General features: G+C 68.0%; 51 protein-coding genes, 1 tRNA gene and 1 pseudogene (1 of these 53 cut by a window edge). 28 read left to right on the forward strand and 25 right to left on the reverse strand.

What is annotated here, in order from left to right; all coding sequences use genetic code 11:
• Positions 1-224: 224 nt before the first annotated feature.
• Positions 225-1,016 (forward strand): DapH/DapD/GlmU-related protein, encoded by a 792-nt coding sequence (locus MKD51_RS15250; RefSeq protein WP_240241344.1) that lies wholly within the window; start codon positions 225-227, stop codon positions 1,014-1,016.
• Between the two features lie 105 nt (positions 1,017-1,121).
• On the opposite strand, the pseudogene MKD51_RS15255 reads toward MKD51_RS15250, so the two are convergent.
• A pseudogene (locus tag MKD51_RS15255) lies at positions 1,122-1,719 on the reverse strand (transposase); the annotation flags it as partial.
• 149 nt (positions 1,720-1,868) lie between these two features.
• Between MKD51_RS15255 and MKD51_RS15260 the strand changes: the two are divergent.
• Both MKD51_RS15260 and MKD51_RS15265 read left to right on the forward strand, forming a co-directional pair.
• Positions 1,869-3,215 (forward strand): hypothetical protein, encoded by a 1,347-nt coding sequence (locus MKD51_RS15260; RefSeq protein WP_240241345.1) that lies wholly within the window; start codon positions 1,869-1,871, stop codon positions 3,213-3,215.
• A gap of 53 nt (positions 3,216-3,268) precedes the next feature.
• The gene (locus MKD51_RS15265; protein WP_240241346.1) at positions 3,269-3,982 is read left to right on the forward strand and encodes an SGNH/GDSL hydrolase family protein; all 714 of its coding nucleotides are present in this window, start codon (positions 3,269-3,271) and stop codon (positions 3,980-3,982) included.
• 147 nt (positions 3,983-4,129) lie between these two features.
• Here MKD51_RS15265 and MKD51_RS15270 read toward each other — a convergent pair whose 3' ends face one another.
• Both MKD51_RS15270 and MKD51_RS15275 read right to left on the reverse strand, forming a co-directional pair.
• Positions 4,130-4,465 (reverse strand): Lsr2 family protein, encoded by a 336-nt coding sequence (locus tag MKD51_RS15270; RefSeq protein ID WP_240241347.1) that lies wholly within the window; start codon positions 4,463-4,465, stop codon positions 4,130-4,132.
• 397 nt (positions 4,466-4,862) lie between these two features.
• A complete protein-coding gene (locus MKD51_RS15275; protein ID WP_240241348.1) occupies positions 4,863-6,350 on the reverse strand; it encodes a hypothetical protein in 1,488 nt (495 codons plus the stop codon).
• Positions 6,351-6,849: 499 nt separating this feature from the next.
• On the opposite strand from MKD51_RS15275, the gene MKD51_RS15280 reads away from it, so the two are divergent.
• From MKD51_RS15280 to wecB, 4 genes are all read left to right on the forward strand, one after another.
• The gene (locus MKD51_RS15280; RefSeq protein WP_240241349.1) at positions 6,850-8,526 is read left to right on the forward strand and encodes a glycosyltransferase; all 1,677 of its coding nucleotides are present in this window, start codon (positions 6,850-6,852) and stop codon (positions 8,524-8,526) included.
• Positions 8,527-8,605: 79 nt separating this feature from the next.
• Positions 8,606-9,568 carry an ABC transporter permease gene (locus MKD51_RS15285; RefSeq protein ID WP_240241350.1) on the forward strand — a complete coding sequence of 321 codons (963 nt, stop codon included), beginning with the start codon at positions 8,606-8,608 and terminating at the stop codon, positions 9,566-9,568.
• A complete protein-coding gene (locus MKD51_RS15290; protein ID WP_240241351.1) occupies positions 9,555-10,394 on the forward strand; it encodes an ABC transporter ATP-binding protein in 840 nt (279 codons plus the stop codon). Before MKD51_RS15285 ends, MKD51_RS15290 begins: the two co-directional genes overlap by 14 nt.
• 37 nt (positions 10,395-10,431) lie before the next feature.
• Positions 10,432-11,562: a UDP-N-acetylglucosamine 2-epimerase (non-hydrolyzing) gene (gene wecB, locus MKD51_RS15295; protein WP_277604040.1), complete on the forward strand. Its 1,131-nt coding sequence runs from the start codon at positions 10,432-10,434 to the stop codon at positions 11,560-11,562.
• A gap of 28 nt (positions 11,563-11,590) precedes the next feature.
• Here wecB and MKD51_RS15300 read toward each other — a convergent pair whose 3' ends face one another.
• The 4 genes from MKD51_RS15300 to MKD51_RS15315 all read right to left on the reverse strand — a co-directional run bounded on the left by MKD51_RS15300 (position 11,591) and on the right by MKD51_RS15315 (position 18,361).
• The gene (locus MKD51_RS15300; protein ID WP_240241353.1) at positions 11,591-12,175 is read right to left on the reverse strand and encodes a hypothetical protein; all 585 of its coding nucleotides are present in this window, start codon (positions 12,173-12,175) and stop codon (positions 11,591-11,593) included.
• Positions 12,172-15,501, reverse strand: a complete 3,330-nt coding sequence (locus MKD51_RS15305; protein ID WP_240241354.1) for an FkbM family methyltransferase — start codon at positions 15,499-15,501, stop codon at positions 12,172-12,174. The genes MKD51_RS15300 and MKD51_RS15305 overlap by 4 nt, the downstream gene beginning before the upstream one ends.
• Positions 15,502-16,992, reverse strand: a complete 1,491-nt coding sequence (locus MKD51_RS15310; RefSeq protein WP_240241355.1) for a glycosyltransferase — start codon at positions 16,990-16,992, stop codon at positions 15,502-15,504. It lies immediately after the preceding gene.
• Between the two features lie 115 nt (positions 16,993-17,107).
• Positions 17,108-18,361 (reverse strand): nucleotide sugar dehydrogenase, encoded by a 1,254-nt coding sequence (locus tag MKD51_RS15315; protein ID WP_240241356.1) that lies wholly within the window; start codon positions 18,359-18,361, stop codon positions 17,108-17,110.
• 295 nt (positions 18,362-18,656) lie between these two features.
• Between MKD51_RS15315 and MKD51_RS15320 the strand changes: the two genes are divergently transcribed.
• Positions 18,657-19,979, forward strand: a complete 1,323-nt coding sequence (locus MKD51_RS15320; protein ID WP_240241357.1) for a hypothetical protein — start codon at positions 18,657-18,659, stop codon at positions 19,977-19,979.
• 195 nt (positions 19,980-20,174) lie between these two features.
• Here the strand turns inward: MKD51_RS15320 and MKD51_RS15325 are convergent, their stop codons facing one another.
• The 3 genes from MKD51_RS15325 to wecC form a co-directional block, all read right to left on the reverse strand.
• Positions 20,175-20,819 carry a CatB-related O-acetyltransferase gene (locus MKD51_RS15325; protein ID WP_240241358.1) on the reverse strand — a complete coding sequence of 215 codons (645 nt, stop codon included), beginning with the start codon at positions 20,817-20,819 and terminating at the stop codon, positions 20,175-20,177.
• A 134-nt stretch (positions 20,820-20,953) separates the two neighbouring features.
• On the reverse strand, positions 20,954-22,204 hold the full coding sequence (locus MKD51_RS15330; protein WP_240241359.1) for a glycosyltransferase family 4 protein: 1,251 nt from the start codon (positions 22,202-22,204) through the stop codon (positions 20,954-20,956).
• 37 nt (positions 22,205-22,241) lie between these two features.
• Positions 22,242-23,486 (reverse strand): UDP-N-acetyl-D-mannosamine dehydrogenase, encoded by a 1,245-nt coding sequence (gene wecC, locus MKD51_RS15335; protein WP_240241360.1) that lies wholly within the window; start codon positions 23,484-23,486, stop codon positions 22,242-22,244.
• 220 nt (positions 23,487-23,706) lie between these two features.
• Here wecC and MKD51_RS15340 point away from each other — a divergent pair, with 220 nt between their 5' ends.
• Positions 23,707-24,513, forward strand: coding sequence for a DUF6270 domain-containing protein (locus MKD51_RS15340; protein ID WP_240241361.1), 807 nt, complete (start codon positions 23,707-23,709; stop codon positions 24,511-24,513).
• A gap of 12 nt (positions 24,514-24,525) precedes the next feature.
• Here the strand turns inward: MKD51_RS15340 and MKD51_RS15345 are convergent, their stop codons facing one another.
• Together MKD51_RS15345 and MKD51_RS15350 are read right to left on the reverse strand one after the other, a co-directional pair.
• Positions 24,526-26,403 (reverse strand): glycosyltransferase, encoded by a 1,878-nt coding sequence (locus MKD51_RS15345; RefSeq protein ID WP_240241362.1) that lies wholly within the window; start codon positions 26,401-26,403, stop codon positions 24,526-24,528.
• A 4-nt stretch (positions 26,404-26,407) separates the two neighbouring features.
• Complete coding sequence (locus MKD51_RS15350; RefSeq protein ID WP_240241363.1) at positions 26,408-27,055, reverse strand: low molecular weight phosphatase family protein; 648 nt, start codon at positions 27,053-27,055, stop codon at positions 26,408-26,410.
• Between the two features lie 58 nt (positions 27,056-27,113).
• Between MKD51_RS15350 and MKD51_RS15355 the strand changes: the two genes are divergently transcribed.
• On the forward strand, positions 27,114-27,659 hold the full coding sequence (locus tag MKD51_RS15355) for a VanZ family protein (protein WP_240241364.1): 546 nt from the start codon (positions 27,114-27,116) through the stop codon (positions 27,657-27,659).
• 75 nt (positions 27,660-27,734) lie between these two features.
• Positions 27,735-29,297, forward strand: coding sequence for a hypothetical protein (locus MKD51_RS15360; RefSeq protein WP_240241365.1), 1,563 nt, complete (start codon positions 27,735-27,737; stop codon positions 29,295-29,297).
• 59 nt (positions 29,298-29,356) lie between these two features.
• Here the strand turns inward: MKD51_RS15360 and MKD51_RS15365 are convergent, their stop codons facing one another.
• Positions 29,357-29,779: a MarR family transcriptional regulator gene (locus tag MKD51_RS15365; protein WP_240241366.1), complete on the reverse strand. Its 423-nt coding sequence runs from the start codon at positions 29,777-29,779 to the stop codon at positions 29,357-29,359.
• Positions 29,780-29,944: 165 nt separating this feature from the next.
• On the opposite strand from MKD51_RS15365, the gene MKD51_RS15370 reads away from it, so the two are divergent.
• The gene (locus MKD51_RS15370; protein WP_240241367.1) at positions 29,945-31,393 is read left to right on the forward strand and encodes an HNH endonuclease signature motif containing protein; all 1,449 of its coding nucleotides are present in this window, start codon (positions 29,945-29,947) and stop codon (positions 31,391-31,393) included.
• 13 nt (positions 31,394-31,406) lie between these two features.
• Here MKD51_RS15370 and MKD51_RS15375 read toward each other — a convergent pair whose 3' ends face one another.
• Complete coding sequence (locus MKD51_RS15375) at positions 31,407-31,769, reverse strand: metalloregulator ArsR/SmtB family transcription factor (RefSeq protein ID WP_240241368.1); 363 nt, start codon at positions 31,767-31,769, stop codon at positions 31,407-31,409.
• On the opposite strand from MKD51_RS15375, the gene MKD51_RS15380 reads away from it, so the two are divergent.
• Both MKD51_RS15380 and MKD51_RS15385 read left to right on the forward strand, forming a co-directional pair.
• Positions 31,768-32,244 carry an SRPBCC family protein gene (locus MKD51_RS15380; protein WP_240241369.1) on the forward strand — a complete coding sequence of 159 codons (477 nt, stop codon included), beginning with the start codon at positions 31,768-31,770 and terminating at the stop codon, positions 32,242-32,244. The genes MKD51_RS15375 and MKD51_RS15380 overlap by 2 nt on opposite strands.
• Positions 32,245-32,267: 23 nt before the next feature.
• Complete coding sequence (locus MKD51_RS15385) at positions 32,268-32,876, forward strand: NADPH-dependent FMN reductase (RefSeq protein WP_240241370.1); 609 nt, start codon at positions 32,268-32,270, stop codon at positions 32,874-32,876.
• Between the two features lie 112 nt (positions 32,877-32,988).
• Here MKD51_RS15385 and MKD51_RS15390 read toward each other — a convergent pair whose 3' ends face one another.
• Positions 32,989-34,260 (reverse strand): glycosyltransferase, encoded by a 1,272-nt coding sequence (locus tag MKD51_RS15390; protein ID WP_240241371.1) that lies wholly within the window; start codon positions 34,258-34,260, stop codon positions 32,989-32,991.
• A gap of 66 nt (positions 34,261-34,326) precedes the next feature.
• On the opposite strand from MKD51_RS15390, the gene MKD51_RS15395 reads away from it, so the two are divergent.
• Both MKD51_RS15395 and MKD51_RS15400 read left to right on the forward strand, forming a co-directional pair.
• The gene (locus MKD51_RS15395) at positions 34,327-34,779 is read left to right on the forward strand and encodes a hypothetical protein (RefSeq protein WP_240241372.1); all 453 of its coding nucleotides are present in this window, start codon (positions 34,327-34,329) and stop codon (positions 34,777-34,779) included.
• A gap of 96 nt (positions 34,780-34,875) precedes the next feature.
• The gene (locus tag MKD51_RS15400) at positions 34,876-35,241 is read left to right on the forward strand and encodes a helix-turn-helix transcriptional regulator (RefSeq protein ID WP_240241478.1); all 366 of its coding nucleotides are present in this window, start codon (positions 34,876-34,878) and stop codon (positions 35,239-35,241) included.
• Between the two features lie 26 nt (positions 35,242-35,267).
• Here MKD51_RS15400 and MKD51_RS15405 read toward each other — a convergent pair whose 3' ends face one another.
• The gene (locus tag MKD51_RS15405) at positions 35,268-35,468 is read right to left on the reverse strand and encodes a hypothetical protein (RefSeq protein ID WP_240241373.1); all 201 of its coding nucleotides are present in this window, start codon (positions 35,466-35,468) and stop codon (positions 35,268-35,270) included.
• Positions 35,469-35,561: 93 nt separating this feature from the next.
• On the opposite strand from MKD51_RS15405, the gene MKD51_RS15410 reads away from it, so the two are divergent.
• The gene (locus MKD51_RS15410) at positions 35,562-35,975 is read left to right on the forward strand and encodes a VOC family protein (RefSeq protein WP_240241374.1); all 414 of its coding nucleotides are present in this window, start codon (positions 35,562-35,564) and stop codon (positions 35,973-35,975) included.
• A gap of 51 nt (positions 35,976-36,026) precedes the next feature.
• Positions 36,027-39,788, forward strand: coding sequence for an ATP-binding cassette domain-containing protein (locus MKD51_RS15415; protein ID WP_240241375.1), 3,762 nt, complete (start codon positions 36,027-36,029; stop codon positions 39,786-39,788).
• 34 nt (positions 39,789-39,822) lie between these two features.
• Here the strand turns inward: MKD51_RS15415 and MKD51_RS16405 are convergent, their stop codons facing one another.
• Entirely contained in the window at positions 39,823-40,662 is an 840-nt protein-coding gene (locus tag MKD51_RS16405; protein ID WP_240241376.1) for a M56 family metallopeptidase, read from the reverse strand.
• 8 nt (positions 40,663-40,670) lie between these two features.
• The gene (locus MKD51_RS15425) at positions 40,671-41,027 is read right to left on the reverse strand and encodes a BlaI/MecI/CopY family transcriptional regulator (RefSeq protein ID WP_240241377.1); all 357 of its coding nucleotides are present in this window, start codon (positions 41,025-41,027) and stop codon (positions 40,671-40,673) included.
• Between the two features lie 206 nt (positions 41,028-41,233).
• Here MKD51_RS15425 and MKD51_RS15430 point away from each other — a divergent pair, with 206 nt between their 5' ends.
• From MKD51_RS15430 to MKD51_RS15460, 7 genes are all read left to right on the forward strand, one after another.
• Positions 41,234-42,868 carry a cytochrome ubiquinol oxidase subunit I gene (locus MKD51_RS15430; protein WP_240241378.1) on the forward strand — a complete coding sequence of 545 codons (1,635 nt, stop codon included), beginning with the start codon at positions 41,234-41,236 and terminating at the stop codon, positions 42,866-42,868.
• A gap of 59 nt (positions 42,869-42,927) precedes the next feature.
• Complete coding sequence (cydB, locus tag MKD51_RS15435; protein ID WP_240241379.1) at positions 42,928-43,986, forward strand: cytochrome d ubiquinol oxidase subunit II; 1,059 nt, start codon at positions 42,928-42,930, stop codon at positions 43,984-43,986.
• A gap of 99 nt (positions 43,987-44,085) precedes the next feature.
• The gene (locus MKD51_RS15440; protein ID WP_240241380.1) at positions 44,086-44,388 is read left to right on the forward strand and encodes a hypothetical protein; all 303 of its coding nucleotides are present in this window, start codon (positions 44,086-44,088) and stop codon (positions 44,386-44,388) included.
• Complete coding sequence (locus tag MKD51_RS15445; RefSeq protein WP_240241381.1) at positions 44,388-45,389, forward strand: peptidoglycan-binding protein; 1,002 nt, start codon at positions 44,388-44,390, stop codon at positions 45,387-45,389. The genes MKD51_RS15440 and MKD51_RS15445 overlap by 1 nt, the downstream gene beginning before the upstream one ends.
• Positions 45,390-45,455: 66 nt before the next feature.
• Entirely contained in the window at positions 45,456-45,791 is a 336-nt protein-coding gene (locus MKD51_RS15450) for a metalloregulator ArsR/SmtB family transcription factor (protein ID WP_240241382.1), read from the forward strand.
• Positions 45,788-46,303, forward strand: coding sequence for an SRPBCC domain-containing protein (locus MKD51_RS15455; protein WP_240241383.1), 516 nt, complete (start codon positions 45,788-45,790; stop codon positions 46,301-46,303). Before MKD51_RS15450 ends, MKD51_RS15455 begins: the two co-directional genes overlap by 4 nt.
• A gap of 9 nt (positions 46,304-46,312) precedes the next feature.
• Positions 46,313-46,609: a Dabb family protein gene (locus tag MKD51_RS15460; RefSeq protein ID WP_240241384.1), complete on the forward strand. Its 297-nt coding sequence runs from the start codon at positions 46,313-46,315 to the stop codon at positions 46,607-46,609.
• A 47-nt stretch (positions 46,610-46,656) separates the two neighbouring features.
• Here the strand turns inward: MKD51_RS15460 and MKD51_RS15465 are convergent.
• The 4 genes from MKD51_RS15465 to MKD51_RS15480 all read right to left on the reverse strand — a co-directional run bounded on the left by MKD51_RS15465 (position 46,657) and on the right by MKD51_RS15480 (position 51,100).
• A tRNA-Ala gene (locus tag MKD51_RS15465) sits at positions 46,657-46,732 on the reverse strand.
• Positions 46,733-46,879: 147 nt separating this feature from the next.
• Entirely contained in the window at positions 46,880-48,058 is a 1,179-nt protein-coding gene (locus MKD51_RS15470; RefSeq protein ID WP_240241385.1) for a hypothetical protein, read from the reverse strand.
• Between the two features lie 62 nt (positions 48,059-48,120).
• A complete protein-coding gene (locus MKD51_RS15475; protein ID WP_240241386.1) occupies positions 48,121-48,780 on the reverse strand; it encodes a GNAT family protein in 660 nt (219 codons plus the stop codon).
• 55 nt (positions 48,781-48,835) lie between these two features.
• Positions 48,836-51,100, reverse strand: a complete 2,265-nt coding sequence (locus MKD51_RS15480) for an LLM class flavin-dependent oxidoreductase (protein ID WP_240241387.1) — start codon at positions 51,098-51,100, stop codon at positions 48,836-48,838.
• Positions 51,101-51,241: 141 nt separating this feature from the next.
• On the opposite strand from MKD51_RS15480, the gene MKD51_RS15485 reads away from it, so the two are divergent.
• From MKD51_RS15485 to mscL, 3 genes are read left to right on the forward strand one after another with little or no spacing between them, the layout of a single operon-like run.
• Positions 51,242-51,838, forward strand: coding sequence for a 5-formyltetrahydrofolate cyclo-ligase (locus MKD51_RS15485; RefSeq protein ID WP_240241388.1), 597 nt, complete (start codon positions 51,242-51,244; stop codon positions 51,836-51,838).
• Between the two features lie 3 nt (positions 51,839-51,841).
• Complete coding sequence (locus MKD51_RS15490) at positions 51,842-52,129, forward strand: FmdB family zinc ribbon protein (RefSeq protein WP_240241389.1); 288 nt, start codon at positions 51,842-51,844, stop codon at positions 52,127-52,129.
• A 46-nt stretch (positions 52,130-52,175) separates the two neighbouring features.
• A complete protein-coding gene (mscL, locus tag MKD51_RS15495) occupies positions 52,176-52,565 on the forward strand; it encodes a large conductance mechanosensitive channel protein MscL (protein WP_240241390.1) in 390 nt (129 codons plus the stop codon).
• A gap of 274 nt (positions 52,566-52,839) precedes the next feature.
• Here the strand turns inward: mscL and MKD51_RS15500 are convergent, their stop codons facing one another.
• From MKD51_RS15500 to MKD51_RS15510, 3 genes are all read right to left on the reverse strand, one after another.
• Complete coding sequence (locus MKD51_RS15500; protein WP_240241391.1) at positions 52,840-53,109, reverse strand: hypothetical protein; 270 nt, start codon at positions 53,107-53,109, stop codon at positions 52,840-52,842.
• Positions 53,106-56,879 (reverse strand): AAA family ATPase, encoded by a 3,774-nt coding sequence (locus tag MKD51_RS15505; protein ID WP_240241392.1) that lies wholly within the window; start codon positions 56,877-56,879, stop codon positions 53,106-53,108. Before MKD51_RS15505 ends, MKD51_RS15500 begins: the two co-directional genes overlap by 4 nt.
• A gap of 165 nt (positions 56,880-57,044) precedes the next feature.
• On the reverse strand, positions 57,045-57,484 hold the 3' portion of the coding sequence (locus MKD51_RS15510; protein WP_240241393.1) for a peptidoglycan bridge formation glycyltransferase FemA/FemB family protein. 628 nt of this gene lie beyond the right edge of the window; 440 of the gene's 1,068 nt are visible here — the last part of the coding sequence; its start codon lies off the right edge, out of view; the stop codon is at positions 57,045-57,047.

Raw genomic sequence — 57,484 nt, forward strand, 5'->3', positions numbered from 1 at the left:
CGGTTCTGAGCGACGCGCACGACGTCCTCACGGAACTCGCGCGGGTAGGGCTTGGGCATGATGACATCCTCCCAGCGGCACCTCACGGCACCACAGATCAGGTGTCACCTGTCCGTGCAGCAGACCCGCGTGACTGCGCTGCAGCCGGCCGGGAGCGTCGCCAAAATGCGTTCGAAGAGCTCCGATGACGTCGGGGCACAGACCGTCAAATTAGACTGCGAAGTATGAAGAGGGTTGAGCTCGTGCGAATCCAGCCACTACTGGCTGAGCGGAAGATTTTCCTAATGGGTCCGGGCGTGGATTCTATCGAGAAGACCGGCGCTGGCATGGGCCAATATTTGTCGTATACTGAGGACCTCGAACTGGAGCCGTACACGACGTTTTATGGCTCTGGCAGGAATGTTCTTCACAGCGTCGGTGCGTTCTCGTACACCTTTGGCATCGAGAGCGCCCACCTCATCAAGATCGGCCGCTACTGTGCCGTCGCCAAGGGTCTAGCTGTGATGGGAAACGATCACCCCCACCAATGGGCTGCCTTGTCCACTGTTTTCTACACGAACTGGATCGCGACACGCGACTACGTTGCTGCAAGCGGTTCCCACATGACCCGGCACTTTTTCGAGCCGCCTGCCCCCGTGTGCAGTATCGGTAATGACGTGTGGATTGGTGAGAATGTCACCCTAGCCCGCGGCGTCAGGATCGGCGACGGGGCTGTGGTAGCTGCCAATGCGGTGGTCACGAAGGATGTCGCGCCCTACACCATCGTCGGAGGTGTCCCGGCAAAGATCATTAAAAGTCGCTTCCCCGAAGAGTTGGCGTCGCGAATGCAGTCGACCGCTTGGTGGCGTTTTGGGCCCGATGTCATATCTGCCCTCCCGGTGGATGATCCGGAAAAATTCGTGTCGGAGATCGAGACCGGCCGCCTAGCGGAGGAGTCCCCGTATTCCCCTGTGCCTCTGACCGCTAAAGATATTGACGAATACGCGGCACAATGGGGCCCTTCGGACATTCGGTAGGGTGAGGCACGTCGGGAGAGCGTGAGCGGGTGGGGGTCGAGGCCCCGAGGTTCGGTAGTGCCAACCACCCGATCTGATCCGAGGACCTCGACGTGCTCAACGGGCTCAGCGCATTGGACGGTGTAGTAGCGGTCTGAATCCGCCGGCTTCGAGCAGTGTCCTGCCGATTTGGTCGGGTTGCGGAGGCTGAGAGCGGAGCCGCGGAGGTGTTCGAGGCGGCCGTTCATCGCCTCCGTCGGGCCGTTCGAGGTGCCGGGTCGGTGGAACTATGCGAGCACGTCGGAGGCGCCATGCTTCAGCGTACGTCCGAGTGTGATCACCTCGCGCAGCGCCGCGGGGACGCCGGCGCTGACCGCGTCGATCGAATCGACCATCAGCTTCTTTCCCCAGCCGGGTCGGGTTCGCGGTAGGCGTCGACCATGTGCTGGTAGAGACTCCAGGTAACCTCGACCGCCGCGTGCCGATCGTCGGCGGACAGGGCGTCGAGGCGCTGCTGCTGCCGATCTGTGGGGAACCCAGCGCCGGTGTGGAGCGGGCGGCGGGCGGCGTAGAGCGGATCGCCCTTCCGGCCGCGGTGGCCGCAGAGCTGTTGCTGCACGCGGCGCCGCCAGCCATCGAGCGCGTTGCCGGCGAGGCGGACGACATGGAACGGATCCATGATGTCGACCGCCGCCGGCAGTTCCGCCGAGGAGGCGGTCTTGAACACCTGAAGGCACAATCGGGCAACCTCTCGACCAACTATCTGCGGCCTGCTCATGAGCGCTGACTGCACGAGCGCGTCGAGGCGAGCGCCGGAACTCACGCGCACTGCCCCATAGCCAGCACCCCGCCACACCTGGCATCGTGACCCCCATGAGCGCACAAACACCCAGCGCCGCTAGCGGTTACGACGACGCGGCCGTCATCGATGCCATCGCAGGCTGGATGACGACCACCCGCTGGTACCCGCTGAAGGGCCAGCAGGTCGATGTCACGCTCGAGCGCGCGTACGACCTGGGCGACGCGGCGATCCTGCTGCTGCGCGCCGGCGACACTCTGCTGCAGGTGCCTGTCGCGTGGCGCGACGAGCCTGGCCCCGCGGCGATCGCCGAGCTCGACGGGCGCTGGCTCGTCGATGCGACGCACGACGCGGATGCGGTGCAGGCGATCATCGAGGTCGCCGCGGGCACGCGCATGGCCGATGGCCTCACTGGCGAGGCGACGAGCGAGCCAGCGCCCGCAGGCGAGATCCGCGTGATCGCTGGCGAGCAGTCGAACACGTCGATCATCGGCGGCGGCGAGCAGCCGTGGATCGCGAAGGTGTTCCGCGTGGTCTCCCCCGGTGACAACCCGGATGTCGTGGTGACGGGCGCGCTCACGCGCGCCGGTTGCGAGCCCGTGCCGAGGCTGCTGGCCTCGATCAGCGCCAGTTGGCCGGCGGGAGAGGCCTTCGTGAGCGGCCACCTGCTGGCGGTCTCGTCGTTCGTCGCCGGCGGCGAAGATGGCTGGGAGCTCTTCCGCCAGCACGCGCTTGCCACCCTGCGCGGCGAGCAGCCCGCGCTGCCCGATGCGGCCGCGCTGGGCGCCGCCGTCGCGACCGTGCATCGCGACCTGGCGGATGCGATGGGGTCGGCCGAGGCGTCGGAGGCCGACGCCCTGCGCTTCATCACCGGCCTCGAGCAGCGCCTCGCCTGGGCGCGCGAGCAGGCGGCCGGGGTGCTGGCCGACGTGGATGACCAGCTGGCGGCCGCGGGCGAACGGCTGCGCGAGGTGCGCGCGCTCGGGCAGCTGCAGCAGATCCACGGCGACCTGCACCTGGGCCAGGTGCTGCGCGCCGCCGACGGCAGCTGGGCCATCATCGACTTCGAGGGCGAGCCGCTGCGCCCGATGCACGAGCGCATGGTGCGCGAGCCGCCGCAGCGCGACGTCGTCGGCATGCTGCGCTCGTTCGACTACGCGGCCGGATCCGCGCTGCAGGAGCTGCCGGAGGCCGATGGCGCCGCCGCCGGAGACTGGGTGCACGCCCGACAGCAGGAGTTCCTGTCGGGCTACGCGGATGCGCTGGGTCCCGTCGACGAGCGCGATCCGGTCTTCGTCGCCCTGCTGCTCGACAAGGCGCTCTATGAGGTCGTCTACGAGCTCAGCAACCGCCCCACCTGGGTCTCGGTCCCCCTGGAGGCCGTCCGAGCCCTCGTCACCCCGCCAGACCCCGTAGGTTGAGGAGCGCGCGGGCGCAGCCCGCTCGCGTCACGAAACCGGAGCCCCGCACGCACATGTCCCGCCGCGCCATCACCCTCACCGCGATCGCCTCCGCCTTCGTCGTCCTCGTGCTGACGATCATCCTGTGGCCGCGCACCCCTGAGCGCCCTGCCGCCGACGAGACGACTCCCGCCGCCGAGCCGCCCGCCACCCGGCCCGTCGCCGTCTTCATCGGCGACTCCTACACGGTCGGCGCGGGCACGACGCTGAGCGGCACGGGCTTCCCCGTCATCCTCGGCACGCTTCGCGATTGGGAGATCGTGAACCTCGGCGTCTCCGGCACGGGCTACGCCAAGAGCCACGACGCGAGCTGGTGCGAGACGGGCGGCTGCCCCGACTACGCGGGCGTGATCCCGGATGCGGTCTCCTACGATCCAGAGGTCGTGGTCGTCTCCGGTGGCCGCAACGACCTCGCGCGCAGCACGGCCGAGCTCGAGCCCGCCGTCACCGAGTTCTACACGCAGCTGCGCGAGGCGCTGCCCGATGCGCGCATCATCGTCACATCGCCCATCTGGGACGACCCGCCGCCGCCGCGGGCGCTGCTCGAGCTGAGCGACATCGTGGAACGCGAGGCCGACCGCATCGGTGCCGAGTACCTCGACCTGGGCGACCCGCTCGAGGGTCGCCCCGACCTCATCGCCTCCGACGGCCTGCACCCCAACGAAGATGGCTTGCAGCTCATCGCCGAGCGCATCGACGAGCTCCTCGGCGATCCGCTGGTCGAGTAGCGGACGAAGTCCGCGTATCGAGACCCCTTCGCCGGTCGAGTAGTCCCTCCGCTGGTCGAGGAGCGCGCGGGCGCAGCCCGCACGCGTCACGAGACCAAGAAGCGCCGCCCCCAATACGGGAAACGGCGCCTCTCTCAACTATCGCTCTCAGCGATTCCGGTACTGCTCCACAATGTCCCCCGAAATGCGCCCGCGCGAGGCAACCTTCAGCCCTTGCGACTCGGCCCATTCGCGAATAGCGGCGGTCTCTGAGCTGCCGCCGCCACGAGGGGCATTGCCACCCGTCTTGCGGCGTCCCGAGACACGGCGGGATGCGCGCACGAAGCGTTCGAGCGTCTCGGCGAATTCCTCGACGTGCTCGTTGGTGAGGTCGATCTCATACTCGGCCCCGTCGAAGGCGAAGCGAACGGTGCGGCCTGCGCCGTCATCGATGCTGTCACCCGAGAAGTCGTCGACGAGTTGAACGTAAGTCTTCTTTGCCATGGCGAAAAAGATAGCGCACATTCCTGCGAGATCCCCCATCAAAGTGCGAACTGATCTGCCTGCACCAGAGTTGCTTTTAGATGCAACACGTCGGGCATGGGCCAATCGAGCTCAGACACCCATCCTCACTGACCGATGTCCCGGCACTCACCCACCAGCCGCATCAAGGTAAAAGATTCGCCAACTTGCCCGCAGACGCAACACTCCGCTGCAGCCCTGACACCAAAGCCGCGCGAGCGCCCCGATCGCTAGCGATCGTCTCGATGGCAGCGACCACCGCGTTGCGGTCCGTGGTCGACGACCGCAAACCTTTGGCATCCGGTTCGTGGGCCGCTTCCGTGCGGCGCGCAGTCCACTTCTTGCCGCCGCGCGCACCGCTCGAGGCGTCGACCGCGAATCAATTCGCAACCGACCGCAGGTCCGCCAGCTTCTCAGCGACCAACTTGGAGATTCCAATGAGCAGATCTCGCGAGAAATGACGGGGGTCCTCGATCGAACCCACAGATTCCACGGAAGAGATCTCCACGATGCGGACACGTGGTCGCTCGCTGGCAATCGCACGCCAAACATCGTTCTTCTCTCCGTAGAGCGAGCGCGTCAAACCTTCGCCCTCCCTCTCTACGACGAAGTCTTCGGTAGGCAGCACAACGACGAGATCGCTACCCTTTGCGGCGGCAGCATCCGCGAGCGCAAGGGCGGCCACTCGATATCGCTCGACTCCCGGATCGACCGAACCCGGCCAATAGTTGCTGTTGTAGTCAACGAATGCGCCATATACCATGACCGGACGCCACTCCCCAGGGAAGTGGCTGGTTGCAGCGAATCGGTTCAGCGAAAACACTCGCGGCCAGTTGTCAAAGTCAATTGAATCGCCAGCGGCCATATAATGCGCAATTGCAGCGGATTGGCAGTTTGCCATGACTCGCACCGTGGAGTCGGCATCTACCTGGCTGGTCGCTTCCGCTACGCGCTCGCGCGCTTCATCTGAGTCTGGATCGACCAATGTGATCCAGTCTGGAAAGCTCGGTTCAACAGGAAAGTCTTCGTCGACCAGCAACGTAGTCTTCTGCATGACACTCGCCAGCGCCGACTCGATGCCCATGTTCATGGTTCGACAGGAGAACGTGAATTGGTCCAGCCGTCGCCGGAACGCCACGGAGGCAAACCCCACAAGGCCGTGATTTCCGTAGTTGTCCCAGACCACGGCCGAGAAAGTAAAGTGACGGGTTGATTCGATAATAATGTCCGTCATTGAGCCCTCGGGCACCCGAGTCTTCAGGAAGTTCAACTGATTGGTTCGGTTGATGAGTTCCTCGATCCGCCGGGCATGTGGCAGGTTGTCGGTGCGCTCCAAAACAACCATCTTGATTCCGCATTGACGAAGGAAGTCCTCGTTCGTGCCTTGAACGGAGTCGCGATCCTGACGCTTGCGCTCCAACATGCGGTATCGTGCGAGTCGCGATGACCCGCCGCGAGTCTGCTCGACGGTGTCGGCGAGAAAGTTATCGAACACAGCCTCACGGGAGTCCATGGCAACGATGCCAGGGCAAGCATGCTCGACCTCGCGAAGATTGAGTTCGTTGTCGTCGGCGAAAACTACGTCGGGAAATCTAAGCGACATGTCTTCCACGATGCGTTTGACGAGAGCTCCCTTTGGCTCGAAGGCTATCTCCGAGAAAACAAACAAGTCGTCTAGGCCCAGTTCCTTCAGCTTCGCTTCGGCAACCATTGGGTCGTTCTTCGAACAAATCGAGTTCACAACGCCCTGTTCGTTGAGAGCACGGATCGCGTCGACTCTTGACTCGATGATGCGCACCTCGTCACCCTCGGCCAGCGTGCCGTTCCAGAGCGTGTCGTCGAGATCCCAGATTATGAGCTTCAGCATATGTCGATAGTAACCGCCCTCGGCTTCACAGGCGACCGGCTCGACAGCCCAGAATCGGCCATCGATGTTCTGGGTCGCAGTTCGAGTCACGTTTGTTGAGCACGAAAGCTGGACGACGAATCGACGACGCCGGGCGATGGCCTTAGGTATCTCGGGACGACCCCACCAGGAAGCACCATGTTCCGCAGCATCGCCTGACTCTGGGCTGCGCTACCGTCGGAGTCGACTTGGCCGGACGACAATTTCCTCGACGGTCGGCCGCCAAACTACACCCCTTGGAATCTCGCCGCGGCCCGCGTACTCGTTGCGGTTCCCAAGACGCGCGACGGAACTGCCTCTCGTCGTTTGAGCCGCGTCAGGCCGCGGCGCAGCTGCACTGAGGCGGGGGTGGGAGGATCGCCTCATGTCACATCACGAACCCCGCCTTCGTACGCTGCGGACAGGAGTTTCGCGAGCAATCCGGTTGGGGGGCAACGTGGCTATGGCGACGAATACCGCCATGAACTCCCTGGCCAACGATCCTGTGACATTTGGCATCCAGGTCGCCCGTCGGTTTCCCGCTGCTCGCGAGCCGCTTCTCGCAGCGTCTCGGTTTGCTCGCGGAGCCGACCAACAGATCGTTCAGGTCTGGCTCGCCGGCAACCTAGTTGCGACTCGCGCCCTTCTCGACGAGCTTGCAGGTGCGGGTACTTTGAGTCGTTTCGCCGCCGAGATCGCGCACGCCGCCGGCAGGCCGGAACTGGTGGTCGACGACGCGCAGGTACATCCACTCCCTCGAGCGCGTGCAGCCTGGCAGCTAGGCGACGCCTCCCTGGCCATTCGGCTACTCGAGGAACATGCACCGACATCACGGCTACACCGGACTCTACGGGCGGAGATTGCGCTTGTGACGCCGGGCAATCGCCTGTGCTGGGCAGCGCCTAACTCCGCTGATAGCCGCGCTGACCGCTCGGGAGTGCTGCACCTGCTAACAAACTCCCTGCCTCACACGCAGTCCGGATACACCATGCGGTCCCATGCGGTGCTGCTGGCACAGCGAGATGCGGGCCTTGCGCCGACCGCGATGACACGCAGCGGCTACCCGGTCATCGTGGGCGGCCTAAGCGCATCAGCCGTCGATGTCATCGACGGGATCGAATACCGCCGTGCGTTGCCGACAAGGCTGGCGTCGACCCCCGACGGCAGGCTCGTCCAGCAGGCGGATGCCCTGGCGCAGCGCGTATTAGACGTCAGACCCGCTTTTCTGCAGACGACTACTCACTATCTCAATGCTCTTGTTGTGCGCGAGGTCGCCGAGCAAATCGGGCTCCCTTGGGCGTACGAGGTGCGAGGGATGCTCGAGCAGACTTGGGTTGCAAGCCTCGGCTCGGACGTGGCTCGTGAACGTGCTGCCGCGAGCTCGCGCTTCCGACTGACTCGCGAGCGCGAAGCGGAGCTCGCGAACGCTGCGAATGCCGTGTTCACCCTTTCGAGCAGCATGAGGGACGATCTGGCCGCGCGCGGAGTCAGCCGTGAAAAAATCACTTTGGTGCCAAACGGGATCGATGCTTCCCAGCTCACACGGCAGCCCCCGGCGCCGGCCGATGCGCGACAATCTTTGGGTCTGCCTCGCACTGGCTTCTGGGTTGGCTCCACGTCCTCACTGGTCGACTATGAAGGTTTCGAGGTGCTCCTTGAGGCAGTTCGAATCGGTCGCACGATGGGGCACGACATTCGGGCACTCATTGCCGGCGATGGCGTGGCGCGACAGTCGCTCGAGAGCCAGATCTCGGCCTCCGGCCTGACCGGCTCGGCGATACTCGCGGGTCGCGTTCCGCGCACAAAGATCGCCGCTTATCGTGACGCGCTTGACCTCTTCATCGTACCTAGGCTCGATCGAGCAGTAACCCGCACGGTATCGCCGCTCAAGCCAGTCGAAGCAATGGCGAGCGGTCGCCCCCTTCTCGTGACCGCTCTCCCTGCCCTACTGGAGACCATCGGCGCAGACCTACAGGACTTGGGTGCAGCGGTACCACCAAACGATGCACTTGCTCTCGCCAATCGCATTGTGGCGCTGTCGCTCGACCGCAGCGCTCGAGATCAGATGGTCAAGCTTGGGCGGCTCCGAGCCTCTGCCCTAACTTGGCCCGCCATCGGTGCAACTTACCGTCGCACCCTCACTATTGTCGGCTCGTAACCGTCAGTGTGGGACCATGGTGCGGCGTGCAGTGCACGCGCCTCCGGCTCGCCCCCTCACAGATTGCCCAGGACCTCGGATGACCTCAACGTCGCAGCGGCCTGAGTACCGTGGGCTGCGATCGCAATGGCGGCGAGCATGGTCGACGCGCAAGTCAGGCGCGAGCCAGTTGTCGCCCCCCTTGCGCAAAAAACTAGGCGAGCAGTACGGGGATCTGACCCACCTGAGAAGAGTCGGGACTCGGCCGCCCCTGCGCGAGTACTTCACCGAACTCTGGGACCGTCGCCACTTCATCTGGGCCGGAGCACGTGGCGAGGCATTGACAAGGTACTCAAACGAGCGCCTCGGCATGTTTTGGCATGTGCTCCGCCCGCTGATGGATGCCGCCTTCTACTGGCTGATTTTTGGCGTCCTGCTCCAGCTGTCGCGCGGCATGGACAACTACGTGGCGTTCGTGCTGGTTGGTGTCTTCATGTTTCAGCTCACATCGCGAGCGATTGCAGGCGGCGCGACGCTCATCCGCAGTTCCAAAGCGATGATTCGAGCCTTTGCGTTCCCCCGGGCCGCGTTAGCCGTCTCCGACGTGCTCCGAGAACTGATGAGCGCGCTCCCCGCGATCACCATCATGCTTGTCGGCATCATGGCGATTCCGCCCCATGAGCTGCCGAGTGCATCGTGGTCGCTGTTTCCAGTCATCCTTCTGCTGCACTTGACACTCAACCTGGGCTTCACACTTTTCTTCGGCTGGTTTGGGTCGGTACTTCCAGATCTTGTACAGATAATGAGCTTCGTCTCGCGATTCCTGATGTACGGCTCAGCAGTGTTGTTCCCAATCGAGCGATTCATCGAGCACCCGACGGTGCTGGCAATCGTGAAAGCGAACCCGATCTACATCGTCTTGGACATGTATCGAACGGTCCTGAACGATGGGGCGGTACCTCCGCTCGAGCAATGGACCGCGCTCTGCGCATGGGCGTTCGGCATTCTCGCCGTCGGCTTCGTGCTCTTCTGGCGGGATGAGGAGCGCTATGGGCGAGACTGACCTCGAGACGGGCTGGCGGCTCAGCGGCGATCCCAGGGTGACAATTGCCGCTGAGAGCGTGCGCCTCCGCTACACGGTGCGACGGTCCAAGGGCAGTGCTTGGTGGCGCAGCGGTGCGAAAAAGTCGGTGACCGGGCCCGTCCTTCGCGGCATCACGATGGCAGCGCGTGAAGGCGAAATGGTCGGAATCGTCGGGTTGAATGGTTCCGGCAAGAGTTCGTTGCTCCGGGTACTCGCGGGCCTGCAACCCGCGACCGCGGGCACCGTCGTCGCCTCCGCACAGCCGCAGCTGTTGGGGGTCAGCGCCGCTCTGGTTCCAGAGCTGTCAGGCGAAGACAACATCTGGCTCGGCACGCTCGCCATGGGCATGACACCCGACGAGGCATACTTCGCCAAAGAGCGCATCGAACAGCTCGCGGGCCTCGGTGAGGCGATCAAGCAGCCCATGAAGACCTACTCTTCCGGCATGGGAGCGCGCTTGCGCTTCGCAATCTCGGCCGCTGCGGATCCTGAGATCCTAATGATCGATGAGGCACTGTCCACCGGTGACGCGTCCTTCGCCGAAAGATCTAAGGAAGCGATGCACGGTCTGATCACGCGCGCGGGCACAGTCTTCCTGGTCAGTCACGCCGCCAAGGCAATTGAGGAGATGTGTACTCGCGCGCTCTGGCTGGATGCGGGCACGCTCATCGCTGACGGTCCTGCTGAAGAAGTGGCGCACATGTATCGCTACTACGCGCATAGCATCGCGTTGGGCAAGGACGAAGCAGCGAAGAGCGCGCTCCTGCGCGCGACAGAGACCCATCCTCCAAGCTTCTCCCAATGACGGCTGTGGGCACATTGCTATGAGGCAATTCCGCGTCATGACGGTCTATGGGACCCGTCCGGAGGCGATCAAAGTCGCCCCTGTCATCGAGGCCTTTGACGGCGATCCTCGATTTGAGTCGGTCCCAGTTGTGACGGGTCAGCACAGAGAAATGCTCGACCAAGTGAACACGATGTTCGGCGTCACACCGAGGCACGATCTCAACCTGCTCAAACCTGGCCAACCGTTGAACGGCCTCGTGTCCCGCGCGATTGCTGGCCTTGATTCACTGCTCGTCAGCGAACAACCGGATGTCGTGCTCGTACAAGGTGACACGTCCACGGCGATGGCGGCCGCCATCGCCGCGTTCAATCGGCAGGTGCGCGTCGTACATCTCGAGGCCGGCCTGCGAACCGGCACCATCAGTTCGCCCTTCCCGGAGGAAGGCAATCGTAAGCTGGTGACCCAAGTCGCTAGCCTTCATCTCGCACCGACGCGCGGCGCACGCGACAACCTGCTCCGTGAGGCGGTCGACCCGCAGAAGATCATCGTGACTGGGAACACGGTGATCGACGCCCTGCTCCAAGCCGCAGCTTGGAAGACGGCGCCGACCGATGCCGCGCTCGCCAAGGCGCTCGCCTCCTCCAGAGCGATCATTCTCGCTACTATGCATCGGCGAGAAAGCCTGGGGAGTGGAATGCATGAGATCGGCATCGCACTCGCGAACATCGCACGTCGCCATCCTGATCACACAATCGTGCTGCCGATCCATAGAAATCCCGCGGTCCGGGAGGCAGTGCTACCGGCTCTTGTCGGACTGGAGAATGTCGTCGTGACTGAGCCGCTGTCATACGCGGAGTTCACGACAGTCATGGCCAAGGCGCGAATTGTGATCACAGATTCAGGAGGCGTCCAAGAGGAAGCGCCAAGTTTGGGAAAGCCTGTCCTGGTCATGCGCGAATCGACGGAGCGGCCCGAAGCGGTGGAAGCAGGCACAGTCAGACTCGTTGGCACCGATCGCGACCGCATCGAGTTCGAGGCGAATCACCTGCTGACTGACGAACGCGCCTACTCAGCGATGGCGAACGCGGTCAACCCTTACGGTGACGGCCACGCCGCCCAGCGCACCGTCGGAGCCGTTGCCGCGCTCCTTGGCTTGGGCGATCCTCCGGATGAGTTCAAGGGCTGACTGATCCAGTGCGCCCGGAACCCCTTGCTCACCGGCCCCGCTTAGGATCTCGCCTCACCTGACTTCCGGACTGGCCCTCATCGGCCCCGTCGACCGACGCTTCGAGCCATCGGTCAGCGGAAGCAAGCTTCTCGATGGCGCTCTCTGGCGCAGTGTCGATGCGGGCCACAAGTTCCACCACAAGGTTGCGCAAGTGCGCGATCTCCTCGTGCTGCCCACGCAGAATTTCTGCCTGCACCATGAGGGCCTTGACTGCCCTGTCAGTCTGCCGTCTGGCTCCGTGAGGGTGATCACCCAACTGGCGCCAACCGGCGACATTGTCCTGATGCAGCGTCTTCAGAGACTTGAACAGGCTGCTGGTTTCGTACTGAGCGCGCCAGTCCAGCTGAGAGCGCGCCTTCTCAATACGCCTCTCGGTAGATCTGGCGCTCTCCCTGAGGGACGACAGGATCGCCAACACCGCAAGAATTACCTCTGCGGCGAGCGCGAGGAACATCACCGATGCAACGACCGTGGCGCCTGCATCAGCACCCCACAGCACACCCCAGGCGAACGGGATCACGGCGACAAGCACCGCCACCAGCAAGTACGGACGCAGTCGGACGCGAGTCACTTTGTTCCCTTTTCCTTGATAAAGGCGGCTAACTCGACGATCATGCTCGCCGATGCATACTGGAAGTCGGCGCTGGCCGCGCGCAATCTGCCAGCTTCTGAGTAGCCACGCCACAGAAGCGGGTCGCGGTACACCGACGGAAGACGGCTCTCCAACTCCTCAACGGAGTCGACTTCGATCCCCGACTGGCCGAGGTATGTCGAAAGCGAATGCGGCATCGCACGATAGAACGTCGGAATCCCCAGCGCCGCGACTTCTACTGGCACCATCTCGAAAGTTGCGAACTTCACTGCGCTGACAGCAACTCGGACCTCCTGAAGACGATCCACAAACTCTCGGCCCTGCAGGAACGGCCACACCTCGTCAATACCCAGATCCACTGCGAAACGTGGCGAGTATTGCCTGACGCCTACGATCTTCGCCTCCGGAACAGCTCGGCGGATGCCGTCGATCCAGGCGCGACCCTCGCCGCCGATCAGACTCGCATCCGAGAGCTTCGCAATGTCCCCAACGAAGATGGCGGACGAATCAGAGAAGTTCGCCACCCCCGTGTCCTCATACACGAGCGTCTTCGGGATAGGCACGACGAGGCCGTTGTCCGAAACTTCCTGCAAGCCTGGGCGCCGCCCCGCTTCCGCGGAGAACGTCATCATTTTGATGCGCCCCGGGAATTTTGAGCCCCAGATGCGCATCCTCTCGACAATGGCGTCGTGACGCGTCGGGCGAGCGTTGTCAGACAGATTGACAAGCACCTTTCTGCCCTGGGCTGCGTGCGATTCCACGATCTCAATCACTCGTGCGAAGTCAGGGCGCTCCGGATCGCCGACATACACCATGACCAGATCGGGTTTGTACCCCTCAAGGCCCATCGGATCACCGGTTTCGATGTCCGCCATGTAGGCATCCCAGCCGTGGGCGAGCAACATCTCTCGAGTCAGATGGCAGGACTTCAGTATCCCGCCCTTCTTCCAGCGCGCCCTATCCGTTCGACCCACGATCGCGACACGGTAGCGATCACGAACAAAGACAGGTTCGGCGGTCATCACCTGCCAGGGCATTTGCTCCTTAATCAGACCTGTGACCGTAGCGGCCACGTCGAACGCCTTCTTGCCTCGCTCGTCCTTGCCCAGAGAGGCTGCCGAGATAGACCCAGGCGTGTCTATCGGAATCGCCTCTCCGCCCTGATGGGCCAGGACCACCATGGGAATCTCGCGACTCTGAGCATGGATCGCGAGGAACGCGTCGGCCATGTTCGGGTGGACAAACTCCTCGAATTGCGGCCGGGCGGTGTCGGTGTGGAACCCGCACACGCCGGTGCCCAGCAAGTGAACGCCGGTGTCCTTGCCGCGAAGGAACCGGAACGACAGGACTTTGCGTGACCGAGATTCGTAGAACTTCTCGAACTCCTCAGTGAAGAGCGATCCGTGCCAACCCACGATCGCCTTGCGCCCGTATCTCTCGATACCGTCAATGATGCTCGACACGTGATATCGCGCGTAGGCAATATCGTCGTCGCAGGTTAGGTAATACCCGCTGAAGCCATCCAGAAAACTAAACTTGCCTCGGTCGCCGAGGTCGGGGCCCGTGAAATAGCGGACATTGTGCAACGCATGAAGCTCCGGGGGCACTTCCTCCGAGTTGTTGAGATAGACGAAGACCTCATCTGCTTGCGGCGAGAGTATTCGCAGCACCTGCGCTAATGCCTCCTCGCGTCCTGGCATCGAGGCAATGCCAATCCGAATCGGGTCCCGACCACGACGGGCCATCCGTAGTTCGCGCGTGCCATCAGTCGGCGACGTTGCGACTGCGTCGATGTCCGGCCGATCCAGGATTTCCTGGACAAGCTCACTCAGTTCACCAGTACCAAGTGCGCCTCGGATCGCAGCGCCGGTAGACCACTCACCGGGATGCGCCTGTGCGTAGCGCCGCGACAGTTGAGCGTACGCACGCGCTACCCGATCGCGCTGCTCCCTGAACAACTCTCGATCACTTCGTGCTTCATCAATGGCGGCAACATGACCGCCGACGATTTCATCGACGGATTCCCGGATCCGGTCGTCCAAACTGTTGATGGCGGACGCGAGGTGGTCGCGGATGTCCTCCGCGTTCGCAACTGTCGACGACACGTCCACGATTTTCTGGTCGAGCTCTCCCAGACGGGCGTCCTGCTCGCTGACTCGTTGGACAGCCACGTCCCCGAGTCGCCTCGTGCTTTCATCCGAGAGGCGGAGTGCCTCGTCGATGCTGCGAAGCTCGGCGGACACCCTCTCCTCAGCGAGCTCTCCCCCGACCTTGCCCTGGGCGACGACGTTGCTGAATTCTCCGAGCGCACTCCCGAGCACTTCGAGTCGTTCGCTCTGGGCACCGGAGTGACTCAGCGCCTGGCGCTCGAAGCGCCGGCGCTCATCAAACGCGCTATGGAGCTGCCGGGTAAGGTCGCTGATCCGCGATGCGATGCCTTGCTTAGCATCGGCCTCGAACGTAGAAGCTTTCGCGACCGCGTCCGACAGCTCATCGAGGTGTTCGCCGAGTGCAAGGAGGCGTCGACCCTGCACATCGGAGTTGTGCAGCACCAGCTTCTGGAATTTCCTTGCGGTCTCCAGGTTGAACAATTTGCCGATCTCGTTGGCGGTCTCGGGCGGCGCTACCCACATGTAGTTGTCGCTGAGGCCGAGCACGGCGCTGCGGCGATAGCCAAGCGGCTCAAGGTGCTTCGAGATCGATGCGATCGCCCGTGGACCATGGCTCTCTACGACGAGTACTGGATGCCACCGTTCAAGTATTGCCAGCGCCCCCTCGATGACCCTGGCCTCAGCACCCTCGACATCGATCTTGACCAGCGCAACCTCTTGATCGCCGACGATCGAGTCGAGCGGCTCGCCAACGATAGGGCCGTCGTCCCGCGCCAGAGCGCTGAAAGTGCCGCGATTGCCCTCGATTTGCTGCTCTAGCTCGACATGGCCGAAGTCATTCCAAGCCGCAACAGCGTGGACCTCGACCCGATCGACGATGCCGTTCGCGTCGATGTTCTTCCTCAACGCCTTGAGGTTCTCCGGCTCAGGCTCAACTGCTATGACTTCACGCCCCATCACTGCAGCGAAGTACACAGTGTGGTTGCCAAGATTCGCGCCGACATCCACCACGACGCCACTCGGACGCGACCCCAACACCTCATGCACAAACGTGAGCAAGTCGTGCTCATATGGCTCGCGACGACTCTTGATCCGATCGAAGATGTGATCTTCGGGGTACCCGAACATCCGCAAAGGCGAGCCCTCGACGGTGATCTGGACTTCCTCGAGATCCCGCTGGTCCTGGGGGCTCAACTATCGCTCCGTTTCGGTAGTCGGTGCATCGGCCGCGACTGTCTCAGCCAACTTCAGATTCGCTGACTTCGCCACAGTAACGCGACTAGTGAGTGCGGCCTGCGCGATCACGTCTTCGACCCAGGGAGCAATTTCTATCGCGTGGCGCTCCAAGCCAAGTCCTTCCAAGGCAGCCAGCAGGGTTGCACGTTGATCGTCTCGCGCGAGTGCCTCAACTCCGGTGGCGATCTGCTCCAGAGTCGAAGCGCTCAGCACCAGGCCCCGATCGGCAGCTGCTGCGGCGCGTCCACCCTGATCGTCGGTCAGCGTCTCATGATTCGGAACGAGAACTGCCGGCACACGCAGAGCAATCACCTCCTGCACGGTGTTGTAGCCGGCGGCGACGACGACAAACTCAAACGCTCGGTAGTAGCGCGACAACGGGTAGGCCGCGATTCGGGAGACGTGCTCAGGAAGTTCCGCGAGCTGTCCAGTGATGGGCGAATCCACCACGACCGCTCTCCAGTTTCCACCGAGCCTCTCGATCGCAGCAACCACTGCTAGAAGCTTGTCGCCAATATCGTCGATGTTCCCGGCGCCCAGTTGCACGAGTACATGTCGCTCTCGCTCCGCGAGCCCAAGTGCCTCGCGCGCAGCTCGACCATCAAGGACGGAGGGGGCATATACCAGCGGTGGCGTCCGGAGCACCGCGACCCGATCCGTCGACACCGGGGCCTGCTCTTCTCCGATCGCAAAGTCCGCTGGAAGGAGGACCCCGTCAGCGATGCGCTCCGGAGATTTCGTCTGCTCAGTTGCGATGCCGGCCTTCCAGCCGCCCCGCACGATCCAGATGAACGGGATCGAACGCTGGCGCGCTGTCTCGTGCACGCCTCGATAGACGACGGTGCCGTCGAAGAAAATGACATCAGGCTTGAGATCGTCTGCAAGCGCAGCAAACGCCCGAGCAAAGCGTCGGTGCCACTCAGGCTGTGGCAGTCCCAGCCGATCTTTACTGGGAAAGTAGTGCAGCGCCGCCGCTCCAGGGTCCACTCTGCGCCAGCCGGTGGAGAGGGTCAGAATATCGACGGACCAGCCCAAAGGGAACTCCGCTGCGAGGGCGAGGCATCGCGTCAGGTGCCCGAGCCCGGCGCCGTTACTGGTCACCATGAGAACGCGCAGGCTCTCTGACGGCGTTGTGCCGACGCGCTCCTGCCTACCCGCGACATACTCCGTGTCGCTTCGCACGTCAGCCAGTTCACGCCGCAGCTCACTCAGCTGCAGCGCATGCCGATACTCGTGTCGCGATTGCTTCTCTCTAACAGAACGCACCTCAGCGATGACGCGATCAGCCTGCTCCTTGAGAGCCAGGACCACTTGAGTGTGGACTCGACCAGTCAACACCCGCAGCGTCCAAACGATCGCAAGCGCGAGCAGCCCGAACGCGACTGCATCGGAAACCAGCCACCACACAACCGCGAGCTCCAGGGCATCCCCCTCGGCCAGCACGGTCACCAGAACACCGAGGCTCTTCACTCCAGCTATGGCCGCCGCGACGACAACCTCTATGGGCCGCGGCCGGAGCCTCCGGTTCCGGAACATCACCTAATCCGCCCCGCTGCCTGGCTCGTCAGAGCTTCAGTCCGTCAGTCTTGCCGCGAGTGTCGAAGAACAAACTGGCTTTGTCCTGCAGCGCGCGCAGATCGTATGCCGAGTGAGCCTGCAGCAGCACCGCGACGTCAGAGCCCTGCAGCGCGTCATCAAGGTTCTCGACTCGCTCTAGCACGCCGCTGGCCAGTCGCCAATTGGAGACGTAAGGGTCATGGAACGACACCTCCGCCCCCAACTCCCGCAGCCGGTCAGCGACCGCAATCGAGGGAGACTCGCGCTGATCCGCAATGTCGGGCTTGTACGTGACGCCTAGCAGCAGCACGCGCGCGCCCCGAACCGACCGGGACTGATCGTTGAGGAGTCTGGAGACGCGCGTGACCACGTAGTCCGGCATGGAGTTGTTGATCTCCTGGGCAAGCTCAACAAACCGGAAGGGGTAACCGAGCTGGTTCTTGACCTCAAACGCGAGGTAGTTCGGATCGATTGGGATGCAATGGCCGCCAACACCAGGGCCGGGAGTGAACTTCATGAAGCCGAACGGCTTGGTTCCCGCACCGCGGATCACTTCCCAGATGTCGATTCCCATCTCATGGCAGAACTTTGCCATCTCGTTCACGAGAGCGATGTTTACGTGTCGGAAGGTGTTCTCGAGCAGCTTCGCTGTCTCGGCCTCCTTCGGACCCGACAGAGGCACGACCTCATCCACGAAGGACGAGTAGAAGTCGATCGCCAGCTTCGTAGCGGTCGGGCCCATTCCACCGACCAGCTTCGGCGTGTTCTTAATGCCGTACACGGGGTCACCGGGGTTAACCCGCTCCGGGGAGAACGCGACTTCGAAACCTTGGCCCGCCTTGAGCCCACTTCCCTCCTCGAGAATCGGTGCGAGCACGTCCTCGGTCGTGCCCGGGTAAGTGGTCGACTCAAGCAGAACCAATGTGCCGGCCTTCAGGTATCGGCCGATCGTTGAAGCGGCGCCGCGCACCGCTGCGAGATCGGGTCCTCCACCATCACCGAGCGGGGTCGGCACGCAGATCACGACAACCTGCGAGCGAGTGATCACGCTTGGATCGGTGGTGGCTCGGTAACCTGCGTCGAGCATCGTCGCGATGTCCGCATCGCTCAGGTCGCCAACGTGCGAGCGGCCGGCGTTGAGCGCGGAGGTAATCCGGTCGCTCACATCCAGGCCGTGCACTGTCCAGCCGCCTTCGGTCGCAGCCTGGGCCAACGGAAGGCCCACGTATCCCTGACCGATGATTGTTACTTCGCGTCCCATGCCATCCCCATTCGACTTCCGCCGCAAATACTAGTCGGCCGTAGTGTCGGGCTCGCGCGCCGCGGCGAGGGCGACGAAGCTGCGGCCGACGCCGGTCGAGACCCTTGGTCGGCCGAAGCCACCCCTCTCGACCCCCGCCGCCTGCTCTCGGACGGTACCGAGCCTAGGTATGCTTACGGAACGATTCGTCGTTTCGGATGGGGCCCACCCGCAACGGCCAGCACCAGTTAATTTGAATAGTCGCCCTCAAAGAAGCGGTCGATGTCGCGGACCCCTACGAGTGGATACAGGAAATATGTTCAGCGATCAGCTTATCCGGTGGGTGGCTTCAATTGATGCCCCCGGTACCGCCATCGACGCCTACTTCGAAACCTTCCAGATCCATCGCCACAATCTGACAAGTAGCTTTGACCGGAGTCGAGACACCCTCGCGAACCTCGTTTCGTTCGTCGAGTATTGGAGTCAATCGCGCGGTGATGAACAAGCAGTAGTGTTCACGACTGATTTCAGTGCCGACGGGTCAACGAATCTTAGTGAGCTCGCCGCTACCTTGCCTCCTCGAACTCGCTTGATCGCGCTGGTGCGTTTCCACCGCCTGGTTCAAGACGATCGGGTCCTTGTCGTCGGAATTCCAACTGACGATCCCGATGAGTTCGCCAAGCGAGTCGGCGGCCATCTCGCCCGGTTCGTTCGCATGCAACCCAGCGGTAGCGTTTTCAAGCCCACGAAGACGGACTTCCCTGATGGTCGGTATGAGTACGCGACATTGGACGACTTCCGGCCCCGACCAGGCGACGCTGGGCATACCACAATCCACGCCGATGGCATGAGGTACGACTTCTTGATGGACCTCAAGACCGGTAGCCAGCTGCTCATCGTGTTCGGGCAGAGCGCACTCGTTCGCAATTCCGTACAGGTTCCGCTTTTCCAACGGTGGAGTTGGGCGGAGGACCTTCCCGGGGCCTCTTACATTGCCGTCAACGATCCCAACCTGTACCTCGACGAAACACTGAACGCCGGTTGGTGGTTCGGAACCACGACCAGAGACACGGCGCGCGAGTTTGCGGGTATTGTGAGCCGGGTCGCGGCGGAGCTCGGCCTCCGACCGGAGCAAGTAGTCTTCACTGGGGGCTCCGCAGGTGGTTTCTCATCGTTCCAAATGGCGGCATGCTTTCCGGGTTCCAGAGTCGTTGTCGATATCCCGCAAGTAGATATGCGTGCCTACTCACATCAGAACGAGGCACACCATGCTGCGCGTGTCGCTTTCGGGGTCCCGAGGATTCAGGAAGTGCCTGAAGAACTACTTCACAGGGTCGACGCGACGCACAGATTCTTCCACGAAAAGCACGTGCCAGACTACATGTACCTCCAAAATCTCCGCGATCGTACGCATATCCTCAGTCAATTCCGCTACTTCGTCGATCAGACTATGCAAATTTCCCACGACCACGGCTGGGGTGCGCACACCGGGGAGATCGAACTTTACTCCGCTTGGAATCTCAACCGAGGCGGCCACTTCCCGCTCAATCGCGCTGACACAACCGACAGGATTCGCCGCTTCATGGCATGGAGGGGCGCCCCTGGCTCACCTCCGAGGCAGGACCGGTTTCCTGGCTAGTCTCGCCGGCAGGGTTGCTGGGGCGGTACCAAGGCATTTGCCCATGCGTAGCAGTGATCGACCCGCGGTGAATCATCTCGAACCGGATCCCAGCGGCTCGACGCATCTGCTCTGCGGCGCATCGGAGCGATCTGGCAGGGTCTCGCGCGCACGCTGGGACTGGCGCGCCACCGTTCGGCGATGGCGCTACTGCCGCTAGGGGGCCGACCTAGTGGATGTCGAAGGCGCTGCAGCGACCGACTCCGGCCGCACGGCGATTCGAGGCAGCGCGAACTGTGGAGCGTGCGCCCCAGCACTCTCGAGTACCGATATGCAGTTCTGAATGTCGCCAAAGAGATTGCCGCGAAGCCAACCCGGCGCAATATTCCACCACTCGAGTCGCAGTAGCTTATCAATCGTCTCGGGTTCAAAGCGCCACGTGAGCGTGCGTGCAGGCACTCCGCCAACGATTTCGTAGGGCTGCACATCCTTGGTGACGACACAACCCGCGGCCAGGACCGCTCCATGCCCTACCGTCACGCCTGACAGGATCTTGACGCCATCGCCGATCCATACATCGTGACCGATAATCACGCGACGACGCGGGTTCTCCGCCGCCAGCGGCATCTTGTCCACCGTCAAGCCAGCGAAGAATGGCGATCCCGAGATTCCCTTGATGTTGTGGTGGCCTAGTCCCAGGGAGACATCACGGCCAATGCTGCAATACCGACCGATCTCGACGTACGAGCGGATCGCTCCAGAGTTCACGTACGACGCGAAGCCCACCCAAACGCTGCCGTGAAGCTCGACGCGGTGCAGGCGCGCCTCGGGTTCCGCGTACACCACCCAGTTGTTGCTCACGACTGGACTCACCCTCGGTGCTGCGTAGCTCTGGCTGTCAACCTCAGCCTCGCTGGCCGAAGGCTCAGAGTTCGACTCGATGGCCATTTGATCTCTTCTCTCCGAGGAAGTTCGCTCGAGTCCGAGTGCCATCTTCATCGCGCGACGCGCTGCTGGGTGCCTGCAAGCCTGTCGAACAACTCTAGATACAGTTCGGCCAGACGATCATAGGTGACGTTTGCACGCACCCAACCGCGCCCCCCATCGCCAATCTCCAACTGCGAGCGGTCGGCAGCCAGCGTTCGCCAACCCGCTACGAGGCCGTCAACGTCGCCGGGCTCGACGAGCAAACCGCATTGCGTTTCCTCGACGATCGCAGCAGCTTCACCAGCAAGCATTGCGGTCAGGTGCTTCCCTGTGGCCATCAGTTCATACAGCTTCGAAGGTACTGTCCACTTGAACGGTTCCCAATCTCGGAGAGAGACGACACACGTGTCCGCCCAACGATAGTGATCCATGACCTCTTCGGGCAGGACCGCGGGTCGAAGGTCAATCGGATTCCCGAGTTGGCCGTTCAAGCTCCTTAGACGAGCGTGGTCCGCCCCTGCGCCGACAACGCGCACCTCGATCGGGATCTGCTCCGCGCTAAGCCGGGCCGCCGCATGCACGATTGCCTCCAGTCCCTGACTGCGCCCAATCGTGCCCATATATAGCACACGCAAGTTGTCATGGTCCGCCCCAGCTCGGCCGATCGCTTCGTACCTCTCCGGATCGGTCCCGTTGCGGATCACCACGGTGTCCTTGACACCACGTCGGCGGAGAACCTCTGCAAAACTCTGAGTGGTTGTGACCACCACATCGGCTGCCTTCTGGAGCGACGTAATGGCAGTATGCAGAGAATCCTTCACAGAAGACTTGAGTGAACGGCCTCCGCGGAGACCAGGAGTGTGGGAGACGAGGTCTGGCCATGCGTCTCGCATCTCGATGATCAAGGGGACGCGATGTCTCTTCGCAATCCAGCGTCCGGCCACGATCGTGGGCAGGGCTGGGGCGGTAACAACCACGACGTCGGGGCGATGCGCTTCGTCCCTCATCAACGAACCGACGCGACGGGCACTAACCAGCGAGACCCAGACATGGTCCAGCGTGCGCCTCAAGATGCTTCCGTCGTGGCGAATAAACGACACTCGGTGGACGCGATCGCCCTTCGGGCCAGTCTCCGTTTGTCCCGGACTCGACCCTGCTCTGTGAGCGGCAATCAGGCGACCGGACGGATAGTGCGGAGCAGGGGCGACGACGTCCACTTCAACCCCCCGCTCGACGAAACGATCGATCAGTGCGCGCCATCGGCGCTGCGGAGCACCGTTCTCAGGCTCGAAGTAGTGACTCAGGAGCAGCAGTCGCACCTTGCCGCTGCCTCTTCGCCGAGTGTGACCGAGCACTTCACCGAAATAGTCCCTTGGTGTCCACGAGGACCTTCTCCTTCAACAACGCGCGATCAAGAGTCTTGAACGGCTGATGATCGACGAGTACTAGCACGATGTCTGCGCGTCCGATCGCTGCATGCACGTCGACAAGTTCAACGTTGTCGAGTTTGGCCAGCTCATCCGGAAGGTCGCTCACGTTCGGCTCAACGACCAGCAATGTTCCGTGCGCCAGAGCGATGGCGAGGTTCTCCACTATCGCCTTTGACGGCGACTCACGTAGGTCGTCAATGTCTGCCTTGAATGCGATCCCGAGCGCAGCGATCACTGGCGTGCGGTATCGAGCAGCCTTTGCTAGCACCTGTTCCAGAACAAATGCGGGCTTAGCGTCGTTGACCTCGCGGGCCAGGCGCACAAGTCTCGCGTCGTCTGGTGCGGCAGCGACGATGAACCACGGGTCCACTGCGATGCAATGACCGCCGACTCCCGGGCCCGGCTTCAGAATATCCACTCGAGGGTGGTGGTTCGCGAGCTCGATCAGTTCCCAAACATCGATGCCAAGACGGTCACTGATGACAGACAACTCGTTCGCGAAAGCGATGTTGAGATCGCGGTAAGAATTCTCGGCCAGCTTGGCCATCTCCGACGTCCGCGCATCCGTGAGCAGAAGTTCTCCTCTGCAGAAGGTGGCGTACAGCTCGCGCGCTCGCTCGGCGGCATCGGGCGTGACTCCACCGATGATTCGGTCGTTGCTGACGATCTCGACCATGATCCGGCCGGGCAAGACTCGCTCTGGACAGTGGGCGAAGTAAAGACTGTTCGACTCCCCTGAGCCACCTGTCAGGTCGGTTCGGAGCGCCAAGATGCGCTCTGCCATTCGTTCAGTGAGCCCGGGAGGCGAAGTCGATTCGAGGATGATCAACTCACCGCCGTGCAGCTTCGGCGCGATCGAGTCAGCCGCAGCCAGGACGAACGAGTCGTCTACCTCATGCGTCGTCGTGACGGGCGTCGGCACGGCCACAATGAAGATCGCCGCCTCCGGCACCTGGGCTTGAGCTCGCAGCCGCCCCTGCGCGACCACGCCTGCCACAACAGATTCAAGATCTGGTTCAACAAAGGGGACTCGTCCGGCGTTGACCTCGTCAACGTGTCGCTCGTTGACATCTACGCCGATCACGGTGCTCCCGTTCGCCGCCAGAATTGCCGCGGTCGGCAAGCCGATATAGCCGAGCCCAACGACGCAAACGATCTGATCGGTTTCCATACGGGTCCTCGTTGATTCCATTCCTCGTTGTGACGTCGGCCAATCCATGTTGGAGCAACCTCGGGTCAGCGTGACTACACGATCCAAGACCCAAACCTACTGTCCCATGTGCCTGACGCCCGCCGCCCAAGCAGCGCGCGGGCGGCGGCAGTCCACCAGACCGGTATCTTGGACCTCATCCTCACGGCGCACGGCGCCGTCTCTGCATCGTTGGAGTCCAGTGACACAGCCTGAAGGCACCGCCACCCGAGTGATGGTGTTTGGGAGTTGCGTCGCCCGCGACACGATCGAATTCGCTGACGCCGACAGCATCGACCTGCGTGGGTACGTCGCACGACAGTCGCTCATCTCGGCGGGCGTAGACGCCTCGGGACACCTGCCAGATTCGCTCGGCATCACGTCGAAGTTCCAAGAGCGCATGATCCGCGCAGATTTCGTCGGGAACCTCCTGGATCGACTCGACGGCATGGCGGGAGAGCTCGATGTCCTCCTCTGGGATCTCGCCGACGAGCGGCACGGAGTGCACCGCTTCCCTGACGGCTCGATCGTGACCCGAAGCATCGACACCATCCGTGCCGAGTCCGTGTCATCAGTGCTCGAGGAGGCCGAGCACATCCCCTTGGGCAGCAACGATCACTTTGCCCTCTGGACCAAGCACGTCGACGCTTTCGACGAGCGGCTGCGCAAACTAAATCTCTTCGACCGCACGATCGTGCTCGACGTGCCCTGGGCGCTGCGCACCACGGAGGGCAAGACGACCCCGTGGAGCATGGGCGTGCGGGCGGGCGACGCAAACAAGAACTACCAGCGCTACTACGACTACCTGCGCCAGACCGGCCACCACATGGTGGAGCTGCCGGTCGAGAAGGTGCTCGCCGACCCGAACCACCGTTGGGGCCTCGCTCCCTTCCACTACACGCCCGAGGTCTATCGCGAGGTGCTGTGGCAGGTGCGCGAGGTCCACGGCATCAGCGGACTACATGCCGCCGAGCAACACCCCGTAGAGGAAACGTCTGGCGACGACTGAGCCGCTGGCCGATCAGAGCAGGATGTGCTTGCTCGCCATTCCAAAAGTTCGAACGTCGCCATTCGCCAGCACCCGCTCGTCCTCCGTGTGCCAGGTGTGGCCACTGCGGGCGCCCCTCAGCTGAATGAAGTTGAAGCGGTCAGCGCTGTAGATTCCGCCGCCGGCCGCGACGATCGCGCGCTGGAACGCGGTGTCCTCGCCGAGCGTGCGGTCTTCGAACGGATGCGCGAGGAAGCTCGACCGCGGCCCGACCATCGTCGGCCCGCCGACCATGTCGGTCCATTGGTGCTCGCGCTCCGGCGACTGCAGCACCGTCGCGTCGATCGACTCGAGGTAGAGATAGCGGGCCTGCTTGCCGACGAGCTCGGCGCGCGAGTAGTCGAGCGCGAAGCAGGCGTCCGACAGGTATCGGTCACCGTAGGTGTCGTCGTCATCGAACTTCGCGACGATGTCGCCGTCGGCGGCCTGCACCAGCAGGTTGAGGTTGGTGCCGAGCGACGCCTCCGCGGCGCCGTGCAGCACCACGAGCTCGCTGACGCCGGCGTCGCGGGCGAGCGCCTGCAGCTCGGCCTCGTCGAGCTCGAAGCCGTGCAGCAGCAGCACGAGCTGCACATCGACATCCACCTGGCGTCCTGCGGTCGCGATGATGCCCGGCACCAGGTGCGGCCGGATGGTGGGCGCGATGATGCTCACGCGGGGCTGGCGCCAGGCGGCGGGATCCGGGATGCCGACCGATTCGAGCACCTGCGTGGCCCGGTGCGAGAACGTGTGCTCGCGCCAGATGCGCCGCTGCGCCAAGTGCACCTGGCGGTCGCGCAGCTCGGGCGAGCGCACCAGCGCGCGCAAGGTGAGCGCGGCCTCCTCCTGGTCGTCGACGATCGAGATCTCGCTGTCGTCGAACCAGTGCTCCACCGCGGGGCTGCGCGTCGTCACGACGGGCGTGCCGCTCGCGAGCACCTCGAAGACGCGTCGCGCGAGCATCGTCGGGCTGCCGACGACCGAGTTCACGTTGAGCATCACCTTGTATGCGCGATAGGCCGTCAGCATCCGCTCATACGGGAGTGAGCCGCGCACGTGCGACGCGAAGGGCTCGGGGAAGCGGTACTTCGGGTCATCCTCGAAGCGCGAGTAGATGTCGAAGCCGATGCCGCGGCGCTCCGCGACCTCCGCTGCCGCGCCGAGCAGCAGATCCATCTGCGCCTGTCGCTCGGGAAACTTGTGCGACCAATAGCTGCCGCCGAAGCCGACATCGAGCGTCTGGTGCAGCCCCTTCTGGCGCATCGGGTGGTGCAGGGCGGGCTGGGCGGCGAAGCCGAGCACGTCGACCCGGTCATGGCCGAGCGCCTCGCGGTACTGGTCGATGAGGTCGGCGTCGGTGGTGAAGACGCGATCGAACAGCCGGGCGGTGTCGAGGAAGTCCTCGAAGTGCGGCGGATCCTCCTTGTTCCAGAAGACCGAGGGGATGCCGTGCTCACGACAGTGGGCGACGAGCTCGCGCAGCGCCTCGGGCGGCGCCTTCGGCCCACTGAGCTGGAACTTCCACGCTCCCCGGGATCCCGACCACGCCGACTCGACGAACAGCACGTCGATCGGCTGCCGCTCGAGCTGCTCCTGCCACTCCTTGGGCTTCAGCTCGACGACGTCGAACTCGTAGCCCCACGCGCTGGCCGAGAAGGTGTCCATGATCGTGCCGACGCGCAGCTGCGGCCTGCGGGTGCCGCGGTCGGCGACCGGCCATTCCGGCATCGACTCGGCGAGGCCCGGCTTGACGGCGCCAGCGGCGCCGTTGCGCTCCGCCATCCGCCGACGGAGCCGCCATGCTTCCAGCTGCCCCACCCCGCCCTTGCGCAGATGCCAGAGTCCGGTGCGCAGGGTCTGCAGAGGCTTCACGCCCCTATCCTCTCGCGAGCGCGCCGAGCGCGGCTGCAAGCCGGTCGACGTGCTCGGCCACCGCATCCGCCGACCGTCGGTAGACAGCTGCGGAGCGGCCATAGGGGTCGTCGATGTCGATCCCCTGCCGCAGTGACTGCGGCATCAGCCCCCGCACCTCGGCGGCCGCCACGACGCGATGCAGGAAGCCCACGACCCCATCGGCACCGAGCGGCTCGACCGCACGCGCCGCACTGCCATCGGCCAGCGCCTCGACCACGCGCGTGAACTCGATGAGCGTGAAGGCACGGTGGTTCACCCTCGGCACGGCGCGCACGGCGGCACCGCGGTGCTCCTGCGCGAGCCCCAAGACGAGATCTGCCTCCTGCACCTGCGCGGGCAGCAGCCTGCGCGCCCTGTGCGCTGCAGCATCCGCCACCCCGAGGCGCACCGCCTCGGCAGCCGCGTGCTGCTCCATGGAGTCGCCGTCGCGCGCCATCGTGCCGGCGCTCGTCACCTCGATCTGCCCGGGCTCAGCGCCCGGCAGTGCCGCCGGGAGCCGCGCGCGCAGCAGCTGCTCGGCCTGCGGCGAGCGGCAGATGTTGCCCGTGCAGACGGTCAGGATGCGGAACACCGCCTCAGAGGGATGCGTCGATTCGGCGTGCCGCGGCATGGCTCGAACCTAGCGCTCGTGCTAGGCGCGCCACAGGTGGGCTCGGGAGAATGGAGGCATGACTGCACTCGACCGCGCCGCGCACCAGGGGACTGGGCCGGTCGGCACCTGGCCGGCCACCGCGCCGGTCGTCGTGCTGCACCGCGCGTCGCGGAGCGCGGCCCCGCTGCGAGCGCTGGGCGTGATCGGGCTGCTGCTGGCGCTCCCGGTCGTCGCGCTCCTCACGCTGTGGCCGAGCCACCTGCTGCTGCGGGTGAAGCCGCGCGTGCTGAGCGGGCTCGAGTGGCTGCACGCGCGCGAGATGTTCGAGTGGCTCTACTGGACGCGCCTGGAGGTGCTCGCCAACGTGGCGATGTTCGTGCCGCTCGCGCTGCTGCTCGCGTTCGTGCTCGGGGCTCGGCGGTGGTGGGTCGCGCTGGGGCTGAGCGTCGCCGCGACCGTCGGCATCGAGCTCACGCAGCACTTCATGCCGGGTCGTGTGGCGTCGGTGCAGGACATCGTGGCGAACAGCCTCGGTGCGGTGATCGGTGTCGTGCTCGCGGTCAGCATCGAAGGGGTCGTGCGCGCTGCCCGGCGCCGCTCGCACCGGACGCTCGTTCACTGACCCTTCGCTACCCTCGGAGGACAGCCGCGGCCGCTCGACGCTCGCCCGCGTTCCGCACCACCCTGGAGCCACGCCATGCTCGACGCCCTGCTCGGCAATCGCGACGAGCGGCGACGCCGCAAGGCTGTTGACGACCTGGGGCGCCGCGAGCAGCTGCTGCGGCCCGGCTACAAGGTGTGGGGCTACCAGAACGTCTTCGCCAAGGGCTTCGTGGTCACCGACGGGCCTTCGGCCTTCTCGCCGCGCGAGGGCTGGGATCACCTGAGCATCGGCCGCTGGCACGTGCGGCTCGACACCGTGCTCGAGCGGCAGCACGCCGCATCCTCGGTCGCTGAGGTGCTCGTGCTCGGCCAAGCCTTCGACGACGGCGGGCCGAAGACGCGCGACCGCATCGCCGAGCGCATCCTGCGTGCCGTGTCGAAGCATCCGGGCGTCGACGAGCAGACGCGGGCGCTCGACGAGACGATCGCCTGGCTCTCTGGTCGGTATGTCGTGCTGGTCGCGCGCGGCGACAGGCTCGAGGTCTATGGGGATCCGCTCGCGACGCGCTCGGTCTTCTGGCACCGCGGGGCCGCCGGCGTCGCGCTCGCCTCGCACACGGCGATCCTGTCGCAGCTCGCGGGCGGGCTCGACAACGCTCGGATGCGGTGGGTGCTGGGCCATCCCGACTACGTCGACCCCGCCGGCCGGTGGCTGCCCGGGCTCATCACACCGCACGACGAGGTCGAGCAGCTCTATGCCAACGCGCGTCTCACGGTGCGCGGCACCGAGGTCGTGCACGAGCGCTTCTTCCCTTTCGAGGATCGCGTCGAGCTGGCCCCGTTGGAGGCGAGCGAGCGGTTCCGCGACGATCTGATCCAGCAGGTGCGCAACTGGATCTCGGTCGCACCCGTGACGGTGCTCGCGCTCACCGCTGGCCGCGATTCGAAGGCGATCCTGCAGGCCGGGCTCCCCGACCTGCAGCGCGCCGGCGCGCTCACGATGACCTATCACGCGTTCCGCAGCACCGGGAAGAGCAGCTTCTTCGACATGATGGCCGCGAGCAGGCTTGCCGCGGCGGCGCAGCTGCACCACATCCCGATCGACATCCCGCCGCTGAGCCCGCGGTCTGAGATGGGCAAGCTCTACGCGACGACGTTCCCCACCTGGCAGCGCTTCGCCAACCTCGCCAACGCCCTCTACCTCGGCAGCCCCGCCAAGGCCACGACGCTCTTCGGCGTCGGCGGCGCCGTGATCACGGGGATGTATCGGGATACCTCCGCGCTCGAGCCGACGCCTGAGCTGCTGGCGAAGAAGTATGCGCAGTCGCGCTTCGGCGAAGAGCCGCTGCTGCATGAGGAGCTCGCGCGCTGGATGGAGTTCACGCAGTTCTCAGTGGCCGCGATGCGTGGGCATGACTTCCATGACTTCTATCACTGGGAGCACCGCATGACGAAGTGGGGCGGCGCGGGCTACTCGGAGTACGACCTGGCGACGACACCTGCCCCGGTGCTGAGCTCGCGACGGCTGCTCATGGCCGCGCTCGCACTGCCGAAGCCACAGCGCGTCGACGCGCTCGTCTACCGGTTCATCGCGGAGGGCGAGTCGGCGCTGAACGAGGACCCGCAGGCCGAGGCGTCGTCGTCAGACCCGGCCTGACCGAGCCAGCCGGCGCTGCGGCCGTAGGCGCGTGACCGACTCAGCCGCGCTTGACCGACTCAGCCGTGCTCGGCCTCCAGCGCTGACGCCAGGATCATCGCGGCGCGCTCGAGGGTCGCCCGCTCCCTCGCCCCCAGGCGCGTGAAGCGCGACTCCAGCGCCTCTCCCGCCGCCTCCCGCTGCGCGATGCGCTGCGAGACGGCCTCCGGTGTCGGCACCAGCTTGGGCCGCGCGTTCGGGCCGAGCCGACGAATCCACCCCGCCGCGATCGCATCCCGCACCATCTCGGTCATGGTCGGCTGCGACACGTGGCAGCGGCGCGCCAGGGCGGTGACGCCCATCGGGCCCTCGCTCGCGAGCACGGCGATCGCGCGGCTCGTGACCGCCGGGATGCGCCGCTCGCCGCCCGTCGCCGACAGCCTCGCGAGCAGCTGGCCGCTCTCGACCAGCGATGCGAGCGAGAGTGCGAGGCGCGAGGTCATGCCACGACTCTATAGGCGCACTGAGCGGATGCCGGATGCATGTCAGCGGGTCGTCCTACCCTGCGCACATGACCTTCGAGGCAGTTCGGGCGCAACTGTGGACAACTTCCGCGGCTCGAATCTGTCTTCGATAAACTGGGCTAGAGCACAGAGAAGGGAGCGACGATGACGCGTCAGCCTGTCGGCCACACGGCGAGCGCCTCTGCCTCGCTCGCTGCTGCGTTCGACGCGCTGGGCGAGGCCGCCGCCACGCTCGACGCCCTGCTCCCCCGGCTCGACGACCAGCAGCGCTCTGAGGTCGTCGCCCGCGTCGGCGACATCGGGCGAGGTGCCGACGCCCTCAAGCTGCGCATCGCCGGCGACGTCGTGCACCGTCACGACGATCTGCCCAAGGACGAGCGGTTCACCGTGGCCTGCGGCTACCGCGATCCGGCCGACATGCTGACCGTCGAGTTCGGCGCGAGCCGCTCCTCGATCAGGCGGCTGCTGCGGGCGGTCGCGGTGCTGCGCCCCACCGTCGGGCTCACGGGCGCCGCGATCCCCGCTCGCTTCCCGGTGCTGGGCTCGGCGGTCGCCGACGGCGCCGTGACGATCGAGCAGGCCGGTGCGATCGTCGACGCGCTCGGCGATGCACCCGACCGCTCCGACCCCGAGCACGTCGAGGCCGCCGAGCGGGCGCTCGTCGCCGCTGCCGTCGGCGAGCATCACCGCAACCCGGGGCAGACCGAGACCGCTGGGCCGGCGATGCCGCCAGAGCTGCTCGCCAAGGTCGCACGGCGCTGGCGCGACGGCATGGATCCCGACGGCGTCGAGCCGCGCTACGAAGACCAGCTGCGCCAGCGCTCCTTCACGTTCTCCACGCGCGCCGACGGCCTGGTGGTCGGCAAGCTCCTCGCGACGCCAGATCAAGGTGCCGTGCTCGCGGCCGCCTTCGACGCCTTCACCAATCCTCGCGCTCCCCGCTTCCTCACCGATGAGGAGCGCGCGCAGGCCGAGCTCGAGACCGACGATCGCACGCGCGGGCAGAAGATGGTCGACGCCCTCATCGCGATGGTGCGCGGTGCCGTCGAGCAGGGCTTCGTGCCACGGGTCGCCGGCGAGCGGCCGACCGTCGTCCTGCACATCAGCGAGGCAACCTACCGCGCAGCCGTCTCGGGCGACCCAGGCTGCACCGCCGTCGACGAGCGCACCGGCGAGCTCGTGCCCATCACGGTCGCCGCGGCGCTCATGTGCGACGGGCGCATACAGGCGGTCGTCACCGGGGCCGATGGGTTGCCGCTCTACCTCGGTCGCACCGAACGTCTCTTCAGCCGCGCACAGCGCCGCGCCCTCGCCGCCCGCGACAAGAGCTGCCGAGCGCCGGGCTGCACCGCACCCGTCGGCTGGTGCGAAGCCCACCACATCACCCCGTGGAGCCTCGGCGGCACGACCGACGTCGACAACGGCATTCTGCTCTGCACGCACCATCATCACGAGGTGCATCGCGGCATGCTCGAGGTCATCAAGGGTCCAGGCGGATGGTTCGTCAGAGCAAGAATCCGGCCACCACGTCGGCGACGTGGCTGGCCCGACAGCCTCGACCCAGCGACCTTCTCTCTGCAGCCCGTGGCCTGACAAGCGCGCCCGACTACCGCGCCCCATCCTCCAGTCGCCCCAGCAGATCGACCGCCGCTCGCGCATACTCGCTGATCCACCGGTCATGGATGCGCTTGATGGGCAGCGGTGCGAGCGCGAGGTGCCGCTCCCTGCCGACGCGACGCCCCGTCACCAGCTCCGCCGCCTCGAGCACCTTCAGGTGCTGCAGTACCGTGGTGCGATCGAGCTCCGGCAGCGCCGCGCAGAGCGACCCGGTGGTGTGCGGAGCGAGCTTGAGCGCGTCGAGCATCCGCCGTCGCGCCGGCGAGGCGAGTGCCTTGAACACCCGGTCGTCGGCGTCGTCCTCCGACACACCCTTGTCGCGCGCCCCATTCATGTTGTAAGAATACAACATGACAGAATCCACGAGTCTCGACACGCTCTCCTTCACCGTCTCCGGCCGCATCAGCCGGCCCTGCGCCGAGGTCTACGAGGCGGTCGCCGACCCTGAACAGCTCTCCCACTACTTCACCACCGGCGGTGCCAGCGGCCGGCTCGAGCCGGGCGGCGACGTCACCTGGGACTTCCACGACTACCCCGGCCGCTTCCCGGTCACCGTCATCGAGGCCGACAAGCCCCGCCGCATCGTCATCGAGTGGGAGGGCGATCAGGCAGCGGGCACCAGCGGCTCGACCCGCACCACCTTCGAGTTCGAGCCCATCGACGACGACACCCGCACCCTCGTCACCATCACCGAGTCGGCCTGGCTGCCGACGACCGCTGGGGCCAAGGCAGCCTTCGGCAACGCCGAGGGCTGGACGGGCATGCTCGCCGCCATGAAGGCCTGGGTCGAGCACGGCATCAACCTGCGCGAGGGGTTCTACAAGTAGCGCCAAAGGTGCATGCTGGCTCCATGGCCGACACCTATCAGCACGAGCCCCCGTACACGATCGGCGTCATCTGCGGCAGCATCGCCGCGTCGTCGATCAACCGCCGACTCGCCAACGCGCTCATCAAGCTCGCGCCCGCAGATCTCGAGTGCTCGTTCATCGAGATCGATGCGCTCGAGCTCTACGACCATGACCGCGACGACGACTACCCGCCCGAGGCGATCGCGCTGAAGCAGGCGATCAGGCAGTCCGACGGCATCCTCATCGTCACACCCGAGTACAACCGCTCGATCCCCGGCGCGCTCAAGAACGCCATCGACTGGGCCTCGCGTCCCTACGGCGAGAACGCGCTCAGCCGCAAGCCGGTCGGCGTCATCGGCACCTCTCCTGGCGCCATCGGCACGGCGGTCGCGCAGCAGCATCTGAAGTCGATCCTGTCGTTCTGCAACGCCCCGATGATGAACGAGACCGAGGCGTACATCCAGTTCACGGATGACCTGCTCGCCGACGACGACAGCGTCGCGAAGGAATCGTCGAAGGAGTTCCTGTCGACGTGGATGGCGACCTACGACGACTTCGTGCGGCGCGTGCTGACCGTGATCCCGAAGCCTGACGGGTCGACGGCGGCGTAAGCGGTCTCGATACGCCGGCCGGAGGCCGGCTACTCGACCAGCGGATGACCGGAGGCCGGCTACTCGACCAGCGGGTGGGGTCTCGTGACGCGTCCTGCGGACGCTCCTCGACCTACGGAAGCGGGTCGGGCGGCAGCAGCGCCTCGACGAGCTCGGCCGCCCGCGCCGCTCCCCCGAGCGACTCGAGGTCCGCGGCGATCTGCCGCGCCCGCTCACGGAACACCGGCTCCGTGATCACCCGTCGCACGGCGTCCCTGAGCCGGATGGGTCGTGGCCGCCCCGTGCGGAGGTCCACCCCCGCCCCCGACCAGGCGACCCGTGCGGCGATCTCGGGCTTGTCGAGCGTGCCCCCGGCCACCACCAGCGGCACACCGGCCGCCAGCATCTCCAGCACGCCACCCCATCCGCCGTTCGTGACGCCGACCGTGACGTGGGGCAGCACGGCGGCGAACGGCAGGTAGTCGACGAGCCGGGCGTTCGGCGGCACCTGGTCGCCGACATCCCTCCCCGCCGTCGTGCCGATCACCCGCAGCTGGTCGATGGCGAGCCCGTCGAGCGCCGGCTGCAGCAGGTCGGCGGGGTCGGTGTCGAACAGGCCCTGGGTCACGAACACCACCGGCCGCGGCTCGTCGGCCAGCGTCTCGGCCCAGAGCGGCGGCGGGCCGAGACGCTCGACCTGCGGCCGCAGCTGGCCGACGAACTCGACGGCCTCCGGCAGGTCGCTGCGCGGAAACTCGAGCAGCGCGGAGCCGGTGGCGATGACGAGCTGCGGCGAGTAGATGGCGTCGCCGAAGGGGCGCCCGGGGCCGAGCCCGACCTGCGCCCGCACCGCGCGGTACGCACGCTCGGTGCGGTCCGCCTGCAGCGGCAGCATCGCGCGCAGCAGTCGGTCGCGCAGCCTGCCGACCAGCCCGGTGCCTGGCTGCAGCGCCAGCCCCGGCGGCGGGAGGTCCTTGCTGCGCATCGTGAGCGGCACGAGCGCCACCGTGGCCCACGGCAGCCCCAGGAGCTCGGCCGCGAGCCCCGAGCCGACCGACATCGCATCGCCGACGATCAGGTCGAACGGATGCCGGGCGTGCGCCTGCAGGATGTCGTCGACCTGTCCGCGCGCGGTGTCGAGATAGAGATCGTGGAGACCGGTGAACGCACCGCGCGGGCCCAGATGGCCGACCTCGTGCGTCGACGCGGCGATGTCGCGCTCGTCGAAGTCCTTCGCGTCACTCCACTGCACCACCTCGCACCCGAGCTGATCGAACGCATCCGCGTGATGCGCCCCCGTGTAGGCGGTGACGTAGTGCTCACGGTCGAGGAGCGCGGCGGCGACCGCCGTCATCGGGCGGACGTGACCTGCGAACGGCAGCGCAGTCACGAGCAGGTGTGCCACGGCGCCACGGTAGCCGTCTCTGGACAAACCTTGAGAAGACTTATAGAACACTGTTATTGTTCTTGAGTGTCCCGCCCTCTGCAGCTGGCACTGGGCATCGCGGCCGTCGTGATCGGCCTCGGGCTCAGTGCGCTGATCGCGCTCATCTGGCTGCCGTGCGTCGGGGCGCAGATGCCGCTCGACCCGCTCGTCGCCTCCGAGTGCGCCGCCGTCTCGAGCGGCTCGAACACCGGCTGGATCGGCCTGCTGCTGTGGCCGGTGGCGCTGGCCGTGGCCGGCTTCGCAGCCGTGCGGATCCTCTCGCGCGGCTCGGGCGTGATCTCCTACGCCATCGTCATCCTGCTGGCGGTGGTGACCTTCCTGGCGAACCCCCTGCCGGAGTACTGGCTGCTCAACCTCTCGGCGCAGTCGTGGGACGAGCCGCCCGGCACCGGGGCGCTCACCGCCACGACGTTCGTGCTCGCCGGCGTGGTGCTGCTCGCGACGTCGGCGCGGGAGGTGCGCTCCTCGGTCGAGTGAGGCGGCGGAGGCGGTGGGCCGCGCGGCATCGTCTGGCACGATGCGGGGGTGGCTACTCCAGCGAGCGACGAGCGCCGACTGCGCGACATCGTCGCGATGCGCCGTGTGCGCGACCGCATCGACCGCGACTTCGAGCAGCCGCTCAACGTCGAGGCGCTCGCGCACGGCGCGCACATGTCGGCTGGCCAGCTGAGCCGCGAGTTCCAGCGCATCTATGGGGAGTCGCCTTACGCCTACCTCATGACCCGCCGCATCGAGCGGGCGATGACGCTGCTGCGCCGTGGCGACCTCAGCGTCACCGAGGTCTGCTTCGCCGTCGGCTATGCGTCGCTGGGCACCTTCAGCACCCGCTTCAGCGAGCTCGTCGGCGTGCCGCCGAGCGAGTACCGGCGCGATCACTCCCAGGCCGCCGCGGGCATCCCCGCGTGCCTCGCGCGGCAGGTGACCAGACCCATCCGCTGACCCGTGTCGGCCGGGCGGCCGGATCGCTAGTCCTGGTCGCGCGCTCGGTCGAGCGCCCGCAACCGGCTTCCTGCCAGGAAGATGATCAGCAGCGGCCCGAAGATCGCGAAGGCGCTGGAGTCGGGCGGCCAGGACACGGCGATGTAGACCACCATCGCCAGCGTCAGCACGATGCCCACGATCAGCAGCGCCCACTGCGCGCCGCGGCTGTCGTGCAAGCGATCCATGCCGCCACCGTAGCGGGCCGGTCGGGATGCGCTGCGCCGATCGGTCAGGATCGGAGAAGCGCCGCGGGGCCGCGCGCGCATAGCGTTGCCGACATGGACATCAGCATTCACTACGCGTTCCTCCCCCACACCGACGGCGAGGCGGCGCTCGGCTTCTACCGCGACATCCTGGGCTTCGAGGTGCAGCAGGATGTCGGCTACCAGGACATGCGCTGGATCACCGTGGCCCCGGCCGGCTCCCCCACCGCGATCGTGCTGCACCCGCCGGTCGCCGACCCCGGCGTCACCGACGCGGAGCGCGCCGTCGTGCTCGACCTCATGGCGAAGGGCGTCTACACGGCCGTGACGCTCGCGACCGACGACCTCGACGGGCTCTTCGAGCGCGTGCAGGCCGGCGGTGCCGACGTCGTGCAGGAGCCGACCGACCAGGACTACGGCGTGCGCGACTGCGCGTTCCGTGACCCGGCCGGCAACCTCATCCGCATCAACCAGCGCGTCGCGGCATAGCGTCGCCGCCCGTCACCGCGAGGGCATAGCGACGAGTGCCACGATGGAGGGGTGCCCCCGACGGAAGCTCCGACATCGCCAGCGGGCATCGACCCGTGGGTGCTCGAGGCCGAGCGAACCGCGCAGTCGCCCGGCTTCCGCCGCCCGTCGTTCGGCCCGGTGCCGCGTGGCCGGATCTACCTGCTGGGCGTGCTCTCCGCACTGCGGGCCGTCGGGCTCGTGCTGGTCGCCGAGGCGGTCGCGCGCGGCATCGCGGCGCTGGCCGACGGCGACCTGACGCCTGAGACGACGCGGCTCGTCGTCGTCCTCGGCATCCTTGGAGCGCTGCTGCGCTCCGGAGGCGAGTGGGGCACCTCGGTCGTCGCACGCCGGGTCGCCACCGACGTGAAGCGCGGCATCCGCGGCAGGCTGTGGCGGCGCATCGCCGCCGGGGACGCGGCCGGGGGCGGCACGGCGGTGCTCGCCGCCGACGGGCTCGACGACCTCGACGACTACTACGTGCAGTCGCTGCCCGCCGTGATCGCGGCCGCCGTCGTGCCACTGCTCGTGGGGCTGCGGGTGCTGAGCGCCGACTGGCTCAGCGCCGTCATCATCGTACTGACCGTGCCGCTCATCCCCTTCTTCATGGTGCTGATCGGCAAGCACACCCAGCAGCGCACCGATGCCGCGCTCGGCGCCCTCACCCGACTCGCCGACCACCTCGCGGAGCTCGCGCGGGGCCTGCCGGTGCTCGTGGGCCTTGGCCGCGTCGAGGAACAGGCGAAGGCGCTCGAGCAGCTGCAGCGCGGCTATCGCGAGCGCACGCAGGAGACGCTGCGCTGGGCCTTCCTCTCGGCGCTCGCGCTCGAGCTCATCGCCACCATCTCGGTGGCGATCGTCGCGGTCTTCCTCGGGCTGCGGCTGCTGCACGGCACGATGGAGCTCGAGCCGGCCCTGCTCGCACTGATCCTCGCGCCGGAGGCCTACTCGGCCATACGCCAGGTCGGCACCGCGTTCCACGCCTCGCAGGATGGCCTCTCCGCCCTCGACCGCTCGCAGGCGATGCTCGATCGCGCGGTGCCGGATGACGTGCGATCAACTCCCCCGCTGGCTGAGGTGCGCGCCGGCGAAGCCGGACCGGGGCCCGCGACGGGCCCCGGCGCTGGCGTCGCGGTGGAGGTCCGAAAGGACCTCCACCCTCAGCTCCAGCGCGCGCATCTCGAAGCCCCCGTCACGCGCCACATCCACCTCCACGCGCTCTCCGTCCGCTACGCCGGCCGCGACGCCGCCACGCTCGACGACGTCACCGCCGAGCTCACGGGCATCGTCTCGATCGCCGGGCCCTCGGGAGCCGGCAAGTCGACGCTGCTGGCCGCGCTCACGGGCACCCTGCCAGGCGACGCCGAGGTCAGCGGGCGCATCACGGGGGTCGATGCGGATGCGGTCGGCTGGGCCCCGCAGGCACCTCGCGCGTTCGCGGGGACGCCGCGCGAGGAGCTCGCGCTCTATGGCGCTGACCCGCTGCCTGCGCTCGCGGAGCTCGGCCTGACGCACGTCGCCGACAGCGCGGTGCCGGAGCTCAGCCCCGGCGAGCAGCGGCGCCTCGCAGTCGCCCGGGCGCTCGCGCGCGTGGACGCGGGGTGGGGTCCGGATGGGCCGGGTGCCTCGAGCGAGACCGGGGCAGCCGGGGCCGCAGTCGTCCGGCTGCTCGTGCTCGACGAGCCCACCGCCCACCTCGACCGCGACTCGGCGCAGCGCGTGCGCGCCGCGATCCTGCGCCGCGCGGATCGCGCCGTGATCGTGCTGGCGAGCCACGAGCCCGAGACGACCGCGCTCGCGACCGCGACGATCACGGTCGGCGCCCTCACGCATCCGACCTCGACTGCCGCCGCCGCGCCATCCGCCGACACGGCCGCCGTGCCGGTCGCGGAGCCAGCCACCCCGCCGGTCGAGGAGCGCGCCGGCGCAGCCACCCCGCCGGTCGCCGAGCGCGCCGGCGCACCCCTCCCGCCGGTCGAGGAGCGCGCCGGCGCAGCCGGCTCGCGTCACGAGACCACCGCCACGGCCCCGCCCGTCGCACCCAGCCGCATCCGCCGCCTCACCGTGCGCTCCCTCATCCGCCCCCACCTGGCCAGCTGGGTCGGCGCCATCGCGCTCGCCGCGATCGCCGTCGCCATGGGCCTGGCGCTCACCGCGGTCTCGGGCTGGCTGATCGTGAGGGCGACGATCGAGGAGCACATCATGGTGCTCATGGTCGCCATCGTGGGCGTGCGAGCGTTCGGGATCTTCCGCTCCGTCGGACGCTACGCCGAGCGCCTGCTCACGCACCATGCGGCGTTCAAGGTCGTCGACGCCCTGCGCCTGCGGCTGTGGCGCTCGATCGCCGCGCGCGGTGCGGGCTCGCGCAGGCTGCTCGAGGGCGGTGCGCCGCTCGACTACCTCGTGACGCTCGCCGACGACCTGCGCGACCAGCTGCCGCGCGTGCTGCCGCCGATCGGCGTCGGCATCCTGGTGATCGTCGGCGCCGTGGTCACGACCGCCTTCGTGGCGCCGCAGCTCACGCTGGCGGTTGCGGTGACGCTCGTCGTCGCGACCGCGCTCGCTGCCACCCTCGCGATCGTGTCGGAGCGCGGCGCTGCTGCCGCTCGCACGGCTGCGCGCTCGGACATCGTGCGCGGCACCGCAGCGCTGGCCGACTCGGCAGCCGACCTGCGAGGCAACGGGGTCGCCGGCGCCGCGCTCTCCCGCCTCGACGCCGCGGCCGAGCGTCTCGCGGCCGCCGAGCGTCGCGCCGCCTGGTCCGCGGGCCTCGGCACGGCGATCGTCACCGCTTCCGCCACGCTGCTCGCCGTGCTCGTGCCCGTGCTCGCGCCCGAGCTCGCCGCCGAGGGCGCAGCCGTCATGGCGCTGCTCTCGCTCGCGCTCATCGAGCCGCTCGCCGACCTGGTCGCCGGCGCCCACCGCGTGCCCGCGATGCGCTCGGTGCTGCGCAGCCTCGCGCCGGTGCTGCGCCCGGCACCGCAGCCCGTGTGGGGCGACGCGACCCCCGCATCCCCCATCAGCGCCGTCGAGCTCGACGGCGTCGCGGTGCGCTACCCCGGCGTCGACCGCCCGGCGGTCGCGGAGGTGTCGGGGCGAGCGGATGGCGGCAGCTGGCTCGTGCTCGACGGCCCCTCGGGCTCGGGCAAGTCGACGCTGCTCTCCGCGATCATGGGCGCGCTCCCCCTTGAGCGAGGCGCCATCTTCACTCACCCCGCGCCTCACCCCGCGCCCGCCCCCGCCCCCGCGCCCCACCCCGCGCCCGCAGAGATGTGGCGATCGGCTGCTTCGGCCGCGTCTAAGGAGCAGATCGCCACAACTCTGTCGAGCGCATCGGTCGGCGTGCCCCTCACCGAGCTCGACGAGCGCGCGTGGAAGTCGCGCGTCGCCTGGTGCCCGCAGGACGCCTACGTGTTCGACTCGACGCTGCGCGGCAACCTGCTGCTCGCCCGCTCGCGGGCCGACGCCCCCGATGAGGCGACGTTGCGCGACGCGCTCGAGCAGGCGGGGCTCGGCACGCTGCTCGCCACGCTCGCCGACGGCCTCGACACCCGCGTCGGCGCCGGCGGCTCTGCACTCTCGGGCGGTGAGCGCCAGCGGCTCGCGGTCGCCCGTGCCCTGCTCACGCGCGCAGACCTCATCCTGCTCGACGAGCCGACCGCCCACCTCGACGCCCCCACCGCATCCGCCATGATGGCCGACGTGCGGGCCGCGACCGCCGATCGCGTGGTCGTGCTCGTCTCGCACCGCGCCGCAGACCGCCACTCGAGCGACACGGTCGTGCGCCTCGCCTGAGCAGACCTCGCCCCGAGCAGCGAGCGCGAGCGCCCTACGCGACCAGCCGCTTGAAGCGGTCGCTCCCCCGCGTCGAGCCCGCCGGATCCGCATCCGCCCCGGGCACCCCACTGGCGCCCACTGCCAGGATCGCCCGCGCGAGCACCTCATCGCGCACCTCGCGCCGGGCGTGGTCGTCGGCGAGCATCTCGACGAGCGCGGCCACCTCGGCATCCGCGAGCGCCGCGATCGGGAACCACGGCAGCGCAGAGCGCCAGGCACGGAACGCCAGCAGCAGGATGTCGTGCCGCTGCTCGACATGCGCCCGCTCGTGCGCGATGACGGCTACCAGCTCGTCGGCGTCGAGCCGGTCGAGCAGCCCCTGCGAGAGCACCGTCACCGAGCCCGCGCCGCGCGGCAGGCAGTAGGCGACGGGCACCGCGTCGTCGAGCACGCGCGTGCGCGCGCGGGTCGGATGCGGTGCGGTGAGCATGTAGAGCAGGCCAAGGTGGCGTCGGCGCTGGCGGGTGACCTGCACGATCGTCACCGCCAGGTGCACGAGCAGGTAGGCCGCGAGCACCGCGGCGGGCACGAGCGCCACCAGGGGCTGGCCGGGCGCGATCGCGAGCCCGATGAGTGCGAGCGCGCCGATCATCGACAGCCCGCCGGCGAGGCCCACGCCCTGCCACAGCAGCAGCGCGACGACCGGCGCGCGCATCGGCCATGCGGCGCGCGAGAGCCAGATCGGCACCGGCCACGCGAGCAGCACGGCGACGAGCCCGAGCATGACCGCCGCCCAGACGATCACGCCGTGCGGGATCACGAGCACGCCGCCGAGCTCGGTCGCGGCACGCCCGCCGACGGCCATCGCAGCAGCCACCGAGAGCACGCGCACGCCTGCGATCAGCTCGCGCCGCGCAGCAGCTGGCGCAGGATCGCGGCATCCTCGTCCGAGACGCTGCCGACGAAGCGCTCGAGCACCGCAGAGCGATCCCGCGACTCCCCCAGCACCTCGTGCATGAGCTCGGCCACGTGGTCGGCGCGTGAGGCGACCGCCGCGTAGCGATAGGGGCGAACGGCACGGTCAGAGGCGACGAAGCCCTTCTTCTCGAGCCGCGAGAGCACCGTCAGCAGCGTCGTCGCCGCGAGCGTGCGCCCGGCCGCCTCGAGGGAGGCCTGCACGTCGTAGGCGGTCAGCGGCATCGGCGCATCCCAGACGGCATCCATCACCGTGCGCTCCAGCTCGCCCAGCGTGCTCATGCTCTGCCTCCTGCGCCCGTGCCGCGCCGAGCGCGACGGGACGGTTCCCGCGGGCGCGACTCGCCCATCCGTCACCCGATCCTACCGCGCGTTCTACTGCGCGTCGAAGTTCTTCTATGCACTGTCGAACTAGTTCTACGTTGTGTAGAATTGCGACTGGCGGCCCCCACCGCCCGAAGCCCGCCCGAAGCCGCAAGGAGTCCCTCGTGGAAGCTCTCGACATCGCCAGATGGCAGTTCGGCATCACGACCGTCTACCACTTCTTGCTCGTGCCCCTCACGCTCGGGCTCGGCATGAGCATCGCCATCATGCAGTCGCTCTGGGTGCGCACGGGTGACGAGAAGTACCTGCGCATGGTCAAGTTCTGGGGCAAGCTCTACCTGATCAACTTCATCCTGGGCGTGGCAACGGGCCTCGTGCAGGAGTTCCAGTTCGGCATGGCCTGGAGCGAGTACTCCCGCTTCGTCGGCGACGTCTTCGGCGCCCCGCTCGCGCTCGAGGGGCTGCTGGCGTTCTTCGCCGAGTCGACCTTCCTCGGCATCTGGATCTTCGGCTGGGGCCGGCTGCGCAAGGGCCTGCACCTCATGGCCCTCTGGTGCGCCGTGATCGGCTCGTGGTTCTCGGCCTACTTCATCATCGTCGCCAACTCGTGGATGCAGCACCCGGTCGGCGTCGAGCTCGTCGACGGCCGCCCGGTGATGATCGACATCTGGGCGGTGCTGACGAACAACACCGCCATCGCGGCCTTCACGCACACGATCTTCGGTGCGCTGATCGTGGCCGGCATGTTCCTCATCGGCATCAGCTGGTACCACCTGTGGCGGCGGCGCCACGACGGCATCGACACCGTGGCGCCCATCCCCGCCGGCGAGCGCCGCACGGGACTCCTCGGACGACTGACGGATGCGCGCACGCGCGTCGTCGTCGGCGAGGCACCCAGCGTCGTCGGTCGCGACACGAAGGACCACAGCGTGTGGATCTGGTCGCTGCGCTTCGGCGCGGTGATGGCGATCGTCGCCTTCGGTGGCACGGCGCTCACGGGCGACTGGCAGGGCAAGCTCATGTACGAGCAGCAGCCCATGAAGATGGCCTCCGCGGAGGCCGCCTGCCACACCGGCTCGTCGTTCTCGATCCTCTCGCTCGGCGACCCCGGCAGCACCGACTGCAGCGAGGTCATCACGCTCATCGAGATCCCCGGGCTGCTGGGCTTCCTCGGCACGGGCGAGTGGGGCGCCGACATGCCCGGCATCTCCGACCTCGAGCCGCAGTACGTCGACCAGTACGGCGAGACGATCCCCGACGAGGCCATCTACGGCTCCTTCGCCGGCAGCGAGGTGCAGTACGTGCCGCCGATGTGGGTCACCTACTGGGGCTTCCGCCTCATGATCGGCCTGGGCGGCATCACCGCCTTCGGCGCGCTCGTGGCGCTGTGGCTCACCCGCAGCGGCACCGTGCCGCGGTCGCCGTGGATCATGCGCCTCGCGATCCTCGGCATCCTCGCCCCCTTCGCCGGCAACATCGCCGGCTGGATCTTCACCGAGATCGGGCGGCAGCCGTTCGTCGTCGCGCCCAACCCCGACCCATCCGGCATCGACGGCGTGTTCATGTTCACGGCCGCCGCCGTCTCCCCGGGCGTCACCGCGGGCGAGATGCTCTTCTCCGTCATCGCGCTCGCGAGCGTCTACGCCGCGCTCATGGTGGTCGAGCTGTTCCTGCTCGTGAAGTACGTGCGGGGCGGCGTCGCCAGCGCCATGCCGGAGCTCGATCCGCACCACGGGAAGCACGACGACGACGCCGACCCCGGGGGCGGTCGCGACGACGTCCTCTCCTTCGCCTACTGACCCGCGCCATCTACTGACCCGCGCCACCCACCGCCCGCCGAGACTGCTCAGGAGCCATCATGGAACCGCTCGCCATCACCTGGTTCGTCATCATCGCCGTGCTGTGGATCGGATTCATCCTGCTCGAGGGATTCGACCTCGGCGTGGGGATGCGGATGCTGTTCGCGTCACGCGATGAGCGCGAGCGCCGCGTCATGCTCAACACCATCGGGCCTGTCTGGGACGGCAACGAGGTGTGGCTGATCACCGCGGGGGCCGGCACCTTCGCCGCCTTCCCGGAGTGGTACGCATCCCTCTTCTCCACCCTCTACCTGCCGCTCACGGTCACGCTGCTCGGCCTGATCATGCGCGCCGTCTCGATCGAGTGGCGCGGCAAGGTGCACACGGCGCGCTGGCGAGCGGTGTGGACGGCGGGCATCGGGCTCGGCTCGCTCGTCGCCGCCTTCTGCATCGGCGCGATGCTCGCGCTCACCTCGCTCGGCCTGCCCATCGACGGCAACGGCGACCGCGTCGGCGGGCCCTTCGTCTGGCTCGGCGCGCCCGCGATCCTCGGCGGGCTCGCGGTGGTCGGCTTCTCGCTCGCGCACTCGGCGACCTTCCTGGCGCTGAAGGCCGACGGACCGGTGCGCGAGCGCTCGGCGAGGTTCGCCGCGACGTGGGCGCCGCTCTGGCTCGTGCCCGCGGCGGCCTGGGCGCTCTGGGTGCAGCTCGAGCACGGCGGCAATGCGCTGTCGTGGACGCTCGTCGGGCTGGCCGTCGTGGCCGCCGCGTTCGGCTGGCTGCAGGCGCGTCGCCGCAAGGGGGGCCTCGCGTTCACCGGCTACGCGGCCTTCGGCCTGTTCGGCGTCGCCGCGATCTTCGCGGGGCTCTTCCCGCGCGTGCTGCCCTCGACCCTCGACCCCGCGTTCGACCTCACCCTCTCGAACGCCTCGAGCAGCCCCTACACGCTCGGCGTCATGACGGTGATCACGGCCATCAGCCTGCCGGTCATCCTCGGCTACCAGGCGTGGAGCTACTGGGTCTTCCGCAAGCGCGTCACGCCCGGCATGATCCCCGACGCGCACATCGTGCTGCCGGCGATCCTGCGCGACAAGGATGCGACGGCGCCGCGCTCCTGAGCCGGGGCAGAAGTACCCATAGGCGCCGCATCACCCCCGACCTAGCCTGGCGCTGCGATCGGCATCGACCGCACCGCACAGACCCCCTTGGGAGCACTCGTGAGCGACGCAGATCCGACCGCTACATCCATGCCGACGCCAGCCCCAGGCACCGGCCCGTCGCGGCGCACCGTGCTGCTCGGCGCGGCGGGGGCAGCCGCAACGGCGCTCATCGCTGACGTCTCCGGCCTCGCCCAGGGCATCACCGGCGGCGGCGCGCCCGCACAGGCTGCAGGCCAGCCGGTCGAGCCACGCCACGGCGCCGGCGAGTGGACCGAGGAGCCAGAGCAGTCCGGCCTCAGCCAGTCCTCGACGGCCGTCATCGGCGACATCGCCGCCCTGCCGCTGGACCGGAGCCTCTGATGGGCTCGCGGGAGGGCATGCTCAACCAGATGCGCGCGCTCATCGGCCTGGGCGAATACCCGCCGGGCTCGAACAGGAACAAGGTCACCGCCTGGTACGTGATGGTCGGCCCATGGTGCGACATGGCCATCACCTACGCGGCAGCGCACTCCGACAACCTCGCCGCCGTGGGCGGCCGCTACGCCTACACGGTGTGGCACGCGCAGAAGTTCCAGTCGATGGGCCGCTGGCACTCCGGCACCGGCGGCATCCGCTCTGGCGACATCATCTTCTTCGACTGGTCGGGCAGCCGTCGGGTGAGTGCGATCGACCATGTCGGCATCGTCGAGGCCGTGCACTCCGACGGCACGATCACGACCATCGAGGGCAACACCTCCGACGTCTGCATGCGCCGCAAGCGCACCGGCGCCTATGTGGTCGGCTACGGCCGCCCGGCCTACGGCACCGGCGGCTCCCCCATGCCCCCGAACGACGGCATGCTGCGGCGCGGCTCCACCGGCACTGCCGTGCGCACGCTGCAGGGCAACCTCAACACGGTGATGCGCTCGGGCCTGGCCGTCGACGGGCAGTTCGGGTCGAAGACGGATGCGGCGGTGCGGTCATTCCAGCAGCGCTACGGTCTCGCCGTCGACGGCGTGTACGGGCCGGCGTCTGCGGCCACGATGCGCGCGGCGCTCAAGGGCGGCTCCACGCCTCCCGCTCCGACGCCCAGACCTCCCGCCCCGGCACCACTGGTGGTCGACGGCTCCTACGGGCCGAAGACCTGCGCTGCCCTGCAGCGCGCCCTCAACCGCCGCGGTGCATCGCTCGTGGTCGACGGCTCGTTCGGCCCGCTCACGAAGAGGGCGCTCCAGCGCTATCTCGGCGTCACGGCCGACGGCTCCATCGGGCCGATCACCGTGAAGGCGCTGCAGCGCCACATCGGCGCGGTGCGCGACGGCAGCTGGGGGCGGGCGACGACGACCGCCCTGCAGCGCAAGCTCAACGCCGGCAGCTTCTGATCCGCGAGACGTGAGCGCCCGCGGGCACTCTTGCGCGCACGCGGCGCATCCGCAATACTTTGCCTTGTGGCTAACCAACTGATCGAGCTGGATGCGGTGCTCGGCGCCCTCGCCGACCCCACCCGCAGGCAGGTGATCGCGCGACTGGGGCAGCGGCCGATGAGCGTCGGCGAGCTCGCCCAGCCGTTCCCGATCACGCTGCCCTCCTTCATGAAGCACGTGCGAGCGCTCGAGGCATCCGGCCTGATCCGCACGGCGAAAGCGGGTCGCGTGCGCACCTGCACGCTCAACCGCGAGCGGCTGGCACTCGTCGACGACTGGCTTGACGAGCAGCGACGCAGCTGGGTGGCCGCCACCGACCGCCTCGAGCATCTCGTCACCCACCAGGAGGAAGCACCATGACCATCAGCGACCAGAGCCAGATCGACCCGCGCCAGATCGACCCGGCGCTCGACCTCACCATCCAGCGCATCATCCGCGCGCCGCGGCGCACCGTCTGGAACGCCTGGACCGACCCGTCGCTGCTGGCGCAGTGGTGGGTGCCGGCGCCGACGATCGCGCGCGTCGACCGGCTCGAGGTGCGACCGGGCGGCGGATTCGTCACGCAGATGAGCGACGACGGCGAGGCGTTCGTGCCGCACACCGACGGCATCTTCCTGGTCGTCGAGCAGGGGCAGCGGCTCGTCTTCACCAACGCGATCAGGAGCTCGTGGCACCCCGCCGAGCCGGCGCCGGTCGCGATGACGGCGGAGATCCTGCTCGGCGAGCACGCCGAGGGCACCGACTACCGCGTGATCGTGCGGCATCGGGCACCTGCCGACCGCGAGCAGCACGAGCAGCTGGGGTTCTTCGAGGGCTGGGGCGCAGTCACCGAGGCGCTCGCCACGCTCGCCGAGGCGTCCGAGCGCGGATAGCCTGGCCGCATGATCCGCCACACAGTCGCCTTCACCCTGGCCCACGCATCCGGCTCAGAGCAGGAGCACGACTTCTTGACCGCCGGGCCCGCAGTGCTGCGCGCAATCCCCGGCGTCGAGGAGTTCACCGTCAGCCGGCAGACGAGCGAGCAGAGCGGCTACGCGTTCCAGTTCGCGATGACCTTCGCCGATGCGACGGCCTACGCCGCCTACGACGCGCACCCTGACCACCGGGAGTTCGTCGCCAGCCGATGGGCGAACGAGGTCGTGGCATTCGAGGAGCTCGACTTCGCGCCCTACCCCTGAGCCGTCCTGCAGCATGCCGAAAGCCCCGCCGAAGCGGGGCTTTCGTGTGGTGGACCCGAGGGGATTCGAACCCCTGACCTCCTCGATGCGAACGAGGCGCGCTACCAACTGCGCCACGGGCCCGGACCGAGCAAGAGTATCGGACAACTCGGGGCGGCACGAAATCGATGCCCTTCGACACGCTCAGCACCTCCGGACGCGGAGCGGCTCAGGGAGCCCTGGCCGGCCCCTGAGCCGGTGCGCGCCGCAGGCGCACGCCGCGTCGAAGCGTCAGCCCACGCGGCGCAGGAACGCCTCGTGCACGTCGACACCCGAGAGCTCCTCGTCGACCATGCCCATCGAGGCGAACCTCGAGCCGGCCCGCGCGGCCGGAGCGGACCGCTCGGTGCGCGCGCCGATGCGGTGCTCGTCGGGTGCGGTCTCGATCGGTGCCTCGCTGCGCGAGACCTCGAGCGCCTGCGCTGCCGCCAGCGCGCTGTCGTGCTGCACGGCGACGCCGACCGGCACCTCGCGGACCGGCAGCGCCGGCTGCGTCGGGGCGAGGCGGCGCTCCTGGTCGGTGAGCGAGGCCTCGTCGTCGCCGCCGATGATGTCCTCGAAGCTCGGCTCCAGCGCCGACACCCGCGCGATCGGCCCCGAGAGCGCGCGGCGGTCCTCGGCGAGCTGGGCGCGCGCCCGCGCGAGCAGGTCGTCGCTCGGGTGGCGCTCCGGGCTGTACTGCGCGCGCAGCCGCTGCTCGGGCAGCGACTGCGGCGTCCAGGCGCGAGACGCCAGCACCTCCTCGGTGCGCAGCGTCTGCCTCGCGACGATCTGCTCTGCCATCCGCGTCTCGGTCGCGACGGCCTCGGCAGCGACCTCGCGCGCCTCGACCAGATCCTTGACGCGCGGCGCCGTCGCGGCCGCGACCTTGCGCATCCGCGTCGACGACCCGTTCACGGCCACGAGCCCCACGACGCCGAGCACGGCCACCGCGGCGCCCAGGGCCAGCAGCACCTGCAGGCCGGGCACGAGCGTGCCGGCGACGACCGCCACGATGCCCAGCACCACGAGCGCGAAGCACGCCAGCCGCGTGCGGCGCAGGCGCTGCGAGCGCGAGACGCTCGACTTCACCGCGGCGCGCACCTCGCGCTCCACCGCCTTGATCTGGTCGTCGAGCTCGCGGGCACGGGCGACGGCCTTCGCGTGCTCCATCGCCTGCTTGAGGCGCGCCTCCTTGGCGACGGCCTTCTGCTGCACCGCGATCGTGCGCGCGTCGGCCTCGAGGCGCACCTCCTCGGGCGCTTCGGCCGACTCGGCCATGATGCGGAGCGTCTGCTGCAGCCGGATCGCGTTGCGCTCGGTCGCCAGGTACTCGCGCTTGCGGGTCCAGACCGGCACCAGGTAGGCGACCCAGAGCACGACGGCGACGATGAGGACGAGTGACGTCCCGAGACCTGCGAACTCTGGCATGCCCTGCACGGTAGTGGCGGCAGCACGTCGATCACGGAGGGCGCGCGGCGGTTCGTTCACCCTCAGGTGGAAGTCGCACCTCGGGGGTCGCCGCCGACCTCCATCGGGTAGACGCTGCGGTCGAACGGAGGCACCTGACCGCGCAGCCAGCGCTCGAGCACGGGCTCGGCGAGCTCGTCGCGCACGAGCGCGAAGCACAGGTGGTCGCGCCAGTCGCCGTCGATGTGGATGTAGCGGCGGCGGCATCCCTCGTAGCGGAAGCCGAGCTTCTCGACGACGCGCAGGCTCGCGACGTTCTCCGGCCGGATGCAGATCTCCACTCGGTGCAGCCCCATGCCGAGCATGAGGTGGTCGGTGGCGAGCGCGACCGCGATCGTCGTCGCTCCCCTGCCGGCGAAGCGCCGCGCGATCCAGTAGCCGAGGGTCGACGACGCGAGCGCCCCGCCCGTGATGTTCGCGACGTTCAGCTGCCCGGCGAACTCACCGTCGACCTCGATCACGAGCGCGAGCCCCGAGCCTTCGCGGTCGGCGTCGAGCAGCGAGCGGATCGATGAGCGGGTGTCGAAGCGGCCGGTCGGGCGGGTGCCCGGCAGTGTCGCCTCCCAGCGCTCGAGCCACGGGCGGTTGATCTGCAGCTCGGTCTCGAGCGTCTTGGCGTCGCGCAGCTTGATGCCGCGCACGGTCACGGCGCCATGGGTCAGTCGCGGGGCGCTGTCGAACACGTCTCAGAGCCTATGGCGTGTGGGGCGGGTGGCATCTCGATACGGCCCTGCGGGCCTACTCGACGACCGATGCAGCGGCGGGGACGACGACGTTGAAATTGTCGCGGAACAGGTTCTCGGGGTCGACCTCCGCCTTCAGCGCACGCAGCCGCGCGAGCGTCGCCGGCGGGAAGGCATCCTCGAGCCGCCCCGGCCGCTGGTCGGTCTCGAACGAGAGGTAGAGGCCGGATGCGTGGGGCGCGACGAGCGTGTCCCATGCGGCGTCGAGTCGGGTGCGGTTGCCGCCGAACGCGATCACCGAGAACTGCGCGTCGCGGTGCGCGAACGCGGTCGCGTCGCTCGCGACGTCGCCGATCGCCCCGCCCATGGCACGGATCTGGAAGAAGGAGTGCGCGCCGGCGTCGAGGAACCGCGCGAGCGCCCGTGCGACCTCCGGCGTGATCGAGCCGATCAGCGCCGAGCGCGTGGTCGGCTCGCCGCGCCCCTGATGCGCGCCGCCCGGCGCGTTGTCGATCACGCCCGCGTAGCGCGTGCGCACCACCTGCTGGCCGACCAGCGGCCCCACCATCGCGAAGGGCTGCAGGTGATCGACGATCTCCTCCGGCTCGGATGCGTCCACGGCGATCATCGCCTGCGCCACCCTCGGCCTCCCCGGCTGGTCGCCGCCCAGCAGCAGGAAGGGCGTCACCGCGCGGGCACTCGCTTCGGTCGTCGCACCCCAGCGCTCGAGGAAGTCGACGGTCTCGCTCGCGTCGAACGCCAGCTGCGCGAAGCCGACCTCCCCGATCGGCTGCGCGATCATCTCGAACGCCACCGCGACGCCCAGGTTGCCCCCGGCGCCGCGCATGCCCCAGAAGAGCTCCTCGTGCTCGTCGCGACTGGCGCGCACCAGGTCGCCGTCGGCCAGCACCACCTCGATCGACTCGATGTGGTCGATCGTCAGCCCGTGCTCGCGGCCCAGGAAGCCGACCCCGCCCGCCGTCGCGAGCCCGCCGACGCCGACGCCGCCGTAGTCGCCGGAGGAGATCGCCCAGCCATGCTCGTCGAGCACGCGCGCCACCGCACCCCACGTCGCGCCCGCGCCGATGCGCACGAGCCGCCGCTCGGCATCCACGATGTCGATCCGGTCGAGCTCGCCGAGATCGATGACGATGCCGCCGTCGTTCGTGGAGCGGCCGGAGATGCCGTGCCCGGCAGAGCGGATGCTGAGCGGCACGCGATCGGCCGCGCCCTGCGAGCGCGCGTAGTCGAGCGCGTCTGCCACTTGCGCCGGGCTCGTCGGGCGCAGGATCAGGCCGGGCGCACCGCCGCGCAGGTAGGTGTGCTGGCGCTCCGGGTACGACCACGAGCCCGGCTCGACCGCCGTGGCGGCGAGGCTCGCAGGGATCGCCGCGTAGTCGAGCGCCTCGGCGCGCAGCGCGATCGCTGCTGCCCCTAATCGCGGCGCGACCTCGGTGCCGCGCGCGGCGCGCTCTGCCGCGACCTGCTCGCGCACGGCCGGCGCCACCTCTGCCATGAAGCGCTGCATCGCGCTCGGGTCGTCGGTCGCCACGATGAAGGTGCCTATGCCGTCGTCGAGCGCCATCTCGACCAGCTGCCCCACCTGCGCCGCGTCTGCCATGTCGGCGCCGACGTTGAGCAGCCGGCGGATCTCCCGCGGGTCACGGCCGGCGCGGGTGGCGGCCTCGTCGATCGCGGCGTTGCCCTTCGCGAGGTCGCCGGGCTGCATGTAGCCGAGGCTCGGCAGCCAGCCGTCGCCGAGCTGCCCCGTGAGGCGCAGCATGCGCGGCTTGTAGGCGCCGATGTGGATGGGGATCGGATGCGCGGGGCGAGGCCCGCGCTTGGCCCCGGTAGCGCGGTGGTGCTGCCCGTCGACGCGCACGCCGCCGCGCTCCGAGGTGTTCCAGAGCTCGCGGATGATCGTGATCGCCTCCCGCAGCGCATCCACACCCTGCCCGGGGGTGAGCTTGGTGCCGCCCATCGCCTCGATGGCATCCCAGAAGCCGCCGGCGCCGAGGCCGAGCTCGACGCGGCCGCCGGAGAGCAGGTCGAGGCTGGCTGCGGAGCGCGCGAGCACTGCCGGCTGGCGCAGCGGCACGTTCGCCACGTTGGGAGAGAGGCGGATGCTGCTGGTCTGCGCCGCGACCCAGCTCATCAGCGTCCACGTGTCGTGGAACGCCGGCTGGTAGGGGTGATCCTGGAAGGTGGCGAGGTCGAAGCCGACGCTCTCCGCAAGCTGCGCGAGCTGCACCGGCTGCTGTGGCTGCTGGTTGGTCGGTGTGATGAACACCCCGAACTCGATGTCGTGCCCGTAGTCCACGGGAGTGCCTCCCCTTCGGCGCCGCGGCGCCCGTCACGGGCGCGTTCGCCCCCTCTGTGCAACCGCCCGGCAGGTGAGGAACATTCCGCCGCCCCGGGCGCGTACACAGCGCGTTCACTGTGGCGCGCTACATTCACGCCCGTGAGCGAGGACGAATCTGCCATCGAGGACGCCAAGCGCATCCTCCGCAGGCAGCTGCGCACCCAGCGCGCCGAGCGCGGCCCCGAGTGGGCGGCGGAGCGCGCGGCAGCTGTCGCGGCCACCCTGCAGGAGCTCGTCATCGCGCACGGCGCCCGCACGATCTCGGCCTACCTGTCGACGCCCGACGAGCCAGACACCCGACGCTTCCTGACCTGGGCGGCCGGCCAGGGCATCCGGGTGCTGCTGCCCGTCATCCGCGAGGACGGCCTGCTCGACTGGGCCGAGTACGACGGCACCGAGACGGTCGAGGCGACGCTCGGCATGCCGGAGCCGACCGGAGACACGCTGCCGCCGACCGCGCTCGACGAGGTCGACCTCATGCTCATCCCGGCGACGGCCATCGGCCGCGACGGCTCTCGCCTCGGCGGCGGCCGCGGCTTCTTCGACAAGACCATCGCCGCCATGGCAGAATGTCCCCCGGTCTATGCCGTGATCCATGACGAGGAACTGCTCGACAGCGTGCCTCACGCCGGCTACGACCAGCCTGTCGACGGTGTCGTCACGCCGTCCGGGATCATTCACCTACCGAGGAGCTGACCCTTGCCCGTCTACGCCTACGCCTGCACTGCCTGCGGCAATGCATTCGACAAGCGGCAGAGCTTCGCCGAGCCTGCCCTCACCGTCTGCGAGACCTGCGGCGGCGCACTGCGCAAGCAGTACGGCACCGTCGGCGTGACCTTCAACGGCACCGGCTTCTACCGCACCGATTCCCGGGCCGCGGCACAGCCTGCCTCCAGCGGATCATCCGCTGCCAAGACCTCCAGCGGACCCCAGCCTGCTGTCTCGACCTCTGCCGCAGCCAGCGGTGGAGCCGGCACGGTCTCTTGACCGAGTCGTTCGTCCCTACACAACCAGCACACTCAAGGAGGACCCCATGGAGGGCTTCAAGAAGTTCCTGATGCAGGGCAATGTGATCGAGCTCGCCGTCGCCGTCGTCATCGGCACCGCGTTCACGGCTGTTGTCAACGGCTTCGTCGCCGGCATCATCAACCCGCTCATCGCCGCCATGTTCAACGCTGACGACCTCGCCAGCGCGACCGTCGGCATCTTCCAGATCGGCCTCGTCATCGCGGCCCTGATCAACTTCATCATCGTGGCAGCGGTCGTGTACTTCGCGCTCGTGCTCCCGATGGCGAAGCTGAAGGAGCGCAACGACCGCCGCAAGGGCATCTCCCCGGAGGAGCCCACCGAGACGGACGTCGACATCCTGCACGACATCCGCGACCTGCTCCGCGCGCAGAGCGGCACCACGCCCGCGGCCTGAGCCACGCGCACCCTGGAGGGCGGTCCCGCGAGGGGCCGCCCTCTGCTGTCTGCGCCCTCCCCGTTTCCCGTGCCCCTGCCCCTGCACCCCATCCATCGATTGGCTCCTCCTCACATCGATTGGCGCCTCCCGCGATCGATTGGCTCGGTACGGCGCCACTCGAGCACAGCAGGCGCCACTCGATCACCGCAGGCACCACTCGATCACCGAGGGCGCCACTCGATCACCGCAGGCGCCACTCGAACGTCAGTGAGTGAGGGAGCGAGCGGATGGGTCAGCCCCAGTGCGGGGGGACGTCGCCCTTCAGACGCGCGTCGTTCTCGTTCGACGTGTGGCGCTCGACCGCCGGCTCGCCCGTGTAGCCGGGCGGGGGCTCTGTCGTGACGCGGCGCCCACGGCGGCGGATCACCTGCGGTTGCGGCTGCTCGTCGGCGACAAGCTCCGCCTCGGAGCCGTCGACCCGAGCCGCAACCGCCTCGTCGGCCGCTGTCGCGTCAGCGCCGCGCTCCGAGCTCGCCCCGTCGCCGGGCGCCTCCCTGCTCACGTCGTCGACGCATCCGCCCCGACGAGCTCGGCGATGCGGTCGGCCACGCCCTCCGGGTCGGTGAACAGCTCGAAGGCGTGCACGCGCATCGTGTGCCAGCCGAAGCGCCGCAGCACCTCTGGGCGCAGGCGCAGTGCCTCGCGCAGCGTGCGGTCGCCGTCGTCGTGGTCGGCCTCGATGGCGGCGCAGATGCCGCCGTTGGCGACGACGAGCGGCAGCTGGCCGTCGTAGGAGACATCGGCGCGCAGGCCCCGGCGGCGGAGTCGCGTCGCGAGGTCGACCATGAGCGGATCGCCGCCGTAGTACGACTGCTCACGGTCGCCGGCGGCGACGTCGAGCAGGATCTCGCGCAGCTGCGCGGCGCCGAACGCGAGCTTCTCGGGGTCGAGCTCTGCCGCGTCGAACGCCGTGATGATCTGCAGCGACTTGCGGGCGCGGGTCATCGCGACGGCCAGCAGTCGTTCGCCGCCCGGCTGCCCGAGGGTGCCGAAGTCGACGTTCTTCCCGTGTCGCGTGTGGCCGTAGCCGACCGAGAAGATCACCCGGTCGCGGCTCAGCGCGCTCGCGTGCGTGACATCGACGATCACGAAGGGCTCCTCGCGGTCGGCGACCACGAAGTCGGTGAGGGCGCCGTTGTTGGCGAGCGCGGCCATGACCGCCTGCTGCAGCCGCACCTCGTGCTTCTCGTTGGCCGTCACGACCATGAGCGACTCCTGCGGCCGCTGCCGCGCGTGCTGCGTGACGAGCTGCACGACCCGCTCGACCTCGGCGTCGGGGCTCTCGATGGTGGCGGCACCCTGCTCGGGCAGCCCGAATGCGCCCTGCACGATGGAGGCCGTGAGCGACGCGTGCCCCAGATAGGCGCCCGCCCACGGCAGTGCCTCGATGCGGCCCTCGTAGAAGCGGTCGTTGACGGCGGTCACGAGATCGGCGCCGCCCGTGCGGTACGAGCGCGTCAGGTGCAGCGTCGGCAGCACTGCGGCGAGCCGCGAGAGCGCCGACTCGGCGTGCAGCTCGTCGGGCGTCGAGAGCTCCTCGCTGGGGCGGATGCCGAGCGTCGAGATGCCGACGTCGAACGGCGCGGGCGTCTGCGTGATCGAGTCGCCCACCGCGATCACCTGGCGGGCGCGGCTGACGGCGCCGGCCGCCTCCGCGAGCGTGATGGCGCCGGCGTCAGCGATGATGCAGACGTCGAAGGGGATGCGCTTCGGCACCCTGTGGAGGTCGTAGGGCGAGGCGAGCCACACGGGCGCCACCGAGCGCGTCAGGTGCGGGGCGACGCGCTGCAGCTCGTCGGCGTCGACCGGGCCGGCCTTGACCAGGCCGCGCAGCGCATCCGCCTCGTTCCCGTGATCGTCGACCGCGAGCCGCCACTGCTGGGCGACCTGGTGCGCGAGGCGGGCGCTCGAGGCGTCGACGTGGGCCTCGTCGACGAGCGCGAAGTCCTGCTCGAGGCGGCGCAGCACCTCGGTGTTGCCGCGCAGCAGCGCGCGCTCCTTCGAGAGCATCGTCTGCAGCGCCGACTGCCACCACGCGAGGTCGAGCTCGTGCTCGACCTGGTCATCGGCGACGTGCCGATCAGCGAGGTCGGTGAGCAGCGCGTCGAGGCCGAGGCGCTCGACGGAGGCCATGAGCTCTGCGCGCTCCTGGATGTTCAGCAGCGCGTCGCTGGGGGCGGCGAGCTCTGCGATGCGCTCGATGAGGTCGGCGAGCGGCAGGTCGACGCTCTTGGTGTCGAACGAGAGCGCGGCGTCGAGCCGGTCGAGCCGCTGCACGACGTCGCGCAGGCGGGTGTCGAGCGCGGCGAGGCCCGCGGGCACCGAGGGGATCGAGCCGTCGGGCGCGAACTTCGCCCACAGCCGCCGCTGCTGCTGCGCGGCGACCAGCACGTCGTGCAGGTCGGGCACATGGGCGCCGGGCCGCACGTACTCCTCCGCGAGCTTCTTCAGCCGCCGGCGCTGCATGCCGCCGAGCGACTGGATCGCCTCGCGCCGCGGCCCGGTGGCGGTGATGAGCTCGCCCAGCGGACGGTCGTAGATCGACGGCGTCATGACGTCGAGCGTGGCGCGCACGTCGGTGAGCAGCGCCACCTGGATCTCGAGCTCAGAGATCGTCGCGGCCGGGCGCAGCTTCGTGTCGCCCACGACCTTGCGTGCATCCTTCTGCAGCGCGTGCAGGTCGCCGTCGGCGAGCTGCTTCGCATCCTCGAAGGCGGCGGATGCGTCGCCGCTGGTGGCGAAGGAGGCCCCGTACCAGGGGGTGTCGCTGGGCCCGTACTTGAACTGGCCGAGGTCGGCGGCCTTGCGCATCGTGGCGGCCACGCGCGGGCGGTCGGTGGCGAGCTGGCGAGTGGCGGCCTCGGTCAGGCGCGCACGGGTCGACGGCGCGACCGGGAGCATCGCCAGCCGCGAGAGCTCCTTGAGGGCGTCGAGCACCGACACCTGCAGCTGCGGGTCGACGCGGCGCAGCGCGGCGCGGTAGTCGAGCAGCACCTTGCGCAGGCGCAGCATCGCCTCGTCGATCTCGTTGGTCTCGGGGCGGGTCGAGCCCTCGATGCGCCGAATGGCGGCGATGAGGTCGCGGCGCAGGGTCGCCTCGGAGACCGCGAGCGCCTGCAGCTTGGTGGCGGCGAGCCGGTCGCCGATGTCGCGCAGCGTCGCGCGGCGGGGGCTGACCACCAGCACGCGCTTGTCGTCGCTCACCAGCGCCGCGACGACGTTGACGATCGTCTGCGTGAGGCCGGTGCCCGGCAGCGCCTCGACCACGAGCGAGTTGCCGGCAGCGGCCTCTGCGATGACGGCATCCTGCTCGCCGTCGGCGTCGAGCACGAGCCGGTCGATCTCGGGGTCGCGCTTGTCCTGCGGCGTCTCGTCGATGCCCGTGCGGCCCTCGCGCACGCGCCACGCGGCCTGCTCGTCGCCGCGGGCGGCGTCGAGCACGTCGTGCTCCTGCTGCTGCAGGTCGGCGGCCATGGGCTCGCCCACGTCGGCGAAGGTGGAGGCGAGCAGCCGCGCCTCGACCGAGAAGCCGGGCACGTGCGCCGCGGCCTGTCGCAGCGCGTCGAGCACGGCGTTGGGCGTGAAGGTGCCCTCGCCGGAGCCGAGCTGCACGAGCTGGCGCTCGTCGACGCGCACACCGTGGTTGCCGCGCAGGATGCTCGCCAGCCGCGGGTTCACGAAGGGGCGGCCGAGCAGCTGCAGCTCGAAGTCGCGGCCCCGCCGGCGCACCACGAGCGGGCGCAGCAGCACCGGCCCGTAGACCTCGCCGTCACCGTGCGGGAAGCGCGCCATGCCGATGCCGAGGTGCACGGCGTCGATCGAGCGTGCGGCGGCGAGCTCGATGCCCTTCGAGGCGATCGACGCGGCGGCCGAGCGCGCGGCGCGCAGTGCGAGGTCGTCGCGGATGAGGCTCGAGAGCGCCGTCGGGCGACCGGTGATGAACTGTGCCAGGCCGCCCGGATGGGTGGTGGAGAGCTCGATGCGGGTCGCGGTCGTGTCGATGAAGTCGGTGAGCGGGCTGCGGCCGCCGACGCGCCGCAGCGCATCCGCCCACGCCTCCCACTCGCCCTCGCGCTTGGCGGGCATGGCCTCGGGCGCAGGCACCGAAGGGCTCGTCAGCGAACGGTCGGGGCCGGGCGCGATGGCGTCGTCCGCGCTCGCGTCGCCGGTCGGCTGCTGCTCGGCATCCTGCTCGTCGACGAACTCGGCCGAGTCGAGCGGCGAGCCGTCGACGGAGCCGTCGCCCTGGTTCTCGGTCTCGTCATCACGCACACCGCGAGGATAGTCAAGGTCGGGCGGCACGCCTGGGTGACACTGCGGGAACCCGCAGAATCATGCGGCTCGCGGCTCGTCCCCGCGCGTTCGACACACCGGTACCACCTGGTCAGCCTCATCAGGCAGATGCGACCATTCGGTACCGGTTCTCGCGTGAGAGGCTCAGAACCAGGCGTCGCCCGTGCGGCGCGTGTAGACGGCGCGCAGCCAGCGGCCTGCCTTGTGCCAGAGCGCGAAGCGGCCGTTCAGCGGCAGCTCGTAGGTCGGCATGTACTTGACCGGCTCCTGCGCCCACGCGGTCTTGAAGGTGTAGAGCCCGCGGATGTCGCTGGTCTCCCACTCGGCGGGGTCGGGGATGTTCGCGAGCTCATAGAGCGTGACGCCCTGCTCGTGGAGGTCCTGCATGATCTTCCACTGCATGAGGTACGGCGCGAAGATCTTCGCGTTCTCGCGGATGCTGCCGGCATCCTTGTACCAGGCGGTGTCGCCGAAGCGCATGACGAAGGCCATCGACTGCACCTCGCCCTCGAACTCCGCGACGTAGAAGTGTCCCTGGCCGACCGTCTTGTAGACATCCCAGATGCGCTGGAAGTACTCCGGGT

Origin of the sequence: Agrococcus sp. ARC_14 (genome assembly GCF_022436485.1) — a bacterium.
Taxonomy (GTDB): Bacteria; Actinomycetota; Actinomycetes; order Actinomycetales; family Microbacteriaceae; genus Agrococcus.

Bases quoted from the DNA above. Each gene is read 5' to 3' on its own strand.
- MKD51_RS15280 (WP_240241349.1), top strand. From the start codon at position 6,850: ATGAACTCCCTGGCCAACGATCCTGTGACATTTGGCATCCAGGTCGCC.
- MKD51_RS15315 (WP_240241356.1), bottom strand. From the start codon at position 18,361: ATGGGACGCGAAGTAACAATCATCGGTCAGGGATACGTGGGCCTTCCG.
- MKD51_RS15260 (WP_240241345.1), top strand. From the start codon at position 1,869: ATGAGCGCACAAACACCCAGCGCCGCTAGCGGTTACGACGACGCGGCC.
- MKD51_RS15355 (WP_240241364.1), top strand. From the start codon at position 27,114: ATGACTGCACTCGACCGCGCCGCGCACCAGGGGACTGGGCCGGTCGGC.
- cydB (WP_240241379.1), top strand. From the start codon at position 42,928: ATGGAACCGCTCGCCATCACCTGGTTCGTCATCATCGCCGTGCTGTGG.
- MKD51_RS15360 (WP_240241365.1), top strand. From the start codon at position 27,735: ATGCTCGACGCCCTGCTCGGCAATCGCGACGAGCGGCGACGCCGCAAG.
- MKD51_RS15320 (WP_240241357.1), top strand. From the start codon at position 18,657: ATGTTCAGCGATCAGCTTATCCGGTGGGTGGCTTCAATTGATGCCCCC.
- MKD51_RS15460 (WP_240241384.1), top strand. From the start codon at position 46,313: ATGATCCGCCACACAGTCGCCTTCACCCTGGCCCACGCATCCGGCTCA.
- MKD51_RS15425 (WP_240241377.1), bottom strand. From the start codon at position 41,027: ATGAGCACGCTGGGCGAGCTGGAGCGCACGGTGATGGATGCCGTCTGG.
- MKD51_RS15275 (WP_240241348.1), bottom strand. From the start codon at position 6,350: ATGCTGAAGCTCATAATCTGGGATCTCGACGACACGCTCTGGAACGGC.
- mscL (WP_240241390.1), top strand. From the start codon at position 52,176: ATGGAGGGCTTCAAGAAGTTCCTGATGCAGGGCAATGTGATCGAGCTC.
- MKD51_RS15470 (WP_240241385.1), bottom strand. From the start codon at position 48,058: ATGCCAGAGTTCGCAGGTCTCGGGACGTCACTCGTCCTCATCGTCGCC.
- MKD51_RS15285 (WP_240241350.1), top strand. From the start codon at position 8,606: ATGACCTCAACGTCGCAGCGGCCTGAGTACCGTGGGCTGCGATCGCAA.
- MKD51_RS15455 (WP_240241383.1), top strand. From the start codon at position 45,788: ATGACCATCAGCGACCAGAGCCAGATCGACCCGCGCCAGATCGACCCG.
- MKD51_RS15445 (WP_240241381.1), top strand. From the start codon at position 44,388: ATGGGCTCGCGGGAGGGCATGCTCAACCAGATGCGCGCGCTCATCGGC.
- MKD51_RS15405 (WP_240241373.1), bottom strand. From the start codon at position 35,468: ATGGATCGCTTGCACGACAGCCGCGGCGCGCAGTGGGCGCTGCTGATC.
- wecB (WP_277604040.1), top strand. From the start codon at position 10,432: ATGACGGTCTATGGGACCCGTCCGGAGGCGATCAAAGTCGCCCCTGTC.
- MKD51_RS15410 (WP_240241374.1), top strand. From the start codon at position 35,562: ATGGACATCAGCATTCACTACGCGTTCCTCCCCCACACCGACGGCGAG.
- MKD51_RS15270 (WP_240241347.1), bottom strand. From the start codon at position 4,465: ATGGCAAAGAAGACTTACGTTCAACTCGTCGACGACTTCTCGGGTGAC.
- MKD51_RS15375 (WP_240241368.1), bottom strand. From the start codon at position 31,769: ATGTTGTATTCTTACAACATGAATGGGGCGCGCGACAAGGGTGTGTCG.
- MKD51_RS15400 (WP_240241478.1), top strand. From the start codon at position 34,876: ATGCGCCGTGTGCGCGACCGCATCGACCGCGACTTCGAGCAGCCGCTC.
- MKD51_RS15290 (WP_240241351.1), top strand. From the start codon at position 9,555: ATGGGCGAGACTGACCTCGAGACGGGCTGGCGGCTCAGCGGCGATCCC.
- MKD51_RS15350 (WP_240241363.1), bottom strand. From the start codon at position 27,055: ATGCCGCGGCACGCCGAATCGACGCATCCCTCTGAGGCGGTGTTCCGC.
- MKD51_RS15380 (WP_240241369.1), top strand. From the start codon at position 31,768: ATGACAGAATCCACGAGTCTCGACACGCTCTCCTTCACCGTCTCCGGC.
- MKD51_RS15385 (WP_240241370.1), top strand. From the start codon at position 32,268: ATGGCCGACACCTATCAGCACGAGCCCCCGTACACGATCGGCGTCATC.
- wecC (WP_240241360.1), bottom strand. From the start codon at position 23,486: ATGGAAACCGATCAGATCGTTTGCGTCGTTGGGCTCGGCTATATCGGC.
- MKD51_RS15265 (WP_240241346.1), top strand. From the start codon at position 3,269: ATGTCCCGCCGCGCCATCACCCTCACCGCGATCGCCTCCGCCTTCGTC.
- MKD51_RS15365 (WP_240241366.1), bottom strand. From the start codon at position 29,779: ATGACCTCGCGCCTCGCACTCTCGCTCGCATCGCTGGTCGAGAGCGGC.
- MKD51_RS15370 (WP_240241367.1), top strand. From the start codon at position 29,945: ATGACGCGTCAGCCTGTCGGCCACACGGCGAGCGCCTCTGCCTCGCTC.
- MKD51_RS15250 (WP_240241344.1), top strand. From the start codon at position 225: ATGAAGAGGGTTGAGCTCGTGCGAATCCAGCCACTACTGGCTGAGCGG.